The organism is Salmonella sp. SJTUF15581, assembly GCF_043356775.1.
Lineage (GTDB): Bacteria > Pseudomonadota > Gammaproteobacteria > Enterobacterales > Enterobacteriaceae > Salmonella > Salmonella enterica.
This window is the reverse complement of record NZ_JBEUJY010000007.1, coordinates 56,459-114,129: the sequence shown is the minus strand read 5'-3', so window position 1 is coordinate 114,129 and position 57,671 is coordinate 56,459. Positions and strand designations below refer to the sequence as shown.

General features: G+C 55.1%; 55 protein-coding genes (1 of these 55 cut by a window edge). 37 read left to right on the top strand and 18 right to left on the bottom strand.

The window, feature by feature from the left end; all coding sequences use genetic code 11:
* Both purN and purM read right to left on the bottom strand, forming a co-directional pair.
* A protein-coding gene (purN, locus tag ABVN36_RS14165) for a phosphoribosylglycinamide formyltransferase (protein WP_001028589.1) crosses the window boundary here: on the bottom strand, positions 1-96 show its 5' portion. It extends 543 nt beyond the left edge of the window; the window shows 96 of its 639 coding nt (coding positions 1-96); its start codon is at positions 94-96; its stop codon lies beyond the left edge, outside the window.
* Entirely contained in the window at positions 96-1,133 is a 1,038-nt protein-coding gene (purM, locus tag ABVN36_RS14160; protein ID WP_000130477.1) for a phosphoribosylformylglycinamidine cyclo-ligase, read from the bottom strand. The genes purN and purM overlap by 1 nt, the downstream gene beginning before the upstream one ends.
* Before the next feature lie 413 nt (positions 1,134-1,546).
* On the opposite strand from purM, the gene upp reads away from it, so the two are divergent.
* The 3 genes from upp to ABVN36_RS14145 all read left to right on the top strand — a co-directional run bounded on the left by upp (position 1,547) and on the right by ABVN36_RS14145 (position 4,346).
* Positions 1,547-2,173 carry a uracil phosphoribosyltransferase gene (gene upp, locus ABVN36_RS14155; protein WP_000706208.1) on the top strand — a complete coding sequence of 209 codons (627 nt, stop codon included), beginning with the start codon at positions 1,547-1,549 and terminating at the stop codon, positions 2,171-2,173.
* A gap of 87 nt (positions 2,174-2,260) precedes the next feature.
* On the top strand, positions 2,261-3,550 hold the full coding sequence (gene uraA / locus ABVN36_RS14150) for a uracil permease (RefSeq protein ID WP_023138795.1): 1,290 nt from the start codon (positions 2,261-2,263) through the stop codon (positions 3,548-3,550).
* A gap of 94 nt (positions 3,551-3,644) precedes the next feature.
* The gene (locus ABVN36_RS14145) at positions 3,645-4,346 is read left to right on the top strand and encodes a DnaA inactivator Hda (protein ID WP_061835882.1); all 702 of its coding nucleotides are present in this window, start codon (positions 3,645-3,647) and stop codon (positions 4,344-4,346) included.
* Positions 4,347-4,372: 26 nt separating this feature from the next.
* Here ABVN36_RS14145 and arsC read toward each other — a convergent pair whose 3' ends face one another.
* Positions 4,373-4,732 (bottom strand): arsenate reductase (glutaredoxin), encoded by a 360-nt coding sequence (arsC, locus tag ABVN36_RS14140; RefSeq protein WP_000132650.1) that lies wholly within the window; start codon positions 4,730-4,732, stop codon positions 4,373-4,375.
* 39 nt (positions 4,733-4,771) lie between these two features.
* On the bottom strand, positions 4,772-6,235 hold the full coding sequence (gene bepA, locus ABVN36_RS14135) for a beta-barrel assembly-enhancing protease (protein ID WP_000489631.1): 1,464 nt from the start codon (positions 6,233-6,235) through the stop codon (positions 4,772-4,774).
* Positions 6,236-6,442: 207 nt separating this feature from the next.
* Between bepA and ABVN36_RS14130 the strand changes: the two genes are divergently transcribed.
* The 4 genes from ABVN36_RS14130 (at position 6,443) to ABVN36_RS14115 (ending at position 11,455) form a co-directional block, all read left to right on the top strand.
* The gene (locus tag ABVN36_RS14130; protein ID WP_000892056.1) at positions 6,443-7,510 is read left to right on the top strand and encodes an AI-2E family transporter; all 1,068 of its coding nucleotides are present in this window, start codon (positions 6,443-6,445) and stop codon (positions 7,508-7,510) included.
* A gap of 276 nt (positions 7,511-7,786) precedes the next feature.
* Positions 7,787-8,974 carry a sugar diacid recognition domain-containing protein gene (locus ABVN36_RS14125; RefSeq protein ID WP_023138796.1) on the top strand — a complete coding sequence of 396 codons (1,188 nt, stop codon included), beginning with the start codon at positions 7,787-7,789 and terminating at the stop codon, positions 8,972-8,974.
* Positions 8,975-9,041: 67 nt separating this feature from the next.
* Entirely contained in the window at positions 9,042-10,310 is a 1,269-nt protein-coding gene (locus ABVN36_RS14120) for a GntP family permease (protein ID WP_000200859.1), read from the top strand.
* A gap of 5 nt (positions 10,311-10,315) precedes the next feature.
* Complete coding sequence (locus ABVN36_RS14115) at positions 10,316-11,455, top strand: glycerate kinase (protein ID WP_000706377.1); 1,140 nt, start codon at positions 10,316-10,318, stop codon at positions 11,453-11,455.
* Between the two features lie 46 nt (positions 11,456-11,501).
* On the opposite strand, the gene bcp is transcribed toward ABVN36_RS14115, so the two are convergent.
* Together bcp and ABVN36_RS14105 are read right to left on the bottom strand one after the other, a co-directional pair.
* The gene (gene bcp / locus ABVN36_RS14110; RefSeq protein ID WP_001068686.1) at positions 11,502-11,972 is read right to left on the bottom strand and encodes a thioredoxin-dependent thiol peroxidase; all 471 of its coding nucleotides are present in this window, start codon (positions 11,970-11,972) and stop codon (positions 11,502-11,504) included.
* The gene (locus tag ABVN36_RS14105; RefSeq protein ID WP_000189061.1) at positions 11,972-12,544 is read right to left on the bottom strand and encodes a glycine cleavage system transcriptional repressor; all 573 of its coding nucleotides are present in this window, start codon (positions 12,542-12,544) and stop codon (positions 11,972-11,974) included. Before ABVN36_RS14105 ends, bcp begins: the two co-directional genes overlap by 1 nt.
* A gap of 145 nt (positions 12,545-12,689) precedes the next feature.
* On the opposite strand from ABVN36_RS14105, the gene dapA reads away from it, so the two are divergent.
* From dapA to tmcA, 5 genes are all read left to right on the top strand, one after another.
* Positions 12,690-13,568, top strand: coding sequence for a 4-hydroxy-tetrahydrodipicolinate synthase (dapA, locus tag ABVN36_RS14100; RefSeq protein ID WP_000494020.1), 879 nt, complete (start codon positions 12,690-12,692; stop codon positions 13,566-13,568).
* Positions 13,569-13,584: 16 nt separating this feature from the next.
* Positions 13,585-14,619 (top strand): outer membrane protein assembly factor BamC, encoded by a 1,035-nt coding sequence (gene bamC, locus ABVN36_RS14095; protein WP_000331880.1) that lies wholly within the window; start codon positions 13,585-13,587, stop codon positions 14,617-14,619.
* A gap of 174 nt (positions 14,620-14,793) precedes the next feature.
* Complete coding sequence (gene purC / locus ABVN36_RS14090) at positions 14,794-15,507, top strand: phosphoribosylaminoimidazolesuccinocarboxamide synthase (RefSeq protein WP_001171630.1); 714 nt, start codon at positions 14,794-14,796, stop codon at positions 15,505-15,507.
* 130 nt (positions 15,508-15,637) lie between these two features.
* A complete protein-coding gene (locus ABVN36_RS14085; protein ID WP_001267523.1) occupies positions 15,638-16,501 on the top strand; it encodes a neutral zinc metallopeptidase in 864 nt (287 codons plus the stop codon).
* Between the two features lie 15 nt (positions 16,502-16,516).
* Positions 16,517-18,535 (top strand): tRNA cytosine(34) acetyltransferase TmcA, encoded by a 2,019-nt coding sequence (tmcA, locus tag ABVN36_RS14080; protein ID WP_023138797.1) that lies wholly within the window; start codon positions 16,517-16,519, stop codon positions 18,533-18,535.
* A 26-nt stretch (positions 18,536-18,561) separates the two neighbouring features.
* Here tmcA and ABVN36_RS14075 read toward each other — a convergent pair whose 3' ends face one another.
* The 3 genes from ABVN36_RS14075 to ABVN36_RS14065 are packed head-to-tail and all read right to left on the bottom strand — an operon-like array spanning position 18,562 to position 20,277.
* Positions 18,562-18,762 (bottom strand): YpfN family protein, encoded by a 201-nt coding sequence (locus ABVN36_RS14075; RefSeq protein WP_000383842.1) that lies wholly within the window; start codon positions 18,760-18,762, stop codon positions 18,562-18,564.
* A 27-nt stretch (positions 18,763-18,789) separates the two neighbouring features.
* Positions 18,790-19,917 (bottom strand): succinyl-diaminopimelate desuccinylase, encoded by a 1,128-nt coding sequence (dapE, locus tag ABVN36_RS14070; protein ID WP_001277825.1) that lies wholly within the window; start codon positions 19,915-19,917, stop codon positions 18,790-18,792.
* A gap of 3 nt (positions 19,918-19,920) precedes the next feature.
* Positions 19,921-20,277: an ArsC family reductase gene (locus tag ABVN36_RS14065; RefSeq protein ID WP_023138798.1), complete on the bottom strand. Its 357-nt coding sequence runs from the start codon at positions 20,275-20,277 to the stop codon at positions 19,921-19,923.
* 412 nt (positions 20,278-20,689) lie between these two features.
* On the opposite strand from ABVN36_RS14065, the gene ypfM reads away from it, so the two are divergent.
* Positions 20,690-20,749, top strand: coding sequence for a protein YpfM (gene ypfM / locus ABVN36_RS14060; RefSeq protein ID WP_001386977.1), 60 nt, complete (start codon positions 20,690-20,692; stop codon positions 20,747-20,749).
* Between the two features lie 101 nt (positions 20,750-20,850).
* Here the strand turns inward: ypfM and acrD are convergent, their stop codons facing one another.
* Positions 20,851-23,964 (bottom strand): multidrug efflux RND transporter permease AcrD, encoded by a 3,114-nt coding sequence (gene acrD / locus ABVN36_RS14055; RefSeq protein ID WP_023138799.1) that lies wholly within the window; start codon positions 23,962-23,964, stop codon positions 20,851-20,853.
* 184 nt (positions 23,965-24,148) lie between these two features.
* Positions 24,149-25,849: a nitrate/nitrite two-component system sensor histidine kinase NarQ gene (gene narQ / locus ABVN36_RS14050; protein WP_000216814.1), complete on the bottom strand. Its 1,701-nt coding sequence runs from the start codon at positions 25,847-25,849 to the stop codon at positions 24,149-24,151.
* 185 nt (positions 25,850-26,034) lie between these two features.
* Between narQ and aegA the strand changes: the two genes are divergently transcribed.
* Positions 26,035-27,996 carry a formate-dependent uric acid utilization protein AegA gene (gene aegA, locus ABVN36_RS14045; protein WP_023138800.1) on the top strand — a complete coding sequence of 654 codons (1,962 nt, stop codon included), beginning with the start codon at positions 26,035-26,037 and terminating at the stop codon, positions 27,994-27,996.
* A 448-nt stretch (positions 27,997-28,444) separates the two neighbouring features.
* Here the strand turns inward: aegA and pbp4b are convergent, their stop codons facing one another.
* Positions 28,445-29,743, bottom strand: coding sequence for a penicillin binding protein PBP4B (pbp4b, locus tag ABVN36_RS14040; protein WP_000673285.1), 1,299 nt, complete (start codon positions 29,741-29,743; stop codon positions 28,445-28,447).
* 203 nt (positions 29,744-29,946) lie between these two features.
* Between pbp4b and nudK the strand changes: the two genes are divergently transcribed.
* From nudK to ABVN36_RS14025, 3 genes are all read left to right on the top strand, one after another.
* The gene (gene nudK, locus ABVN36_RS14035) at positions 29,947-30,522 is read left to right on the top strand and encodes a GDP-mannose pyrophosphatase NudK (protein ID WP_000084037.1); all 576 of its coding nucleotides are present in this window, start codon (positions 29,947-29,949) and stop codon (positions 30,520-30,522) included.
* A gap of 124 nt (positions 30,523-30,646) precedes the next feature.
* Entirely contained in the window at positions 30,647-31,690 is a 1,044-nt protein-coding gene (locus ABVN36_RS14030) for a DUF1176 domain-containing protein (protein ID WP_001270668.1), read from the top strand.
* 127 nt (positions 31,691-31,817) lie between these two features.
* The gene (locus tag ABVN36_RS14025; protein WP_000700635.1) at positions 31,818-32,048 is read left to right on the top strand and encodes a hypothetical protein; all 231 of its coding nucleotides are present in this window, start codon (positions 31,818-31,820) and stop codon (positions 32,046-32,048) included.
* A gap of 62 nt (positions 32,049-32,110) precedes the next feature.
* Here ABVN36_RS14025 and tkt read toward each other — a convergent pair whose 3' ends face one another.
* Together tkt and tal are read right to left on the bottom strand one after the other, a co-directional pair.
* Positions 32,111-34,111 carry a transketolase gene (gene tkt, locus ABVN36_RS14020; protein ID WP_023138801.1) on the bottom strand — a complete coding sequence of 667 codons (2,001 nt, stop codon included), beginning with the start codon at positions 34,109-34,111 and terminating at the stop codon, positions 32,111-32,113.
* A gap of 19 nt (positions 34,112-34,130) precedes the next feature.
* The gene (gene tal, locus ABVN36_RS14015) at positions 34,131-35,081 is read right to left on the bottom strand and encodes a transaldolase (RefSeq protein WP_001072443.1); all 951 of its coding nucleotides are present in this window, start codon (positions 35,079-35,081) and stop codon (positions 34,131-34,133) included.
* Between the two features lie 271 nt (positions 35,082-35,352).
* Between tal and maeB the strand changes: the two genes are divergently transcribed.
* From maeB to eutR, 18 genes are all read left to right on the top strand, one after another.
* Entirely contained in the window at positions 35,353-37,632 is a 2,280-nt protein-coding gene (gene maeB / locus ABVN36_RS14010; protein WP_000344299.1) for an NADP-dependent oxaloacetate-decarboxylating malate dehydrogenase, read from the top strand.
* A 416-nt stretch (positions 37,633-38,048) separates the two neighbouring features.
* Positions 38,049-38,384 (top strand): ethanolamine utilization microcompartment protein EutS, encoded by a 336-nt coding sequence (gene eutS / locus ABVN36_RS14005; protein ID WP_001031445.1) that lies wholly within the window; start codon positions 38,049-38,051, stop codon positions 38,382-38,384.
* A gap of 12 nt (positions 38,385-38,396) precedes the next feature.
* Positions 38,397-38,876, top strand: coding sequence for an ethanolamine utilization acetate kinase EutP (gene eutP, locus ABVN36_RS14000; RefSeq protein WP_000820753.1), 480 nt, complete (start codon positions 38,397-38,399; stop codon positions 38,874-38,876).
* A complete protein-coding gene (gene eutQ, locus ABVN36_RS13995; protein ID WP_000733867.1) occupies positions 38,854-39,543 on the top strand; it encodes an ethanolamine utilization acetate kinase EutQ in 690 nt (229 codons plus the stop codon). The genes eutP and eutQ overlap by 23 nt, the downstream gene beginning before the upstream one ends.
* Positions 39,540-40,343, top strand: a complete 804-nt coding sequence (eutT, locus tag ABVN36_RS13990; RefSeq protein WP_023138802.1) for an ethanolamine utilization cob(I)yrinic acid a,c-diamide adenosyltransferase EutT — start codon at positions 39,540-39,542, stop codon at positions 40,341-40,343. The genes eutQ and eutT overlap by 4 nt, the downstream gene beginning before the upstream one ends.
* Complete coding sequence (gene pta, locus ABVN36_RS13985) at positions 40,340-41,356, top strand: phosphate acetyltransferase (protein ID WP_023138803.1); 1,017 nt, start codon at positions 40,340-40,342, stop codon at positions 41,354-41,356. The genes eutT and pta overlap by 4 nt, the downstream gene beginning before the upstream one ends.
* 40 nt (positions 41,357-41,396) lie before the next feature.
* The gene (gene eutM / locus ABVN36_RS13980; RefSeq protein ID WP_000387716.1) at positions 41,397-41,687 is read left to right on the top strand and encodes an ethanolamine utilization microcompartment protein EutM; all 291 of its coding nucleotides are present in this window, start codon (positions 41,397-41,399) and stop codon (positions 41,685-41,687) included.
* 112 nt (positions 41,688-41,799) lie between these two features.
* Entirely contained in the window at positions 41,800-42,087 is a 288-nt protein-coding gene (eutN, locus tag ABVN36_RS13975; protein ID WP_001522340.1) for an ethanolamine utilization microcompartment protein EutN, read from the top strand.
* Positions 42,088-42,098: 11 nt separating this feature from the next.
* Positions 42,099-43,502 carry an aldehyde dehydrogenase family protein gene (locus ABVN36_RS13970; RefSeq protein WP_023138804.1) on the top strand — a complete coding sequence of 468 codons (1,404 nt, stop codon included), beginning with the start codon at positions 42,099-42,101 and terminating at the stop codon, positions 43,500-43,502.
* Positions 43,503-43,512: 10 nt separating this feature from the next.
* Positions 43,513-44,352 carry an ethanolamine utilization protein EutJ gene (gene eutJ / locus ABVN36_RS13965; protein WP_023138805.1) on the top strand — a complete coding sequence of 280 codons (840 nt, stop codon included), beginning with the start codon at positions 43,513-43,515 and terminating at the stop codon, positions 44,350-44,352.
* The gene (gene eutG / locus ABVN36_RS13960) at positions 44,342-45,529 is read left to right on the top strand and encodes an ethanolamine utilization ethanol dehydrogenase EutG (RefSeq protein ID WP_001147501.1); all 1,188 of its coding nucleotides are present in this window, start codon (positions 44,342-44,344) and stop codon (positions 45,527-45,529) included. Before eutJ ends, eutG begins: the two co-directional genes overlap by 11 nt.
* A 119-nt stretch (positions 45,530-45,648) precedes the next feature.
* Positions 45,649-46,875, top strand: coding sequence for an ethanolamine utilization protein EutH (gene eutH / locus ABVN36_RS13955; RefSeq protein ID WP_000512359.1), 1,227 nt, complete (start codon positions 45,649-45,651; stop codon positions 46,873-46,875).
* Positions 46,872-48,275, top strand: coding sequence for an ethanolamine ammonia-lyase reactivating factor EutA (eutA, locus tag ABVN36_RS13950; protein ID WP_023138806.1), 1,404 nt, complete (start codon positions 46,872-46,874; stop codon positions 48,273-48,275). Before eutH ends, eutA begins: the two co-directional genes overlap by 4 nt.
* An 11-nt stretch (positions 48,276-48,286) precedes the next feature.
* Positions 48,287-49,648, top strand: a complete 1,362-nt coding sequence (gene eutB, locus ABVN36_RS13945) for an ethanolamine ammonia-lyase subunit alpha (RefSeq protein ID WP_000769990.1) — start codon at positions 48,287-48,289, stop codon at positions 49,646-49,648.
* Between the two features lie 18 nt (positions 49,649-49,666).
* Entirely contained in the window at positions 49,667-50,563 is an 897-nt protein-coding gene (eutC, locus tag ABVN36_RS13940) for an ethanolamine ammonia-lyase subunit EutC (protein WP_000372344.1), read from the top strand.
* A 9-nt stretch (positions 50,564-50,572) separates the two neighbouring features.
* A complete protein-coding gene (gene eutL, locus ABVN36_RS13935; RefSeq protein WP_001111056.1) occupies positions 50,573-51,232 on the top strand; it encodes an ethanolamine utilization microcompartment protein EutL in 660 nt (219 codons plus the stop codon).
* A gap of 12 nt (positions 51,233-51,244) precedes the next feature.
* Positions 51,245-51,739 carry an ethanolamine utilization microcompartment protein EutK gene (gene eutK / locus ABVN36_RS13930; protein WP_000606271.1) on the top strand — a complete coding sequence of 165 codons (495 nt, stop codon included), beginning with the start codon at positions 51,245-51,247 and terminating at the stop codon, positions 51,737-51,739.
* Between the two features lie 47 nt (positions 51,740-51,786).
* Complete coding sequence (gene eutR, locus ABVN36_RS13925; RefSeq protein WP_023138807.1) at positions 51,787-52,839, top strand: HTH-type transcriptional regulator EutR; 1,053 nt, start codon at positions 51,787-51,789, stop codon at positions 52,837-52,839.
* A 199-nt stretch (positions 52,840-53,038) separates the two neighbouring features.
* Here eutR and ABVN36_RS13920 read toward each other — a convergent pair whose 3' ends face one another.
* The 4 genes from ABVN36_RS13920 to amiA form a co-directional block, all read right to left on the bottom strand.
* Complete coding sequence (locus ABVN36_RS13920; protein WP_033903648.1) at positions 53,039-54,316, bottom strand: DUF1963 domain-containing protein; 1,278 nt, start codon at positions 54,314-54,316, stop codon at positions 53,039-53,041.
* A gap of 128 nt (positions 54,317-54,444) precedes the next feature.
* Positions 54,445-54,774, bottom strand: a complete 330-nt coding sequence (locus tag ABVN36_RS13915; protein ID WP_001194343.1) for a hypothetical protein — start codon at positions 54,772-54,774, stop codon at positions 54,445-54,447.
* 20 nt (positions 54,775-54,794) lie between these two features.
* The gene (gene hemF, locus ABVN36_RS13910) at positions 54,795-55,694 is read right to left on the bottom strand and encodes an oxygen-dependent coproporphyrinogen oxidase (protein ID WP_393923675.1); all 900 of its coding nucleotides are present in this window, start codon (positions 55,692-55,694) and stop codon (positions 54,795-54,797) included.
* 2 nt (positions 55,695-55,696) lie between these two features.
* Entirely contained in the window at positions 55,697-56,566 is an 870-nt protein-coding gene (gene amiA / locus ABVN36_RS13905; protein WP_000102880.1) for an N-acetylmuramoyl-L-alanine amidase AmiA, read from the bottom strand.
* A 212-nt stretch (positions 56,567-56,778) separates the two neighbouring features.
* Here amiA and ABVN36_RS13900 point away from each other — a divergent pair, with 212 nt between their 5' ends.
* A complete protein-coding gene (locus ABVN36_RS13900; protein ID WP_000406008.1) occupies positions 56,779-57,204 on the top strand; it encodes a GNAT family acetyltransferase in 426 nt (141 codons plus the stop codon).
* A complete protein-coding gene (locus tag ABVN36_RS13895) occupies positions 57,191-57,640 on the top strand; it encodes a DUF2919 domain-containing protein (RefSeq protein WP_017441396.1) in 450 nt (149 codons plus the stop codon). The genes ABVN36_RS13900 and ABVN36_RS13895 overlap by 14 nt, the downstream gene beginning before the upstream one ends.
* The last annotated feature ends 31 nt before the right edge of the window (positions 57,641-57,671 follow it).

Genomic DNA, 57,671 nt, shown 5'->3' with positions numbered 1-57,671 from the left:
TGCCCTGAGGGTGCCTTTAATTTTCTTCGCTTCGCAGGCATCGATAATCGCCTGTAAATTGCTTCCATTGCCGGAAATCAGCACCACAATATTCATTATTCAATAACCACACGCTGTTCGGAATCAGAGGCTTTGATGATACCGATTTTCCATGCGTTTTCACCTTTCTCGTTTAGCAGAGCAAGCGCTTTGTCCGCTTCCGGAGCGGAGAGCGCAATCACCATGCCGACGCCGCAGTTAAAGGTACGGTACATTTCATGTCGGCTGACATTACCGGCGGTTTGCAGCCAGGTAAAGATGGCGGGCCACTGCCATGACGACTCATTAATTACCGCCTGGGTATTCTCCGGCAGAACGCGCGGAATATTTTCCCAAAAGCCGCCGCCGGTGAGGTGGGCGATAGCGTGCACATCGACGTTTTCAATCAGTTCCAGAACCGATTTTACGTAGATACGGGTCGGTTCAAGCAGATGATCGGCCAGCGGCTTCCCTTCCAACAGAGTGGTTTGTGGGTCGCAGCCGCTAACGTCAATAATTTTCCGCACCAGCGAATATCCATTCGAGTGCGGGCCGCTGGAGCCGAGCGCAATCAGCACGTCGCCTTCGGCAACCCGGGAGCCGTCGATGATTTCTGATTTTTCGACTACGCCGACGCAGAAACCCGCCACATCGTAATCTTCGCCGTGATACATGCCCGGCATTTCCGCCGTCTCGCCGCCGACCAGCGCGCAGCCGGATTGCAGGCAGCCTTCGGCAATACCGTTGATCACGCTGGCGGCGGTATCGACATCCAGTTTACCCGTGGCATAGTAATCGAGGAAAAACAGCGGTTCCGCGCCCTGAACGACCAGATCGTTTACGCACATCGCCACCAGATCAATACCGATAGCGTCGTGACGCTTTAAGTCCATCGCCAGGCGAAGTTTGGTGCCTACGCCGTCAGTGCCGGAAACCAGTACCGGTTCACGATATTTTTGCGGCAACGCGCACAGCGCACCGAAACCGCCCAGACCGCCCATAACCTCCGGGCGGCGAGTTTTCTTCACTACGCCTTTGATTCGATCAACCAGAGCGTTACCCGCATCAATATCGACGCCGGCATCTTTATAGCTAAGAGAGGTCTTATCGGTCACTGCCTGGTTCCCCACGTTTTTTCTTGCGGTAAAAGTTAAATTCGGCGCAATTCTAACAGGGAAAGCAAACGTTTGCGAGCGTGGTCTGCGCCCTGGATATCCGGACGATTTTTTTGGCATGGTTTCGGTCGCTGCTTGAAAATTTCTCTGTTGGTAAAAAAGAAAAGGATATCCAGCACTTGGTTTACGACAGGTGGCCTGGACAGGCTATTCACCCTTAAAATTGCTAAGATTCAATCGGTTGTTAGCCTTTATCGCCTGTTTCAACGTGAGTGATTTATACTCACTTTTCCACTATCAGCGCTTTTGGTTGATCCAGGTCAAGCATACATTGTGTTGCGTCAGAGAGGAAAAGCGGTATAATCCGGCGATTTTTTTTGTGGTTGCCAGTCATCTGAGGATAGGAGAAGAGTATGAAGATCGTGGAAGTCAAACACCCACTCGTCAAACACAAGCTGGGTCTGATGCGTGAAAACGACATTAGCACTAAACGCTTTCGTGAACTCGCCTCAGAAGTAGGCAGCCTGCTGACGTATGAAGCGACAGCCGACCTGGAAACGGAAAAAGTCACCATCGAAGGCTGGAATGGCCCGGTGGAAATCGACCAGATCAAAGGTAAAAAAATTACCGTTGTGCCGATTCTGCGCGCGGGTCTGGGTATGATGGAAGGCGTTCTGGAAAATGTACCGAGCGCGCGTATCAGCGTAGTCGGGATGTACCGTAACGAAGAGACGCTTGAGCCAGTACCTTATTTCCAGAAACTGGTATCGAACATTGATGAGCGCATGGCGCTGATCGTCGACCCGATGCTGGCGACCGGCGGTTCTGTCATCGCGACCATCGACCTGCTGAAAAAAGCAGGCTGTAGCAGCATTAAGGTGCTGGTGCTGGTCGCCGCGCCGGAAGGCATTGCAGCGCTGGAAAAAGCGCACCCGGACGTTGAACTGTACACCGCCTCTATCGATCAGGGGCTTAACGAGCACGGATACATTATTCCGGGGCTTGGCGATGCCGGCGATAAGATTTTTGGTACCAAATAAGTGAATAAATAATTAAAAGCCGACTTTAAGAGTCGGCTTTTTTTTGAATAAAACAACTCATAACAAACACACTTAGAGGAAAACACTATGACGCGCCGTGCTATCGGGGTGAGTGAAAGACCGCCGCTTTTACAGACAATCCCGCTTAGTTTACAGCACCTTTTCGCCATGTTTGGCGCGACCGTGCTGGTGCCAGTTCTGTTTCATATCAACCCCGCGACGGTTCTGCTGTTTAACGGTATCGGAACGTTGCTGTATCTCTTTATCTGCAAAGGTAAAATTCCGGCCTACCTCGGATCGAGCTTTGCCTTTATTTCCCCGGTACTACTGCTGTTGCCGCTGGGTTATGAAGTGGCGCTGGGCGGTTTTATTATGTGCGGCGTGCTGTTCTGTCTGGTCTCTTTCATCGTTAAAAAAGCGGGCACCGGCTGGCTGGATGTGATGTTCCCGCCTGCGGCAATGGGCGCAATCGTTGCCGTCATCGGTCTGGAGCTGGCTGGCGTCGCGGCGGGGATGGCCGGATTGCTGCCTGCGCAAGGGCAGTCGCCGGACACGAAAACAATTATCATCTCCATGGTCACGCTGGCGGTGACGGTGTTCGGCTCCGTACTGTTTCGCGGTTTCCTGGCGATCATTCCGATTTTGATCGGCGTGCTGGCGGGCTATGCGCTGTCATTCGCGCTGGGGGTGGTCGATACCACGCCGATTGCCCAGGCACACTGGTTTGCGCTGCCGACCTTCTATACGCCGCGTTTTGAATGGTTCGCGATCCTGACGATTCTGCCCGCGGCGTTGGTCGTGATCGCCGAGCATGTCGGTCATCTGGTGGTGACGGCGAATATCGTCAAAAAAGATTTAGTGCGCGATCCCGGTTTGCACCGCTCGATGTTCGCTAACGGACTGTCGACGATCGTCTCCGGTTTCTTCGGCTCCACGCCGAATACCACCTATGGGGAAAATATTGGCGTCATGGCGATCACCCGCGTTTACAGTACCTGGGTTATCGGCGGCGCGGCGATTTTCGCCATTCTGCTTTCCTGCGTTGGCAAACTGGCGGCGGCGATTCAGATTATCCCGTTACCCGTGATGGGCGGCGTTTCGCTACTGTTGTACGGCGTTATCGGCGCGTCGGGGATTCGCGTATTGATCGAATCGAAAGTCGACTACAACAAAGCGCAAAACCTGATCCTCACCTCGGTGATTTTGATCATCGGCGTGAGCGGCGCGAAAGTGCATATCGGCGCGGCAGAATTGAAAGGGATGGCGTTGGCGACCATCGTCGGGATTTGCCTGAGCCTGATTTTTAAACTGATTAGCCTGTTGCGTCCGGAAGAAGTGGTACTGGAGGCAAATGATGCGGAGTCTCCGCATCATTAACAGGTTGCCGGGCAGCGATGCTGCCCGGTTCTATCTCAAGGGAATTATGTGGTAAACTCAGCGCGATTTTATGTCATCCTGGGTTGAGGTATCTCTGAACACACCGGCACAGCTCTCTTTGCCACTTTATCTTCCTGACGACGAAACTTTCGCAAGTTTCTGGCCGGGGGATAACGCCTCTCTACTGGCCGCGTTACAAAACGTGTTGCGCCAGGAACATAGTGGATATATCTACCTTTGGGCGCGTGAAGGCGCGGGCCGCAGCCATTTGCTGCACGCCGCCTGCGCTGAATTGTCGCAGCGTGGAGATGCGGTAGGCTACGTCCCGCTCGATAAACGCACCTGGTTCGTGCCGGAAGTGCTCGACGGTATGGAACACCTCTCGCTGGTGTGTATTGATAACATTGAGTGTGTCGCTGGCGATGAACTGTGGGAGATGGCGATCTTTGATCTCTATAACCGCATTCTGGAGTCTGGTAAGACGCGGTTATTGATCACCGGCGATCGTCCGCCAAGACAGTTAAATCTGGGCTTGCCCGATCTCGCTTCCCGTCTGGACTGGGGGCAAATCTATAAACTCCAGCCTCTTTCCGATGAAGACAAACTTCAGGCGCTACAGTTGCGCGCCCGGTTACGGGGGTTTGAACTGCCGGAAGATGTCGGGCGGTTTTTGCTCAAACGTCTTGATCGCGAAATGCGCACGCTGTTTATGACGCTGGATCAGCTCGATCATGCGTCGATCACTGCCCAGCGAAAACTGACGATCCCGTTTGTCAAAGAGATCCTGAAACTGTAATACGCCGCGACGGCGGCGTTCAACGGTTAACCGAGGATGTCCAGCACCTGCTCAGGCGGTCGGCCAATGCGCGCCTGACCATTTGCCACCACAATGGGGCGCTCCATCAGTTTAGGGTGTTCAACCAGCGCCTGGATTAACGCCTCTTCACTCAGCTGGCTATCCGCCAGGTGAAGCGTCTTATAGAGATCTTCTTTCTGGCGCATCAGTTCGCGCGCGCTGGACATGCCCAACATACGCAGCAGTTCCCGCACAGTGGCGGCGTCGGCGGGCGTATCCAGATAAAGCACCACTTCCGGTTCCACGCCGTTAGATTTCAGCAGGTTCAGCGTGTCGCGGCTCTTCGAGCAGCGCGGGTTATGGTAGATTTTAATCGTGTCGGTCATGAGTTCTCCTTGTGACGCCATCCGGCTAATAAACGGCGATTACATTTTCGTGTATGGCTTGAAGCGTTCCTGTAACTGGCGCAACTGGTCGATACGCGCATCGTAACGCGCCTGTTGCTGACTACCCAGTTTTGCCTGGGCGCTGGCGCTGCTGAGCAGTGAAATTGCCTGATCCAGTCGTCCCGCCAGCGCATAACTTTCAGCGCGTGCCGCCAGCTCCTGATCGCGGTTGTTCAGCGCGGCTTCGGCCTGAGCAAGCAGATCCCAGCCGTTACCGTCATCTTTATGGCTAAAGGTGTAGCGATTCAGAATGGTTTCCGCCGCTTTCGGCTGGCCTCCCTGAAGGTACGCATTGGCGAGGTTTAATTGCAGCACAGGATTAACGCGCAGATCGCGGGCATTTTTCAGGCGATTAATCGCGTCGTTGGCTCTTTTCTGCCCGAGGTCAATATCGGTGGCGAGGTCAAGATACCAGGCATTGTTCGGTTCCGCGCTTAATAGCGGCTGCAACGTTTTGCGCGCTTCATCGTACTTGCTCGCTTCCATCGCCTGCAACGCCCGGCCATATTGCGCCGCATGTTGCTGACGCACGTTGCCTTTAGACCACTGATCCAGTAGGTCGCTGGTGAGCTGGTTACGTCCGGAATTGTACATTCCCAGGGCGCGCGCTTTGGCGAGATAGAAGTCGGCGGAAGATTGCACCACGACCGGGCGCATCTGGTTGGCACGGTTGCGGGCATCCGCAAGGCGGCTTTCCGGTAAGGGGTGAGTGAGCAAAATTTCAGGCGGTCGCGTGGAGTAACGCGCCTGGTCGAGCAGTTTTTCGAGGAAAGAGGGCATCGCCTGTGGGTCAAATCCGGCGCGTTGCAGTACCTGAATACCAATACGGTCGGCTTCTTGCTCATTTTGCTGGGTGAAACTTATCATTCCCTGGCGCGTTCCCGCCAGAGTACCGGTTAGTGCCGCCATACCGGCCTGTGGGCTGGCCATGGCCAGCAAAATGGAACCCAGCGCGCCCACCCAGGTAAGCGGCGCGCTGCGCTTTTGATCTTCCATCGCGCGCGCCAGGTGGCGCTGCGTCACGTGGGAGATTTCATGCGCCATGACTGAAGCTAGCTGGCTTTCGTTATCCGCGTAGCGAAAAAGCGCCGAGTGCAACACCACATTGCCGCCAAAAAACGCGAACGCGTTGATTTCGTCATTATTGATCAAGAAAAAATGGAAGGGCGTTTTGACGGAGTCGGCGTGCGAGACCAGACGCATACCCAGCGCGTTAATGTATTGCACCAGCAGCGGATCGTTGATTAACGGCGCGCTGCCGCGTAGCTGGCGCACATAAAAGTCGCCCATTTGCATCTCTTGTCCGATAGAAAGCGTGCTTCCTGCCGAGGTTCCCATATCGGGCAGCGTGTCGGCAGGGTCGGCAAATGCGGGCGCGACCTGACCGAGAGCCAATGCTGCAATGAGGGTTGCCACCAGGTTTTTTTTCAACTGCCTGAACATAACCTCTATCCTGTTGTTTTGAGATAGCCCTTTGACCAACGTCGTGAAATATCGTTCCACGCTCCGACACTTCATAAGTGTAACTGTGATGAGCACAGACTCACTATTTTAGTTTCCTGAATCAACGATAAAAAGCGAAGTCTTTTTTGTGACATTTCGATACAATTCGGCATCACAATCCCGCAGTTGAGTTCTGGGAAGGGTTTTATGCTCGAAATGTTAATGCAATGGTATCGCCGTCGCTTCAGCGACCCGGAGGCGATTGCCTTGCTGGTCATTCTGGTGGCTGGTTTTAGCATCCTCTTTTTCTTTAGCGGCCTGTTAGCGCCGCTGCTGGTCGCTATCGTACTGGCCTACCTGCTGGAGTGGCCGACGGCGCGCCTGCAGGCGATTGGCTGTTCCCGGCGCTGGGCAGCCTCCATTGTCCTTATCCTCTTTGTCGGCATTCTGTTATTAATGGCGTTTGTGGTGATGCCGATTGCCTGGCAGCAGGGTATTTACCTGATTCGTGATATGCCCGGTATGCTGAATAAACTGTCCGATTTTGCCGCGACCTTGCCGCGACGCTATCCGGCGCTGATGGATGCGGGCATTATTGATGCGATGGCGGAAAACATGCGTACCCGGATGCTTAACATGGGCGATTCGGTGGTGAAGTATTCGCTGGCTTCGTTAGTCGGGCTACTGACGCTGGCGGTATATCTGGTGCTGGTGCCGCTGATGGTCTTTTTCCTGGTAAAAGATAAAGAGCAGATGCTGAATGCCGTGCGCCGCGTGCTGCCGCGTAATCGCGGGCTGGCGGGGCAGGTGTGGAATGAGATGAATCAGCAGATCACCAACTATATCCGCGGAAAAGTGCTGGAGATGGTGGTGGTGGGCGTAGCGACCTGGCTGGGCTTTTTGCTGTTTGGCCTCAATTATTCGCTACTGCTGGCGGTACTGGTGGGCTTTTCGGTCCTGATCCCCTATATCGGCGCCTTTGTGGTGACAATTCCGGTGGTGGGCGTCGCGCTGTTTCAGTTTGGCCTGGGGACGGAATTCTGGAGCTGTTTTGCCGTTTATCTGATTATTCAGGCGCTGGATGGCAATTTGCTGGTACCGGTACTTTTCTCCGAAGCGGTGAATTTGCATCCGCTGGTGATTATTCTGTCAGTGGTGATTTTCGGCGGTCTGTGGGGTTTCTGGGGAGTGTTTTTCGCCATTCCATTGGCGACGCTGATTAAAGCCGTTGTCCATGCCTGGCCGGATGGTCAGGTGACAGATGCCTCATCCTGAGCGGTCTGTACAAAAGTTGTAAAGCGTGAACGACATCATAGTGCCCTGCCGCCATTTTGCGCACGCCTGATGAGGGACAAGCGCTTAGAAAGCCGCTCTTTTTTTTAATGCCGCACCGTGTTGCGGCATTTTTATTGTTGGAACCTACAAAATTCTCGCTGTAAAGCCGCCAAAATTTGGTGACTTAGCCTAAGCATTCTTCTGAGAAATTCGTTAATAAGTGACATCATTGATGCGAGATTGTTTTTTTAATGTGAAGCGATAACGAAACAGGGAATGAGTGTGTTGAGAAAACATTACTTGAAAGGGTATACCGCGCGGCAAATTGTACAGCGAGCCATGAAAATTATTCCTTACTCGGTAAACGTCATGGATGAACATGGCGTCATTATCGCGTCTGGCGAACCTTCGCGGCTTCGCCAGCGTCATGAAGGAGCCATTCTGGCGCTGAAGGAAAACCGTATTGTAGAAATTGATTCCGCTACCGCCAATCAGCTTAAAGGCGTGCGATCCGGCATTAATCTTCCCATCTCTTTTCATGAACAGCTTATCGGCGTGGTCGGCATTACCGGCGAGCCGGAGGTGGTTCGCGCGTATGCCGAGCTGGTTAAAATGGCGGCGGAGCTGGTGATCGAGCATATGGTGCTGATCGAACAGCGACAGTGGGATAAACGCTATCGCGAAGAGCTGATCAACCAATTGATTTTGCGAGAAAATTCAACAGAGTCGTTGCGCTCCATGGCGGCCTATCTGGGCATTGATCTGGCGGTTCCCAGAGTGGTGCTGATTATTGAACTTTCCCAGCCGGATCGCGAAGCGCTGCGCAATGTAATGGATTATTTCGAGAATCACGCGCGCAACCATTTGGTGACGTTTACCGAATTTAATGAATTAATCATTATTAAGCCTATCACGTTAAAAGAGGGAAAGTGGAATACCCGCCAGGAAATGGGGGAATTGCAGATTTTTAAATCATGGGCTGCATCATCGGGCTTTAGCCGTATTTTGGTTGGGGGCTATTTTGCCGGCGAGACGGGATTGCACCGATCTTTGCTCACAGCGAGAGCCACGCAGGCGATGGCGAAAAGACAAAAGCTGCGCAGCCAGTATATTTTTTATCATGACCACGCGCTTCCCGCGCTGCTAAGCGGGCTGTCTGAAAGTTGGCAAGTGCAGGAGTTATCGCGTCTGTGGCTACAACTGGCGCAACATGACGCGAAAGGCGTATTGCAACAGACGCTGCGGACCTGGTTTGAACATAATTGTGACCTGACGCAAACAGCCAAAGCATTGCATATTCATGTGAATACATTGCGCTATCGCTTACAGCGCTGTGAGGATATTACGCACATAAAAATCAACGAGTTAAAAAGTACGCTTTGGCTTTATATCGGTATGGAGCTCCAGGCCGAATCTGTACCGTCCGACAAGTTACCGCTGCCAGGTCGAATCGAAATTTGTTGAAAGCTCCAGCGGATTTTTAGGCGGGTTTTTCCATACTGCGCGCTCCATGTTAAAGGAGGCGCAGTATATGACGTCGATATCCACCCTGGGAGCCATTGCCGCATTGGTTGTGGCCATCGTATTAATTTTAAGAAAAGTGTCGCCAGCCTACGGCATGATGGCGGGCGCGCTGGTCGGCGGTTTGATTGGCGGCGCCGATCTTCTGCAAACCGTGTCGTTGATGGTGTCAGGCGCGCAGGGCATCGTTAATGCCGTATTGCGTATTCTGGCCGCAGGCGTACTGGCGGGCGTATTAATTGAGTCCGGGGCGGCGAATACGATTGCTGAGACGATTGTCCGCAAAGTGGGGGAAACCCGGGCGTTATTGGCATTAGCCATTGCCACACTATGTTTGACCGCCGTCGGCGTATTTATTGATGTGGCGGTGATTACCGTCGCGCCGATTGCGCTGTCGATTGCGCGTAATGCAGGCCTGTCAAAAAGCGCTATTCTGCTGGCGATGGTTGGGGGCGGCAAAGCGGGTAACGTGATGTCACCCAACCCGAACGCTATTGCCGCCTCTGATGCGTTTCATGTTCCTCTTACCTCTATTATGCTGGCGGGCGTGGTTCCGGGCATCGTTGGGCTTATTATCGCCTATCTGTTAGCGAAACGGCTGAATAATAAAGGCGCGGGCGTCGCCGATCATGAAGTGACTCACCATGATGACTCCGTCGCCAGACCCGGTTTTCTGGTGGCGATTAGCGCGCCGCTGGTCGCTATTTTCCTGCTTTCTCTCCGTCCGTTTGCCGGCATTTCCATTGACCCGTTAATTGCCCTGCCCGTAGGGGGATTGGTCGGTCTGCTGTTGATGGGACGCGCGCGCCACTGTAACCAGTACATGGTCGCCGGTCTGATGCGTATGGCGCCTGTCGCTATTATGTTGCTGGGAACCGGTACGCTGGCCGGCATTATCGCTAATTCCGAACTTAAAGATGTCCTGATTCATGGCCTCACCGCTTCGGGATTGCCGTCCTGGCTGCTGGCGCCCGTGTCTGGCGCCATGATGTCAATGGCGACGGCCTCAACTACGGCGGGAACGGCGGTGGCGTCCGGCGTTTTCTCTCCCACGTTACTTGAACTTGGCGTTTCCGCCCTGGCGGGAGCCGCTATGATCCATGCGGGCGCCACGGTGCTGGACCATCTGCCGCACGGCAGCTTTTTCCACGCGACGGGCGGCAGCGTCAATATGCAAATTCATGAACGTTTAAAGCTAATGCCGTATGAAACGCTGGTGGGGTTAGCCATTACCTTTATTTCTACTCTGATGTTCGGTTTCTTTGGTTTTGCAGGATAATCCCTATGAAAATTGTTATTGCTCCTGATTCATTTAAAGAAAGTTTGTCCGCAATGGCGGTCGCTGAGGCGATAGAAAAGGGGTTCCGCGAAATTTATCCTGACGCCGACTACGTTAAAGTGCCCATGGCGGATGGCGGGGAAGGAACCGTACAATCAATGGTGGAGGCCAGCGGCGGGCGTTATGTCGACCAGTGGGTACAAGGCCCGCTTGGGCAACCGGTGGCCGCGCGCTGGGGAATGCTGGGCGATAGCGATACCGCCGTGATTGAAATGGCGGCGGCATCCGGGCTGCATCACGTTTCGCCTGAATTGCGCAACCCGCTTAATACCACCAGCTACGGCACCGGCGAGTTAATCGTCGCGGCGCTGGAGCGTGGCGTAAAGCGTATTATTCTGGGAATTGGCGGCAGCGCGACGAATGACGGCGGCGCGGGGATGATGCAGGCGCTTGGCGTTATATTGCGCGATAAACAGGGGCGCTCGCTTTCTCCGGGCGGCGAGGCGCTGGCGGCGCTGGCCTCTATCGATCTGTCCGGTTGTCACCCATTGCTGCGTAAGGTATCGATAACCGTGGCGTGTGATGTCAACAATCCGCTGTGTGGTCCCCAGGGCGCATCGGCCATTTTTGGCCCACAAAAAGGGGCGACAGCGGAAATGGTGAACACCCTGGACGCGGCGCTGGAAAACTGGGGCCGGCATATTTATCAGGCTACGGGACGTGAGGTGATTAATGCTCCCGGCGCGGGCGCGGCAGGTGGAATGGGCGCCGCGCTTTTAGGGTTGCTCAATGCGGAATTACGCGCCGGCGTAGAGATTGTCGTGGAAACGCTACAGCTTGAGCAGGCGGTTAAAGATGCCGATCTGGTGATTACCGGAGAAGGTCGGCTGGACAGCCAAAGTATTTGCGGCAAGACGCCGATTGGCGTCGCCAGAGTGGCGAAGCGGTATCATAAACCGGTTATCGCGCTCGCCGGTGGGCTGCAACACGATCATCACGTTGTGTATCAACAGGGTATCGATGCGGCGCTGTCGATTTTGTCGCATATCGTTACGTTGCCGGAAGCCTTACACGAGGCGGAATATAACCTGAGCCTGTCGGCGCGCAATGTGGCGGCGATATGGCGTCTGGCGCGGCAAGCCTGACGGCACATTCCCTTTCCAGGCCGCACATCAGCGCGGCCTGAGGCTTTTACGCGTTTTCTTTCAGCCAGTTCAGCACCACATCATGGTGATTGCTGGTTTTAAAATCATTAAAGACGTGTTCAATCTTACCATCAGCGTCAATCAAAAAGCTGATGCGGTGAATGCCGTCATACGTTTTGCCCATAAACGACTTTTCGCCCCAGACGCCGAACTGTTCACACACCTGATGGTTTTCATCGGACAAAAGGGTAAAGTTCAGCAGCTCTTTTTCAGCGAAACGGGAGAGTTTTTCAGGTTTATCGGTGCTGATGCCCAGCACGTCCACGCCTGCTTTTTTGAGCTCGTCCATGTTATCGCGTAAGCCGCAGGCCTGCACGGTACAGCCGGGTGTCATGGCTTTTGGGTAGAAATAAACCAGAACGCGCTGTCCCTGGAAGTCGGTCAAATTTACTTGTTCCCCGTCTTGATCCGGCAAGCTAAATTTCGGTGCGATATCACCGGCTTTCAGTGGATTCATTACTTAACTCCATCCTGTTCATCATGTTGTGAGTAATTGACGACGTTTATACTGCCTTGCGCATTGAGTTCTGTACATAGTGCTTTAAAGGCTTGCTCAATATTTGCGGAATTTTGCGACGCCGGGCTATGTGCGGTGATTTGAATAAATAATTGCGCAGCTTTATCACCTTCAGCCGGCTGCGTGCGGGAGACCAGCTCCGCAATATTCATTTCATGACTATTAAACAGCGCGGTGAATCGCTCAATTAAATGCGGGGAGTCGGCGACCTCAACCTGAACCCATACCGTCGCGGGCATTGCCGGGCGGGGGCGGTCGGACGTCCGTTTCATCACAATCAGCAGATCCAGCTCCGCGCCTTTTAACGGCAATGTCGATTCAATCAAGGTAATCGCGTTCCACGTGCCGGACAACAGCATAATAAACGTGAATTCATCGCCCAGCATCGCCAGTCGGCTGTCTTCGATATTACAGCCGCAACTGCTGACATGGCGAGTAATGGTATTCACAATACCGGGCCTGTCGGCGCCCAGCGCAGTGATAACCAAATAGTGTTGTGATGACGGTGTCAAACCAGTTATTCCTTTGAGCGGTGAGGTAATCTTAAGGAAACCATAAAAAAAACCTGCATACAACAATCAGAACGGCTTTGGTCGCTTGCTTTTATTGCCATACCAAACGTACCATTGAGGGACTTGTTTGCACAGAGGATGGCCCATGTTCACGGGAAGTATTGTCGCGCTTGTTACGCCGATGGATGAGAAAGGTAACGTCAGTAGGTCTTGCCTGAAAAAACTCATTGATTATCATGTCGCCAACGGTACCTCGGCGATTGTTTCGGTTGGCACCACCGGCGAGTCTGCCACGCTAAGCCATGATGAACATGGCGATGTCGTGATGATGACGCTGGAACTGGCTGACGGACGTATTCCGGTTATCGCCGGCACGGGCGCAAACGCGACCGCGGAAGCGATTAGCCTGACGCAGCGTTTTAACGATAGCGGCATTGTTGGCTGCCTGACGGTAACGCCGTACTACAATCGCCCCACGCAGGAAGGTTTGTTCCAGCATTTCAAAGCCATCGCGGAACACACTGACTTGCCGCAAATTCTGTATAATGTGCCGTCCCGTACCGGTTGCGATATGTTGCCGGAAACCGTGGGTCGTCTGGCGGAAATAAAAAATATTATCGCTATCAAAGAGGCGACAGGGAACTTAACCCGCGTTCACCAGATCAAAGAGCTGGTTTCAGACGATTTTATTCTGCTTAGCGGCGATGACGCGTCTGCGCTGGACTTTATGCAACTGGGTGGTCATGGCGTGATTTCCGTTACGGCTAACGTAGCGGCGCGCGAGATGGCTGACATGTGCAAACTGGCGGCGGAAGGGCAATTTGCCGAGGCGCGCGCTATCAACCAGCGTCTGATGCCGTTACACAACAAACTATTTGTCGAACCCAATCCTATCCCGGTGAAATGGGCATGTAAGGCATTGGGTCTTGTGGCGACCGACACGCTGCGCCTGCCAATGACGCCTATCACGGACCATGGTCGTGACATCGTCAAAGCAGCGCTTCAGCATGCTGGCCTGCTGTAAAGTTTAGGGAGATTTGATGGCTTACTCAGTACAAAAGTCGCGCCTGGCGAAGGTTGCGGGTGTTTCGCTTGTTTTGCTGCTCGCTGCCTGTAGTTCCGATTCGCGCTACAAGCGCCAGGTAAGCGGCGATGAATCCTATTTGGATGCCGCGCCGCTTGCTGAACTTCACGCCCCGGCAGGAATGATCCTGCCGATAACGACCGGCGACTACGTTATTCCGGTCACGAAGGGGAGCGGCGCGGTTGGTAAGGCGTTGGATATCCGTCCGCCAGCGCAGCCGTTAGCGTTAGTGAGCGGCGCGCGTACCCAGTTCTCTGGCGATACCGCTACGCTATTGGTGGAGAATGGCCGGAGCAGCACGCTGTGGCCGCAAGTCGTCAGCGTGATTCAGGCGAAAAATTATCCGATTGAAAAACGTGACGATGCCAGCCAGACCCTGACGACCGATTGGGTGAGCTGGAACCGCCTGGATGAAGACGAACAGTATCGTGGACGTTATCAAATCTCGGTGAAGCCGCAGGGCTATCAGCAGGCGGTAACGGTAAAACTGGTTAATCTGGAACAGGCTGGCAAGCCGGTCGCTGACGCGGCGTCGCTGCAGCGCTATAGCACTGAAATGATGAACGTCATTTCCGCCGGTCTGGATAAGACCGCTACGGATGCAGCAAATGCCGCGCAGAACCGTTCCGCCGCAACGATGGATGTGCAGAGCGCCGCTGATGATACCGGTTTACCTATGCTGGTCGTTCGCGGTCCGTTCAACCTCGTGTGGCAGCGCCTCCCGGCCGCGCTGGAAAAAGTGGGCATGAAAGTCACCGACAGCACTCGCTCTCAGGGCAGCATGGCGGTAACGTACAAACCGTTGTCTGACAGCGACTGGCGGGATCTGGGCGCTAGCGACCCGGGCCTGGCATCCGGAGACTATAAATTGCAGGTCGGCGATTTAGATAACCGCAGCAGCTTGCAGTTTATCGATCCTAAGGGGCATACTCTGACGCAAAGCCAGAACGACGCGCTGGTTGCCGTCTTCCAGGCAGCGTTCAACAAGTAATTTAACAGGGCTGGAGTAATCCGGCCCTTTTTTCTGATAAGATACGCAAACGTGTGCGTCGGTACAAAAACGCGATTTAACCGCTATTTCGCACCACAATTACAGGCCGACGTCTCCGGCAGGCGTAGCAGGAAATGAATACTTATCGTTAATTCACACCCAGGAGTGTTAAAGATGCAAAAGCAAGCTGAGTTGTATCGTGGTAAAGCGAAAACCGTATACAGCACGGAAAACCCGGACCTGTTGGTGCTCGAATTCCGCAATGATACGTCAGCAGGGGATGGCGCGCGCATTGAACAGTTTGATCGCAAAGGCATGGTAAATAACAAATTCAACCATTTCATTATGACCAAACTGGCCGAGGCGGGCATCCCGACCCAGATGGAACGTTTGCTGTCTGATACCGAGTGTCTGGTGAAGAAGCTGGAGATGGTGCCGGTTGAATGTGTGGTGCGCAACCGTGCGGCAGGGTCGCTGGTCAAGCGTCTGGGCGTGGAAGAAGGCATGGAGCTTAACCCGCCGATATTCGATCTGTTCCTGAAAAACGACGCGCTGCACGACCCGATGGTGAATAGTTCCTACTGTGAAACGTTCGGTTGGGTAAGTCAGGAAAATCTGGCGCGTATGAAAGAGCTAACCTACAAAGCCAACGACGTACTGAAAAAACTGTTTGATGACGCGGGTCTTATCCTGGTGGATTTCAAACTGGAGTTTGGCCTGTATAAAGGCGAAGTGGTGCTGGGCGATGAGTTTTCGCCGGACGGCAGCCGCCTGTGGGATAAAGAGACGCTGGACAAAATGGACAAAGACCGCTTCCGCCAGAGTCTGGGCGGTCTGATTGAAGCCTATGAAGCCGTCGCGCATCGCCTGGGCGTGAAATTAGATTAATTCCGCTTCTGACCGGAGGGCAACCGCTCTCCGGTATCATCCTTTCCTCATTCTGATAGCGTTTACCTGTGGTAATCCTGCGCCTGACCGCCTACGATCATCTGTATAACAAAGAGAGAATGAGGTGATTATGCGCTGGCAAGGGCGTCGTGAAAGTAACAATGTAGAGGACAGACGTAATCGGCCAGGCGGCCCCTCGCTGGGTGGCCCAGGCTTTCGTCTTCCGCGCGGAAAAGGCGGCATCATTCTGTTGGTGGTGGTGTTGGTCGCAGGGTACTATGGGGTGGATTTAACCGGTCTGTTGACCGGTCAGCCGGTTTCGCAGCAGCAGTCGACGCGTTCGATAAGCCCCAATGATGATGAAGCGGCAAAATTTACCTCGGTGATCCTGGCGACGACCGAAGATACCTGGGGGCAACTCTTTCAAAAAATGGGCCGCGGCTATCAGCAGCCAAAACTGGTGATGTACCGTGGTATGACGCGTACCGGCTGTGGTGCGGGTCAGTCCGTGATGGGGCCGTTTTACTGCCCGGCGGACGGCACCGTCTATATCGATCTCTCATTTTACGATGATATGAAAAATAAGCTGGGCGCGGACGGTGATTTTGCTCAGGGTTATGTCATCGCCCACGAAGTCGGCCACCACGTACAAAAACTGTTAGGTATTGAGCCGAAAGTACGCCAGTTACAGCAAAACGCATCGCAAACAGAGGTGAATCGCCTTTCGGTGCGCATGGAGCTACAGGCGGATTGCTTTGCCGGCGTGTGGGGACACAGTATGCAGCAGCAAGGCGTACTGGAGGCGGGCGATCTGGAAGAGGCGCTCAATGCCGCACAGGCTATCGGCGACGATCGCTTACAGCAACAGGGGCAGGGGCGCGTCGTGCCGGATAGTTTTACCCACGGCACCTCAGAACAGCGCTACAGCTGGTTTAAGCGTGGATTTGACAGCGGTGACCCGGCGCAATGTAATACGTTTGGCAAAAACTTTTGATAAACCGGGGCAGGGATGTCTGATATCGATGCGCTACAGGCGTTAACGTCGCAAATGACACAGGAAGGCATTCGCCGTTTACTGGTCATCAGCGGCGATGCGGCGTGGTGCCGGGAGCGGGCCGAGGCGATACGCGCTGCATTGCCCGGTGACTGGCTGTGGGTCGCGCCTGACGCGCCCGCCCAGCCGTGCTGTACGCCACAGGCGTTACAAACGCTGCTGGGCCGTGAATTCCGTCATGCGATATTTGATGCCTGGCAGGGCTTTGACGCGGCAGCGTTTGCCGCCCTGAGCGGGACCTTGCAGGCCGGAAGCTGGCTGCTTCTGCTGATGCCGCCGTACGAGACGTGGGAAAGCAGGCCTGATACCGATTCACTGCGCTGGAGCGACTGCGCGCAGCCTATCCCCACACCGCAGTTTGCACAGCATCTTAAACGGACTCTTTCCCGCGATCCGCAAACGCTGCTTTGGCGACAGCGCCAGCCGTTTTGCTTGCCATCTTATCCTTCCCGTGAACGCTGGCGACCCGCCACCGGCGAGCCACAGCCGGAGCAGGCGGCTATCTTATCGCGTTTACGTGAAATGCCGCCCGGCGTGGCGACGGTGATTGCCCCCCGTGGACGCGGCAAATCGGCGCTGGCCGGGCAATTCATCTCCCGGATGGCGGGCACGGCTATCGTGACCGCACCGGCGAAAACGGCAACGGATATCCTGGCAGCGTTTGCCGGTGAGCGGTTCTGCTTTATGGCGCCGGATGCGTTGCTGGCGAGCGGGGCAAGAGCCGACTGGCTGGTGGTTGACGAGGCGGCGGCAATCCCCGCGCCGCTGCTGCTGCAACTGGTTTCGCGCTTTCCCCGCATACTACTCACCACCACCGTTCAGGGCTACGAAGGCACCGGACGCGGTTTTTTACTTAAGTTTTGCGCCCGTTTTCCGCAGCTTCACCGCTTCACGCTTCGTCAGCCTGTCCGCTGGGCGCCAGAATGCCCGCTGGAAAATATCGTCAGCGAGGCGCTGATATTCGACGATGAAGCGTTTGCGCAGGCGCCACATGGCGCGATAGCAATCTCGGCGTTTTACCAACAGGCCTGGGGGAAGACGCCCGTGTTGCCGAGGGCTGTGTATCAGTTACTGTCGGGGGCGCACTATCGTACTTCGCCGCTGGATCTGCGCCGAATGATGGATGCGCCAGGACAGCATTTCTTGCAGGCCACGGCGAATAACCGTGTGGCGGGCGCCATCTGGCTGGTCGAAGAGGGTGGGTTATCCGCAGAACTCAGTCACGCTGTATGGGGCGGTTTCCGGCGTCCACGTGGAAATCTGGTGGCGCAGTCGCTGGCGGCGCACGGTAGCGACCCTTTAGCCGCGACGCTGGTTGGGCGTCGCGTAAGCCGTATCGCGGTGCACCCCGCTCGCCAGCGTGAAGGCATCGGTCAGCAGTTGATTGCCTGCGCGTGCGAGCAGGCGGCGCAGTGTGATTATCTTTCCGTCAGCTTCGGCTATACGCCGGAGCTGTGGCGTTTCTGGCAACGCTGCGGCTTTGTACTGGTACGGATGGGCAACCATCGGGAGGCGAGCAGCGGTTGCTATACGGCGATGGCGTTATTGCCGCTGAGCGACGCGGGAAAACGGCTGGCGCAGCAGGAACACCGACGTTTGCGCCGCGATGCGGATATCCTGACGCAGTGGAACGGCGAGGCGATACCGCTGGCGGCGTTAGATGAACAGGCGCTTAATGATGAAGACTGGCGTGAGCTGGTCGGTTTTGCGTTCGCGCACCGTCCGCTACTGACATCGTTAGGTTGCCTGCATCGTTTACTGCAATACAGCGCATTGCCATTACCGGCGCTGAGAGGGCGGCTGGAGGAAAAAGCCAGCGATGCCGAACTGTGCGCCCGGCTACGCATTTCAGGCCGTAAAGCTCTGCTGGCGTTGCAGCGTGCGCAGGCGGCGCAGGCGCTGATTGCGCTGGATGCCGGACGAACGCAGCGTTTGCGCGACGTAATGCCCGGCGGTGGGGACCATGCCGGATAGCGATACCTGTCCGGCATGATATCCGGTTACTTTTTCGGCTGATCTTTCTTCGGCCAGTCTTCTTCATCGTCCCACTTATCGTTAAAATCGCGATGCGGGGGCAGCTCAGGTTTATTGGCAAGGAATTTCTTATGGTCGATGCGTTTGAGATCTTTGATCACATTCAGCAGTACGCCTACCAGAAACACCAATACCAGAATCCACCAATATTTTGCCAGCCAGTCCATGCTTATTTCCTCTTACCGGAACGCTCATCAGGCGACGAGCTGTTCCATAATGCGTTGATACATACGGGCCAGTAGCTGGAGATCGGCGGCATTCACACATTCATTAATTTTATGAATGGTGGCGTTCACCGGCCCCAGTTCTACCACCTGCGCTCCCATACGGGCGATAAAACGTCCGTCGGACGTACCGCCCGTCGTCAGTAATTGCGGTTTAATTTCATTATAGTGCTCAATGGCGTTTACCACCGCGTCCACCAGCTTGCCGCGTGCGGTCAGGAACGGCTGGCCGGAAAGCCACCAGTCTACGGTATAGCGTAGCTGATGCTTCTCAAGCAGCGCATGTACCCGCTCTTTGATCATCTCATCGGTCAGTTCCGTGCTGAAACGGAAGTTAAACTGCACGAACAGTTCGCCGGGAATGACATTATTGCTGCCGGTGCCTGCCTGGATATTGGCTACCTGCATACTGGTGGCCGGGAAAAAGTCATTGCCCCGATCCCACTCGATAGCGACCAGTTCATTAAGAAAAGGCGCAGCGCGATGAACAGGGTTATCCGCCAGATGCGGATAGGCGACGTGCCCCTGAACGCCATGAATAGTGAGGTTACAGGTGAGGGAACCGCGACGCCCGTTTTTGACGACATCGCCCACAATTTCAGTACTGGAAGGTTCGCCGACCAGACAGTAATCCAGCCGCTCGTTACGGGCCATCAGCGCTTCAACCACCTTTACGGTGCCATTTTTTGCGCTGGCTTCCTCATCAGAGGTAATCAAAAACGCGAGGCGGCCCCGGTGATGAGGATGCTGCGCAACAAAACGTTCAGCAGCCACTACCATGGCCGCCAGTGAACCTTTCATATCCGCAGCGCCGCGACCGAACAACATTCCGTCGCGAATCGTAGGCTCAAACGGCGGATTGATCCAGCGATCGACATCGCCAGCCGGTACGACGTCAGTATGCCCGGCGAACGCCAGCGTTTCGCCACGCCCACGCCATGCCCAAAAATTTTGCGTGTCGCCAAAATCCATATGCTCAATGGTAAAACCGATTTTACGCAGGCGTTCAATCATTAATGCCTGACAGCCTGCGTCATCCGGACTCAGGGAGGGGCGACGAATAAGTTGCTGTGTCAGCTCAATAACCGGGCACGACATAGACTACACCTCATCAAAAAACTGCTGATAACGGGATTCACTGAAACCAAGCAGCATAGGCCTCCCGGGCGCGCAGAGCAATGGGCGTTTGATGATTGCCGGCTGTTCAACCATGAGAGCAGCGGCGGAGTCGGCATCGGTAATCCCGCTGCGGTCGCCTTCATCCAGTTTGCGCCATGTTGTGCCGCGCGTATTCAGTAAAGGCTGCCAGCCGAGTTCGGCAATAAAGGTATTAAGAAGAGGGAGGTCTATGCCATCCACACGGTAATCGTGAAAACGATAATCAATGCCATGCTCCTCCAGCCAACGGCGCGCTTTTTTGATCGTGTCGCAATTCTTAATGCCATAGAGGGTAATCATATTGAATCCTTTAACGCGAAATTCGAATAAATAATCAATAGTATCGTCTGCGGGATAATAAGTGTGGCTGTTAATGGTTATTTATCCAGCGCTGATCGGCAATCAATATAACATTGTTGAGTGAATGTGAATAATGATTCCAAAACGTTCCAGATGTGGCTTGTTTATAATTCGCGAGGAAAATCCTATTTTGCGCACATGCAATTGATTGTTTTTTAACCCGATTTGATAAAGTAGTAGAAAAGGTATTAATGTTGCTAAATATTGCAGTAAGTCACATAAAATTTACGGCTACAGCGCCATAGTAATATCATAGACAGCGTAACCAGAGGATATCGCAACAATCGGTTAAATGAACTTCTCTCTATACCGCTAACTACGTAGAATACCCATAATAATAAGAGAGGCTATTATGATTGAACGTGAACTGGGGAACTGGAAAGATTTTATCGAAGTCATGCTTCGTAAATAAATGCCTGGAAGGCACCGCGCTCCCATAGGGGATAAGAAAAGGCGACTCAACGAAAGTCGCCTTTTTTGTGCCCGACACCTCGTATCAGGCTGGCCGGGAGCTTATTCCGGGCGCGGCTTCAGCGGGAAGCGGCGACGTATCAGCACGAAAAACAGGGGTACAAAGAAGATAGCCAGAATGGTTGCTGAGATCATTCCCCCCATCACGCCGGTTCCGACAGCATGTTGGCTACCCGAGCCTGCCCCGGTGCTGGTGGCCATCGGCAATACGCCAAAGATAAACGCCAGCGAAGTCATCAGTATCGGTCGCAGGCGCTGGCGGCTGGCGTACAGCGTGGCGTCTAACAGCGCGTGTCCCTTCTGATTCATTTCGTTGGCGAATTCCACAATCAGAATCGCGTTTTTCGCCGAGAGGCCGATAACGGTCAACAGCCCCACCTTGAAGTAAACATCGTTTTCCAGCCCGCGCATCCAGGTAGCGAGTAGCGCGCCAATGACGCCGAGCGGCACAACCAGCATCACCGAGAAGGGCACCGACCAGCTTTCATACAATGCCGCCAGACACAGGAAGACGACTAATAGCGAAATAGCGTACAGCGCGGGCCCCTGCGCGCCGGAGAGCCGTTCCTGGTAAGACATGGCTGTCCATTCCAGGCCAAAACCGCCCGGTAGCTGATGCACCAACGACTCCATGACATCCATCGCCGTCCCGGTACTGACTCCCGGCGCGGCCTCTCCGACAATTTCTACCGCCGAATAGCCGTTATAGCGTTCCAGACGCGGCGAGCCGGTTTCCCAGCGCGAGGTGGCGAAGGCGGAGAAGGGGACCATGCCGCCATCTTTGTTACGGACATACCAAAGATTAATATCATCCGGCAACATACGATATTTCGCTGCGGCCTGAACATAGACCTTCTTCACGCGACCACGGTCCATAAAGTCGTTGACGTAGCTCGATCCCCAGGCTGTTTGCAGGGTGTCGTTGATATCATCAATCGATACGCCCAGCGCCTGCGCTTTCCGTTGGTCAATATCAATTTGCAGTTGCGGGCTGTCGTCCAGGCCGTTGTGGCGCACGCGGGTCAAGGAACTGTTTTTCCCGGCCAGCTCAATGAGTTGATCTCGTGCGGCCATCAGCGCGTCATGGCCTGCTCCGGCGTGATCCTGTAATTCCATATCAAAACCGGCGGAGCTGCCCAGACCGCTAATTGCCGGCGGGCTGCTGGCGAAGACGCGAGCTTCTTTAATCTGGTTAAACGCTTTTGTCGCCCGCTCAATAATGGCGAACGAGGAGCCGGTGGTGGGATCGCGCGCGTCCCAGTCTTTCAAGCGAACAAACATGCGCGCGACGTTTTGCCCGTTCCCGCCAGGGCCGGAACCGACCGTCGAGAAGACCGACATAATGTTGTCTTTCTCATGGGTGAAATAATAGTTTTCAACCTTTTCAACGACTTTCAGGGTCTGCTGTTGCGTAGAGCCGCTCGGTAGCTGGATAGACGTAGTGAACATGCCCCGATCTTCCTGCGGCAGAAAGGAGGTGGGGAGGCGCAAAAACAGGAACACCATTCCGCCAAGCAACAGAACATAAATCAGAATCCAGCGCAGGCTGCGATGCAAAATTTTCGCTACGCCTTTCTCATAACGTTCGGCATTACGATTGAAGGTACGGTTAAACCAGCCGAAAAATCCGCTCTGCCCGTGCTGCTCGCCTTTGTGCAGCGGTTTTAATAACGTTGCGCACAGCGCCGGCGTCAGGATCATGGCGACCAGCACCGACAGCACCATTGCCGAGACAATGGTAATAGAAAACTGACGATAAATCGCCCCGGTGGTACCGCCAAAGAACGCCATCGGCACGAATACCGCAGACAGCACCATCGCGATACCGACCAGCGCCCCCTGGATTTGTCCCATGGATTTGCGCGTCGCTTCACGCGGCGTGAGCCCTTCTTCGCTCATGATACGTTCGACGTTTTCCACCACCACGATGGCATCGTCGACCAGGAGCCCGATCGCCAGCACCATCGCGAACATGGTTAATGTGTTAATACTGTAGCCGAACGCGTAAAGCACGGAGAAGGTGCCCATTAATACTACCGGCACGGCGATCGTCGGAATCAGCGTGGCGCGAAAGTTTTGCAGGAACAGGTACATCACCAGGAAAACCAGCGCGATAGCCTCCAGCAACGTTTTGACCACATCGATAATCGAGGCTTTGACAAAGGAGGTGGTTTCATACGCGATCTTGTATTCCAGCCCTTGAGGGAAGTACTGCGCCAGCTCGTTGAGGCGATCCAGCACCAGCTTCGCGGTCGCCATTTCGTTTGCGCCGGAGGCCAGCTTAACGCCAAGACCGGAAGCCGGATTGCCGTTAAAACGGCTGAGGTAGTCATACTTTTCCGCCCCCAGCTCCACGGTGGCGACATCGCCCAGTTTGACCTCGGAACCGTCCTGATTAACGCGCAGGGTGATATCGCGAAATTGTTGCGGCGTTTGCAGCAGTGACTGCGCATTAATGGTGGCGTTCAGCGCCTGTTTGTCGACCGAAGGCGTACCGCCAAGCTGCCCGACGGCGATTTGCGCATTCTGCGACTCAATTGCATCGGTCACGTCTTTCGTGGTCATCTGAAAACTATTCAATTTGGCCGGATCGAGCCAGATACGCATAGAGTACTGTGAACCATAAGCGTCAATATCGCCGACGCCGTTGACGCGGCTGAGCGGGTCCTGAATATTACTGGCGACGTAGTCGGCGATATCCTGCTTGTCCATAGAACCGTCGGTAGAGACGAAAGCGATGGTCAAAATATTGGTATCGCCCGTTTTGCGTACCGTGACGCCTTGATCCTGTACCGCCTGCGGCAGTTTACGCATCGCGGACTGTAACTGGTTTTGCACCTGCTGAACCGCCTCATCAGGATCGGTTCCCGCAATAAAGCTCAGCGTGATGGTCGCCTGTCCGGTTCCGCTGCTTTGTGATGACATGTACATCAGATTATCGAGGCCCGTCATATTCTGCTCAATAACCTGGGTTACGGTATTTTCCAGCGTTTGCGCCGACGCTCCCGGATAATTCGCGGTAATACGTACGTTGGGCGGCGCCAGATCGGGATATTGTTCAACAGGTAAAGAGAAAATGGCTAACGCCCCTGTCAGACACAACAGGATAGCCAGCACCCAGGCAAAAATGGGGCGATCGATAAAAAAATTCGCCATTAAAGGGAAACCTCGTGTTTCTACATATCGTTATAGATTTGAACTGCTTCACTGTAGCGGCAAGCTACGAGCCAAACGTGGAGAAATAAAGGAGATAATGTAAATTATCATGCGCTTTTACAGCATACTTTTTGTGCCAACGCCGGAAAGCCTGACATCTGGCCTTCCGGCGATTTGCCGTTCTTTACGTTAACTGACTCTCTTCCTTGTTGGAGGAGCGAAAACTGATACTGACCAGTGTGCCGCCGCCGGAGGGTTGCGAAAAATTCAGCGTGCCGCCAAGGCGCTCCGCGCGCTCACGCATTATATTCAGACCATAGTGTCCGGCAGGCTCATGCGGTTCGCCGATACCAATGCCATTATCGCGAATATAAACGGTATGATCGCCGTCAGGCGCGGTGACGCAGCTCACGGCGATTTCGCTCGCGTTGGCGTGTTTAATGGCGTTCAGGACCGCTTCGCGCACAATTTGCAACAAATGCACCTGCATTTGCGCATCCAGAGCCAGCGTGGGTAAACGGCAATCCAACGTGAGTTTGGCCGGGGTCTGACTCTGTAAATCTTCCAGCATCTCATGCAATGCGGAGGGTAAATCGGCCTGCTGTAACGTCAGACGGAACGTGGTGAGTAGCTCGCGAAGCTGACGGTAGGCGTCGTTCAGCGCTCTGGAAAAATCCGCCATGATGCTTTGCGCGCCGGCGTTATCCTCAGGAATAGCGCGCTTCAAAAGCGTTAACTGAATACGTAAATAAGAAAGTACCTGCGCCAGCGAATCGTGTAGCTCACGGGCAATCGTCGCGCGCTCTTCCATTAACAAAAGTTGCTGGAAGTGTTTTTGCGCCTGATTAAAGTACAAACCACGCCCCAGCATCGTGGAGACGCTGTTCAGCAGCGGCGTAGAGGCATTAACGTTGGGGCTTTGCCAGTGGAGTTCGCCATAGACCGTGTCCTGCATCGTCACTGGCAGCATTTGCATCGGCAGGTCGGGGCTTTGCGTGCCTTCGCTAATCCGCCAGTTATCGCCCACGGTTAACTCCAGATACCAGGCGGCGTCATGTTCACGGACAATTTGCAAAATATGGCGAAAACAGTGGACGTCGATTTGGCTGGTATTCAGCGCCTGAGAGCACTGGTATAACACCTCCAGGCGGCGGTGCGCTTCGTGCAGATCGTGCGTTTTTTCTTCCACCGAGGCTTCCAGCGAACGGTAAAGTTTATGCAGCTCGCTCGACATCTGGCTAAACGTTTTCGCCAACAATCCCAGCTCATTGGGTAAGCTGGTATCCAGCGGCAGCGGGGCGAACTGACCATGTTCAATACGCTGACTGGCGGTGACCAGTTGATTCAGCGGGCGAACGACCTGCTGGCGAATACGCCGTAGGGTAAAAAAGACCAGAGTAAATATGCCGATACCGCCCGCCAGCGATATGGCGACGACCAGCATGACTTTACGCTCGGCGTAATGCTGTAACGCCAGAACGAAGAGATCAATTTGATCGACATAATTGTTGATATTGGTCTGATACCAGGCAATGTCGCCGTCCTGTAGGCGGCTATTCATCTCCAGCCAGTTGGCGTGCAGGCGCGCGTAGCGAGTTTTCACCGCCTGCGGCACATACCAGGCGTTGAGATTTTGCAGTACCGGCGAGTTGAGCGCGTGCTGGAAAAGTTGACGATGCGCATTAATCTGCGGGCTACGGCTTTGCAGATCGTAACCCAGCCGATAGCTCTGCATTCGTAGCGAACCGGCGATATTGATCGCTTCGGCATCCCGTAAACTGCTGGTCAGCGTCAGTAATGCGCTGCCGGTGGACAGAATAGACAACAGCACAATATAGAAAAAAGCCTTAGCCAGACTGGCTGAGACCGGGCGTTTAACCGTCACGCTGGCACTCCCCGCATTTAGCTGAATCGCAATTGCATTTGCTTTGAAATAAATTGATCTGCCACAGGTTCTGGACAGATAGTTGTGCTTCCTGGGCAGATGAACATTGCCGACCCCGCCTTCGTCAGTTAATAACAATGCTCATATAAAGAATAAGGTTTTTACAACCAAAACAGAAGGATGCCATGAATCGTTTTATTATGGCCAATAGCCAGCAGTGTCTGGGCTGCCATGCCTGCGAGGTCGCCTGCGTAATGGCTCACAATGATGAGCGACATGTCCTGACGTCACAGCGCTATCAGCCCCGAATTACTGTCATTAAACATCAGCACCAGCGCAGCGCGGTCACATGTCACCATTGCGAAGATGCGCCCTGCGCCCGTAGCTGTCCGAACGGCGCGATCGCGCATATTAACGACAGCGTGCAGGTCAATGCGCAGAAGTGCATCGGCTGTAAATCCTGCGTCGTCGCCTGCCCATTCGGCACCATGCAGATGGTATTGACGCCCGTCGCGCCAAACCAGTTCAAAGCCAGCGCGCATAAATGCGATCTGTGTCAGGGACGTGAACAGGGTCCGGCCTGCGTGGAAAATTGCCCGGCGGATGCGCTGCAACTGGTCACCGAAGACTCGTTGACCCGTCTGGCTAAAACGCGACGGCTGCGTACCGCCCGGCAGGAGATTCGCCCCTGGCATACCGTGGATACACAACACAGTGGGACAGCAAGCAGCAAAGTCGAGCGTATGCAGGCGACGCCGCCGCGCGGCGAACCGGATAAACTGGCGATTGAAGCGCGTAAAACCACCTTTGAGGAAATTTATCTACCGTTTCGCGCCGCGCAGGCCGAGCGTGAAGCGGCCCGCTGCCTCACATGCGGGGAACACAGTATCTGCGAATGGACCTGTCCGCTGCATAACCATATTCCCCAGTGGATCGAACTGGTGAAAGCTGGCGATATTGATGCGGCGGTAGAGCTTTCCCACCAGACCAACTGCCTGCCGGAAATTACCGGGCGCGTCTGTCCGCAGGACCGGCTATGCGAAGGCGCGTGTACACTCCGCGATGAGTATGGCGCGGTTACCATCGGCAACATTGAGCGCTATATCTCCGATCGCGCTCTGAGCAAAGGCTGGCGTCCCGACCTGTCGGACGTACAGAAGAGCGATAAGCGCGTGGCGATTATCGGCGCGGGGCCGGCAGGTCTTGCCTGCGCTGACGTGCTGGCGCGCCATGGCGTAAGCGCCACCGTCTACGATCGCCATCCGGAAATCGGCGGTTTGCTCACCTTTGGTATTCCGGCTTTCAAACTGGATAAATCTCTGCTGGCGCGCCGTCGGGAGATCTTCAGCGCGATGGGGATTCGTTTCGAGCTTAACTGCGAAGTAGGGAAAGATATTTCTCTGGAGACGCTGCTGGAGAGTTATGACGCCGTCTTTGTCGGGGTAGGAACCTATCGTTCCATGAAGGCTGATTTACCGAATGAAGACGCGCCGGGGGTATATGATGCGTTACCATTCCTCATCGCCAATACCAAACAGGTGATGGGGCTTCCGGCGTTGCCTGACGAGCCGTTTATTGATACTGCGGGCCTTAACGTGGTTGTGCTGGGCGGCGGTGACACCGCAATGGACTGCGTACGTACGGCGCTGCGTCATGGCGCTGCTAACGTCACCTGCGCTTATCGCCGCGATGAGGCTAATATGCCGGGGTCGAAAAAAGAGGTGAAAAACGCGCGGGAAGAGGGCGCGAACTTTGAATTTAACGTTCAGCCGGTTGAGTTGGTGCTGGATACGCACGGGCGCGCCAGCGGTATTCGCTTTTTGCGTACGCGGCTTGGCGAACCGGATGGTCAGGGGCGACGCCGCCCGGTACCTGTACCGGACAGCGAGTTCGTGATGCCAGCAGATGCGGTCATTATGGCGTTTGGTTTTCATCCGCATGGTATGTCGTGGCTGGAATTGCATGGCGTGAAGGTGGATAACTGGGGACGTATTGCCGCCAGCGTCGAGAGCGAGTTTCGTTACCAGACGTCCAACCCGAAAATTTTCGCTGGCGGCGATGCGGTGCGCGGCGCCGATTTGGTGGTGACGGCGATGGCAGAAGGCCGACATGCTGCGCAGGGGATACTCGACTGGTTAGCTAAATAAGCGTATTTGTAGGCCGGTTAAGGCCTGGAACGGTTAAATGATTGAGTGATAAAAAATCTTAAACTTATTGGCTAACCTTACTCCGTTTGCAGAAATGTTGACGCTCGCAGGGCTGGACGCCCTGCGATAAACATTTTTCCGTCGGGTCGACGTTTAACAGGCCTGATGAGGCCAATCTTAGTATTGAAAATAGAGTGTAAATTGAAGGAAGGGACGCTATCAGAATCCCTTCTTAGAGCCTATCCCATTAGGGCTATTTTACTTGCCATTTTGGTCCTGGGCAGTGCTCGCCAAAACGCGTTAGCGTTTTGAACGCCGCTTGCGGCGGCCCGAAGGGCGAGCGTAGCGAGTCAAACCTCACGTACTACGTGTACGCTCCGGTTTTTGCGCGCTGTCCGTGTCCAAACTGGCTGCGCCAATAACGCCTGGTAGGATAGGCTCTTAATTTTTATTTTAAGGAACCATATATCTGGTCAACAATCCAGCCATACGTCGCCGCAGGTAATAATCCACTGACAAAAACATTTGGATTCACTTTAGGATTTGCTACCGGCGAGTGCGGCCTGTTACCTAAAATCACAATCGCCATATGATTAACCGGATCGATAGACGTCAGCGTGCCGGTCCATCCGGTATGTCCATACGTTTGCGGACTGGCTAATACCCCGAACGTGGGGGTCATTGAGGCGTTGCCGTTAACGCGCCACCCCAGACCAAAGGTAGCGTCTTCTGGCGAGCGGCGAGTAAACTGCGCAACCGTTTTGTCGTCGAATAGCTTCACGTTACCGTAGCCGCCCCCATTGAGCATGACTTGCATTAACACAGCCATATCATGGGTATCAGAAAACAGTCCGGCGTGTCCTGAAACGCCGCCCATTGAGTACCAGGCTTTTTCGTCATGCACCTGGCCCCATAGTGTATTGGTGCGAATATTGGGGAAATGAATCACGCCGTCACGCGTGTTGCCATGTAGTTCCGTTGCGGCGATTTGCGGCGGCGTGAAGCCTTTCATCAGCGGGTTAAAGACGGTATGTTTTAATCCGAGCGGTTTATAAATGGTGGTTTCGACGTAGCGATCTAATGGCATTGCCGTTATCGATTCAATGATAAAACCAAGAATCATATAATCCACGTCGCTGTAGATATGCTTCGACCCAGGTTGATATTCCAGCGGTGTCTTTTTAATCATCTCCAGAGTAGTGCTTTTACTCTGTGAAAATAATTTACCGGCGACGTTTTTATTAGGATATTGTGGGTCGGCAGGAAAGCCCGCGACGTGATGAAGAATATCAATAATGCGGAGTTTATCTTTGCCTTTTATTTTATCCCCAGGCATATCCTTAAAGCCGGGGATGTATTTTGATACCAAATCATTGACATCTATTTTTCCTTCATATACCAGTTTTTGCAATGCAAAGTTAGTGGCATACATTTTTGTGTTTGAAGCCAGGTCATACATCGTGTTAGTGGTCGCCCGAATGGGATGGGCTAACAGCGTGGAACCGTCATATTTTTTGGCATAGCCCCAGGCTTTTTGTAGAACAATATGATTATCTTTTATCACCAGAAGATTGATGCTGGGATATCCGGCATCAATTTGATTTTGAATCCAGCCATCAAGTCGGTGAAGTTTTTGGCTATCAAACCCCACCTGATCAGGGCTCGCGATGGTCAATACCGGATACTCAACGGCAAAAGCTGAAAGGGAAAACGTCAGTAGAACCGTCGCAACGAGAGTAAATTTCATGATGATTCCCTCAGTCTCACTCCGGCCGTCAAATCATATCGCGAGCATGGACTCTGCGGCCCGGAGAAGCAGAATATGGTCATGGCAGTGACAGAAAAATATGGCTGTACATCCGTTCAGTCGGCATTAAGGATTAACCCTTCAGCAGACAAAACCGACCTCACGGCGTAATATTAATGCTCTTTTTACACCCTGGAGCCAGCATGTCGCAAACCATTACGCTTATTAAGGATAAAATTCTTTCTGATAATTATTTTACTCTGCGCAACATTACCTATGACCTGACCCGTCGTAATGGCGAGGTTATCCGTCACAAGCGTGAGGTTTACGATCGCGGGAATGGCGCAACCATTCTGCTTTACAACTCAACTAAAAAAACCGTGGTTCTGGTTCGCCAGTTTCGCGTGGCGACATGGGTCAACGGTAATCAAGACGGTATGTTAATTGAAACCTGCGCTGGCCTGCTTGATAACGACGAGCCGGAGGTCTGTATCCGTAAAGAGGCCATTGAAGAGACAGGGTATGACGTTGGCGAGGTACGCAAGATATTTGAGCTTTATATGTCGCCAGGCGGCGTCACGGAGCTGATTCATTTCTTCATTGCCGAATATCATGATAGCGAGCGCGCCAGCATCGGCGGCGGCGTGGAGGATGAAGAGATTGAGGTGCTTGAACTGCCGTTTTCCCGGGCGCTGGAAATGGTGCGCTCAGGCGAGATTCGGGACGGTAAGACCGTGTTATTGCTTAACTATTTACAGACGTCTCATCTAATGGACTGAAAAAAAAGAAATATATTTCTTTACACAAAAAAGACCAATCCGATAAATCTGATTGAGAACCCTGAGGCGCGCAAGGAAGATACCGCCTTAGCTGTGTTGTTCTGAATCTGGGGTTGTTCCGTTCATGCGCTACCGCGTTATTCTTTTTTGTCTGTTTGGCCTGTTGCCGGTCCAGCTACTGTGGGCTGCGCCAGCGCAACGGACTTTTTCCGACTGGCAGGTCACCTGCAATAACCAAAATTTTTGCGTAGCGCGCAATACTGGCGAACATCATGGGCTGGTGATGACATTAAGCCGTAGCGCCGGGGCGCGTACCGATGCGGTACTGCGTATCGACCGCGGCGGTTTGGCGCCGCCCGACGCTAAAGAAGCCGCAATTGCGCCTCGCTTATTGCTGGATGGCAAACCGCTTTCGTTCAACAGTCCACACTGGCGCGTGTCGCCCTGGCATCTCATGACCGGCGATCCTGCCACCATCACCGCATTTTTACAGACGATTCAGGATGCGCAGGCTATCACCTTAAAAAACGGCGTTCAGACGCTTTCGCTGGCGGGATTAAAAGCGGCATTACTGTTTATCGACGCGCAACAAAAACGTGTGGGCAGCGAAACCGCCTGGATTGAAAAAGGAAACGAACCGCCGCTCAGCGTGCCCCCGGCACCGGCATTAAAGGGGATCGCCGTGATTAATCCAACGCCCGTACCGCTGAGTGAGGAAGAACGCGACGATCTGCTGGACTACGCCGCATGGCGGGTAAACGGCATTCGCTGTTCGCTTGATCCGCTGCGTCGCGAGACGCAGGTCAGCGCGTTGACGGATGATAAAGCGTTATTGATTGTTAACTGCGAAGCCGGCGCCTATAACACTATTGATCTCGCCTGGGTAGTTTCACGCAAAAAAACGCTCGCCTCGCGCGCCGTACGTTTGCGGCTGCCGTTTAATCGCGGCGTCGAAAGTAATGACATGGAGTTGATGAACGCCTTCTTTGACGAGAAAACGCGCGAGCTGGTGACGTTGGCGAAAGGGCGGGGGTTAACCGACTGTGGTATCCAGACACGCTGGCGCTATGATGGCGATCGTTTTCGTCTGGTACGTTATGCCGAAGAACCGAGCTGCGATAACTGGCACGGGCCGGATGCCTGGCCTACGCTGTGGATCACGCGTTGAATCCTGGTTTTTATCCCCTTTTCAGAATAGGGATACACCTATTGAGGTTTCATTTATGGTATAGAGATTGCTACGTTACGGTAGGATTGTTACTTTACCCGATAGCCTCACCACAGCAGGAAATAGTATGAAAATAAATAATGGCCCCGTATTATGCCCCCATTGTGGCTGCCTGAGCGCTTATTATGAAATAGATCGGCTGGCGGCGATAAGAGAAAAAGTGAATAAAGAAGGCGGATCAGCGGCGTGGGATTCAACATTACAGGCGCATAAAAAAAAGGCCTTTTGCCTGATGTGCCATAAATCCATTGATGAGGTCGTCATCGGGCAGTCAGATGCGCCTGAGTCTACGAAGTAATTTTGCACAGCCTACAGAACAGGTCTGCAGACTGCGCAAAGTCTGTGTTGCTAACGCTCGCCTTAGCCTTTGATGTTTAGCACCCGGCGGGCTTTTTCTACAATATTTTCCACGGTAAAGCCAAAATACGGGAACAGTTTGTCAGCCGGGGCGGATTCACCGTATCCCGTCATGCCGATAATTGCGCCTTTTAGGCCAACATATTTATACCAGTAGTCGGCTATACCGGCTTCCACCGCGACGCGGGCGGTCACGTGCGCCGGTAGCACTGATTCGCGATATGCCTCGTCCTGCGCATCGAAAATATCCGTTGAAGGCAACGACACCACGCGAACGTTATGCCCCTCGCCAGTCAATTTTTCCGCCGCCTGGAGGGTAATTTCCATTTCCGATCCGGTAGCGATCAGAATGATATCCGGCTTGCCGCCGCTATCTTTCAGAATATAACCGCCGCGGGCAATCGCTTTCACCTGTTCCGGCGTGCGTTCCACCTGCGCCAGATTCTGCCGCGAGAGAATCAACGCCGTCGGCCCGTGCTGACGTTCAATGGCCAGCTTCCAGCCGACCGCCGCCTCAACCTGATCGCAGGGACGCCAGGTGCTGAAGTTTGGCGTTAAGCGCAGGCTCGCCAGTTGTTCCACGGCCTGGTGCGTCGGGCCATCTTCGCCCAAACCGATGGAGTCGTGGGTATAGACCATAATCTGCCGGGCTTTCATTAAGGCCGCCATACGCGCCGCGTTACGCGCATATTCGACAAACATCAGAAACGTGGCGGTATACGGTACAAAGCCGCCGTGGTGGGCGATGCCGTTGGCAATGGCGGTCATGCCGAATTCGCGCACGCCATAGTGGATATAATTACCTGCCGGATCCTCTTTCAACGAGGTCGAACCTTTCCAGATAGTCAGGTTGCTCGGCGCCAGATCTGCCGATCCGCCCAACAGTTCCGGCAACAGGGGACCGTAGGCATTGAGCGTATTTTGCGATGCTTTACGGGTGGCGATTTTGGCCGGATTAGCCTGCAAGTCGTTAATAAATTTTTGCGTGGCGGATTCCCATGCCTCCGGCAATCCGCCGCTCATCCGGCGGGTAAACTCCGCGGCCAGCTCAGGATAAGCCTTCTCATAAGCAGCAAACTTTTCCTGCCACTGCTGCTGCGCTTTCTCGCCTTTTTCACGGCCATCCCACGCGCGGTAAATCTCTTTTGGGATCTCAAACGCCGGATGATGCCATCCCAGCTGCTGGCGAGTCAGCGCCACCTCTTCTTCGCCCAGCGCCGCGCCGTGCGACTCCTCCTTCCCGGCTTTATTCGGCGAGCCAAAACCTATCACCGTCCGACAGATAATTAGCGAAGGTTTATCTTTTACGCTCTGGGCTTCGAGAATGGCTTTTTTCACCGCTTCCGGATCGTGCCCGTCAATGTCATGCACGACATGCCAGTGGTAGGCTTCAAAACGTTTGGCGGTATCGTCGGTAAACCAGCCTTCGGTTTCGCCATCAATGGAGATGCCGTTGTGATCGTAAAAGCCGATCAGTTTGCCCAGTCCCAGCGTACCAGCCAGCGAACACACCTCATGCGAGATCCCCTCCATCAGACAGCCGTCGCCCATAAAGACATAGGTGTAGTGGTCGACAATCTCATGGTCCGGTCGGTTGAACTGTGCGCCTAACGTACGCTCGGCAATCGCCAGCCCGACGGCATTCGCCAGCCCCTGGCCCAGCGGCCCGGTGGTGGTTTCAACGCCGGGCGTATAGCCAATCTCCGGGTGACCAGGCGTTTTAGAGTGCAGTTGACGGAAGTTTTTTAGCTCCTCCAGCGGCAGGTCATAGCCGGTTAAATGCAGCAGACTATAGAGCAGCATGGAGGCGTGACCGTTGGAAAGGATAAAACGATCACGGTCATACCAGGTCGGATCGGTGGGGTTATGTTTAAGAAAATCGTTCCATAGCACTTCAGCGATATCCGCCATCCCCATCGGCGCGCCGGGGTGCCCGGAATTGGCTTTTTGAACGGCATCCATGCTCAGTGCACGAATCGCATTGGCAAGGTCTTTACGGGACATAAATCACTCCATGCAAGGTTTATAGTTTGGCGGCAAGCAGGTCTTCCAGTTTGCGCTGGTCAACGGCAAAAAGACGGATACCTTCCGACAGCTTCTCTACGGCCATCGCGTCCTGATTATGTTCCCAGCGGAACTCCGCTTCCGTCATTGGCGTAGGACGGTGGAACATCTGCGAGGAAGGCACCAGTTTACGGATTACCGGTTCTTCTTTTTCTTTCAGCTCTTTAAGCAGGTTGGGGGAGATAGTCAGTCGATCGCAGCCGGTTAGCGCGAGGATTTGCTCAGTACGGCGGAAACTTGCGCCCATCACGATGGTTTCATAGCGATGCTGTTTAAAGTAATCGTAGATATTGCGTACCGATTTCACGCCGGGATCTTCCTCCACGACATACGGCTCCAGCGGACTACGCGCCTGATACCAGTCGTAAATTCGGCCCACGAACGGAGAGATCAAATAGACGCCCGCTTCGGCGCAGGCACGCGCCTGGGCAAAAGAGAACAACAACGTCAGGTTGCAATTAATGCCCTCTTTTTCGAGCTGCCCGGCGGCGCGGATACCTTCCCAGGTTGCGGCGAGCTTGATCAGAATGCGCGATTTATCAATACCCTGCTGCTGGTAGAGATCCACCAGATGGCGCGCTTTCTCGATACTTTTTTCTTTATCGAATGATAACCGCGCGTCGACTTCAGTGGAGACGCGACCGGGAATACTTTTCAGTATTTCCGCGCCAAAATTGACCGCCAGTTTATCGCTGGCTGCCGCAACCTGCTGTTCCTGCGTACCGCCGTGTTTTTTCCCCCAGGCAATCGCATCCTCAATCAAATGACCATACTGCTCAAGTCCGGCGGCTTTCAGCAGTAAAGAGGGATTTGTCGTGGCATCCTGCGGCTGGTAGTGGCGGATGGACTCGATGTCGCCGCTGTCGGCGACGACGGTAGTGAATTGTTTGATGCCGTCTAGCTGGTTCATAGGAAATACTCCTTGAAAAGTAAAGTGTTAGATGAGTGTGTTGATTCACACTTCTGAAAGATTGATACACTACATAACCAAAAAGCATAGCAGACAGGCATGGTATTGCTGGTATAAGCAGGTAACATGGCCGTTATAAGTTGATAACAAACTCTTGCGCCGCGTCGTGATAGTTTGCAGACCTTCAAAGTTTGTGTTGCGCAGTACGGTGATAATGTGCGGCGCACCAGGCCGCGTCACTTTTTGAACGATACGTGAAAGGAACAACAAAATGGATGAGCAGTTAAAACAAAGCGCCCTTGATTTCCACGAATTTCCGGTACCCGGTAAAATTCAGGTTTCTCCGACTAAGCCCCTTGCCACCCAACGCGATCTGGCGTTGGCTTACTCGCCAGGCGTGGCGGCGCCCTGCCTGGAAATCGAAAAAGATCCGCTGGCAGCCTACAAATACACCGCGCGCGGCAACCTTGTCGCGGTCATTTCCAACGGTACAGCGGTGCTGGGGTTAGGCAACATTGGCGCGCTGGCCGGCAAGCCGGTCATGGAAGGTAAAGGCGTTCTGTTTAAAAAATTCGCCGGCATTGATGTGTTTGACATTGAAGTCGATGAGCTTGATCCGGACAAATTTATCAATGTGGTCGCAGCGCTGGAGCCGACCTTTGGCGGCATTAACCTCGAAGACATTAAAGCGCCAGAATGTTTCTATATTGAGCAGAAACTGCGCGAGCGCATGAACATCCCGGTTTTCCATGACGATCAGCACGGAACGGCGATCATCAGTACGGCCGCCATTCTTAATGGCCTGCGAGTCGTAGAGAAAAATATTTCCGACGTGCGGATGGTCGTCTCCGGCGCAGGGGCGGCGGCAATCGCTTGTATGAACCTGCTGGTCGCGTTGGGGATGCAAAAGCACAACATCGTGGTGTGCGACTCCAAAGGCGTTATTTACAAAGGCCGTGAGCCGAATATGGCGGAGACCAAAGCGGCCTATGCGGTAGACGACAGCGGCAAGCGCACGCTGGATGAGGTCATTGACGGCGCGGATATTTTCCTCGGCTGTTCAGGCCCGAAAGTGCTGACTCAGGAGATGGTGAAGAAAATGGCCCGCGCGCCAATGATTCTGGCGCTGGCTAACCCGGAACCGGAAATTCTGCCGCCGCTGGCGAAAGAAGTGCGTCCGGACGCCATCATCTGTACCGGTCGTTCCGACTATCCGAACCAGGTGAACAACGTATTGTGCTTCCCGTTTATCTTCCGCGGCGCACTGGACGTCGGCGCGACGGCGATCAACGAAGAGATGAAACTGGCGGCGGTCCGTGCGATTGCCGAGCTGGCGCACGCCGAACAGAGCGAAGTGGTGGCCTCGGCCTATGGCGATCAGGACCTGAGCTTTGGGCCGGAATACATTATTCCGAAACCGTTTGACCCGCGTCTGATTGTCAAAATCGCTCCGGCGGTCGCGAAAGCGGCAATGGATTCCGGCGTGGCGACGCGCCCGATTGCTGACTTTGATGCCTATATCGATAAACTGACCGAGTTTGTCTACAAAACCAACCTGTTCATGAAGCCGATCTTCTCGCAGGCACGCAAAGATCCGAAGCGCGTAGTGCTGCCGGAAGGGGAAGAGGCGCGCGTGCTGCACGCAACTCAGGAGTTGATAACCCTGGGGCTGGCGAAGCCCATCCTGATCGGACGTCCGAGCGTGATCGAAATGCGTATCCAGAAACTGGGGTTACAGATCAAAGCGGGCGTTGATTTCGAGATCGTGAATAATGAATCCGATCCGCGCTTCAAAGAGTACTGGAGCGAGTATTACCAGATCATGAAGCGTCGCGGGGTAACTCAGGAACAGGCGCAGCGTGCGATGATCGGCAACCATACGGCCATTGGCGCGATCATGGTGCAGCGTGGGGAAGCGGATGCGATGATCTGCGGTACCATCGGCGACTACCATGAGCATTTCAGCGTCGTGAAAGCCGTCTTTGGCTACCGTGACGGCGTGCATACGGCAGGGGCGATGAACGCCTTACTGCTGCCAAGCGGCAACACTTTTATCGCCGATACTTATGTTAACGAAGATCCCACGCCGGAACAGTTGGCGGAGATCGCCGTAATGGCGGCGGAAACCGTTCGCCGCTTTGGTATTGAGCCGAAAGTCGCGCTGTTGTCGCACTCTAACTTTGGTTCCTCAAATTCGCTGTCCGCCAGCAAAATGCGTGAAACCCTTGAGCGGGTACGCGAACGAGCGCCCGATCTGATGATTGACGGTGAGATGCACGGTGATGCGGCGTTGGTGGAAAGTATTCGTAATGACCGTATGCCGGATAGCCCGCTGAAGGGAGCCGCCAATATTCTGGTGATGCCGAATATGGAAGCCGCCCGCATTAGTTACAACTTACTCCGCGTCTCCAGTTCCGAAGGCGTCACGGTCGGCCCGGTCCTGATGGGCGTGTCTAAACCGGTACATGTATTAACGCCGATCGCCTCTGTACGCCGTATCGTGAATATGGTGGCGTTAGCGGTAGTTGAAGCGCAAACCACGCCGCTTTAATAACGCATTACTCTCTCTTCTGGCGCAGGTTCTCCTGCGCTTTTTTTATGCGCCGCTGGGCTTCGCCATGGCATGAAAGGCTCGGGTGGGGATATTCTGGAACCTATTGCGTTACCCCTACTTATTTCACTGAATCTGTACTATGCACAAATCGAGTGATACGCATTATTTTTATCAATAATAGTAATACAAAGAATAGCCAGTGGGTATTTATTGAGGAACAAGCTTAAATTCAGAATGACGCCTGAAAATGTGATGCACCACGATATTTATCGTTAACACCTTCGACAGAAGTCCCTTTTATTTTCTTTCTCTTAGTGATCTACCTCACCTTTTACATCACCTTGCCGAATTTTGTTATTTACTCCGACAAAAAATTGCCACGATGACGGCAGTTTCAGTGGAGACGGTGAGCAATGAATAAAGAACGCATTATTCAGGAATTTGTGCCGGGCAAACAGGTCACGCTGGCGCATCTCATTGCGCACCCTGGTGAAGAACTGGCGAAAAAGATCGGCGTTCCCGATGCTGGCGCGATTGGCATTATGACCTTAACGCCGGGAGAAACGGCCATGATCGCTGGCGATTTAGCGATGAAGGCTGCGGATGTACACATCGGTTTTCTCGACAGATTTAGCGGTGCGCTGGTGATTTATGGCACCGTCGGCGCAGTAGAAGAAGCGCTATTACAGACGGTCAGCGGGCTGGGGCGATTATTAAACTTTACCCTGTGTGAGTTAACAAAAAGTTAATTGGTGGCGGTAATGAAACGTATTGCTTTTGTCGGCGCGGTCGGTGCCGGAAAGACAACGCTTTTTAACGCGTTACGGGGAAATTATTCCCTCGCCAGAAAAACGCAGGCCGTGGAATTTAATGATCATGGCGATATCGATACGCCGGGTGAATATTTTAGCCATCCCCGTTGGTATCACGCCTTAATTACCACGTTGCAGGATGTGGACACGCTGATTTATGTCCACGCGGCAAACGATAAAGAAAGTCGCTTACCTGCCGGGTTATTGGATGTTGGAACCCGTAAACGACATATCGCCGTTATCAGCAAAACGGACATGCCGGATGCCGACGTCGCCGCTACGCGGCAGTTGCTTTGCGAGATTGGGTTCCGGGAGCCGATTTTCGAGCTCAACGGCCACAACCCGCAAAGCGTGCGGCAGTTGGTGGATTATCTGGCGGCTCTCAGTGAACAGGAGGAAGAGGCAGGTGAAAAAACTTATCACAGCTAACGATATTCGTGCGGCCCACGCCCGCGGCGAACAGGCGATGTCGGTAGTGCTGCGCGCCAGCATTATTACCCCGGAGGCTCGCGAAGTGGCGGAACTACTGGGCTTCACGATTACCGAATGCGACGAGTCCGTCCCGGCATCCACATCGGCGCAGGCGTGTAAAAGCGAAAGCCAGCGCATTCGGGAAGCCATCATCGCGCAGCTCCCGGAAGGGCAGTTTACTGAAAGCCTGGTGGCGCAGTTGATGGAAAAAGTGCTGAAGGAAAAGCAGTCGCTGGAACTGGGGACGATGCAGCCGAGCTTTACCTCCGTCACGGGTAAAGGCGGCGTGAAAGTCATTGACGGCAGCAGCGTGAAATTTGGCCGCTTCGACGGCGCCGAACCGCACTGCGTCGGCTTAACCGATCTGGTTACAGAGCAGGACGGCAGCAGCATGGCCGCCGGGTTTATGCAGTGGGACAACGCCTTTTTCCCGTGGACGCTGAACTACGACGAAATCGACATGGTGCTGGAGGGCGAATTGCACGTACGCCATGAAGGCGAAACCATGATTGCCAAAGCCGGAGATGTCATGTTCATCCCTAAAGGCTCCAGCATTGAATTTGGCACGCCAACGTCCGTGCGCTTCCTGTACGTCGCCTGGCCTGCGAACTGGCAATCCGTATGAACGATTTCATCACCGAAACGTGGCTCAGAGCGAATCACACGCTCAGCGAAGGATCGGAAATCCATCTGCCCGCTGATGCCCGCCTGACGCCCTCGGCCCGGGAACTGCTGGAAAGCCGCCGCCTGCGCATTAAGTTTCTGGATCCGCAAGGCCGGCTGTTTGTCGATGATGACGAACAGCAGCCGCAGCCGGTACATGGCTTAACCAGTAGCGATACGCACCCACAGGCCTGCTGTGAACTGTGCCGCCAGCCGGTGGTGAAAAAGCCCGATACGCTGACCCATCTGACGGCGGACAAAATGGTCGCCAAAAGCGACCCGCGCCTCGGCTTTCGCGCCGCGCTCGACAGTGCCATCGCGCTGACCGTGTGGCTACAAATCGAACTGGCGGAACCCTGGCAGCCGTGGCTTTTCGATATCCGCTCGCGGCTGGGCAACATTATGCGCGCCGACGCTATAGATGAACCGCTGGCGGCGCAGTCTATCGTCGGGCTGAACGAGGATGAGCTGCATCGGCTTTCCCACCAGCCGCTGCGCTATCTCGACCACGATCACCTGGTGCCGGAGGCCAGCCACGGTCGCGATGCGGCGCTGCTTAATCTGCTGCGAACCAAAGTCCGCGAAACGGAAACCCTCGCCGCACAAGTGTTTATTACCCGTAGTTTTGAGGTCTTGCGCCCGGACATTTTACAGGCGCTGAACCGTCTCTCCAGTACGGTTTACGTGATGATGATTTTGAGCGTGGCGAAACATCCGCTGACGGTCGCCCAAATTCAACAACGGTTGGGAGAGACGCCATGATCATTGAACGCGCCCGCGAACTGGCGGTACGCGCCCCCGCCAGAGTCGTCTTTCCTGATGCGCTGGACGAACGCGTGCTGAAAGCGGCGCATTACCTGCAACAGTACGGTCTGGCTCGCCCCGTTCTGGTCGCCAGTCCGTTTGCGCTGCGTCAGTTTGCCCTGAGTCATCGTATGGCGATGGATGGCATTCAGGTCATCGACCCACACAGCAACCTGAGTATGCGCCAGCGTTTTGCGCAACGCTGGCTTGCCCGTGCCGGAGAAAAAACGCCGCCGGACGCAGTGGAAAAGCTTAGCGACCCGCTAATGTTCGCTGCCGCCATGGTGAGCGCCGGTGAGGCTGATGTGTGTATCGCAGGCAACCTGTCGTCAACGGCGAATGTGCTGCGCGCAGGGCTGCGGGTGATTGGCCTGCAACCCGGGTGCAAAACATTGTCGTCTATTTTCCTGATGCTGCCGCAGTATGCCGGTCCGGCATTAGGGTTCGCCGATTGCAGCGTAGTGCCGCAGCCGACGGCGGCGCAGCTGGCGGATATCGCTATCGCCAGCGCCGACACCTGGCGGGCCATTACCGGCGAAGAGCCGCGCGTGGCGATGCTGTCATTTTCAAGCAAAGGCAGCGCCCGTCACCCCAATGTCGCCAACGTGCAGCAGGCGACAGAGCTCGTTCGCGAACGTGCGCCGCAACTGCTTGTGGACGGTGAATTGCAGTTTGACGCCGCTTTCGTCCCGGAGGTCGCCGCGCAAAAAGCGCCTGACAGCCCGCTGCAAGGCCGCGCCAACGTGATGATTTTCCCGTCGCTGGAGGCGGGCAATATTGGCTACAAAATCGCTCAGCGTCTGGGAGGCTATCGCGCTGTTGGGCCGCTAATTCAGGGGCTTGCCGCGCCGCTTCACGACCTCTCCCGAGGCTGTAGCGTGCAGGAAATTATCGAACTGGCGTTGGTGGCAGCCGTGCCGCGCCAGACTGACGTGAGCCGCGAACGCAGCTTACACACACTGGTTGAATGAACGGTCCCGTTCTGGACCCCTTTAATGAGAGGAAAACACGATGGAAGCATTAGGAATGATTGAAACCCGGGGCCTGGTTGCGCTGATTGAGGCCTCAGATGCGATGGTAAAAGCCGCACGCGTGAAGCTGGTCGGCGTGAAGCAGATTGGCGGTGGCCTGTGTACGGCCATGGTGCGTGGCGACGTGGCGGCGTGCAAAGCCGCAACCGATGCTGGTGCCGCTGCGGCGCAGCGCATTGGCGAGCTGGTCTCCGTACACGTGATTCCACGCCCGCACGGCGATCTGGAAGAAGTGTTCCCGATCAGCTTCAAAGGCGACAGCAACATTTGATGGTAGGCCGGATAAGACGCGCAGCGTCGCCATCCGGCATGAATGCGCGCCATTGCCTGATGGTGCGCAGATTCAAGGCCTACGACCCAACGGGCAATCCATGGAGGCGGATATGAAACTGGCAGTCGTCACAGGACAAATCGTATGTACCGTCCGCCATCAGGGACTGGCGCATGACAAATTGCTGATGGTGGAAATGATCGATGCCCAGGGCAACCCCGACGGGCAGTGTGCCGTCGCTATCGACAGTATCGGGGCGGGAACCGGAGAGTGGGTACTGCTGGTCAGCGGCAGTTCCGCGCGCCAGGCGCATCGCAGCGAATTATCACCGGTCGATCTGTGCGTCATTGGCATCGTCGATGAAGTGGTGGCTGGCGGGAAAGTGGTTTTCCATAAATAGGACTGAACATCATGAATCAACAGGATATTGAACAGGTGGTGAAAGCGGTACTGCTGAAAATGAAAGACAGCAGCCAGCCGGCCAGCACTGTTCATGAGATGGGCGTTTTTGCCTCCCTGGATGACGCAGTGGCGGCAGCAAAACGGGCCCAGCAGGGGCTGAAGAGCGTGGCGATGCGCCAGCTTGCTATTCATGCCATTCGCGAGGCGGGCGAAAAACACGCCCGAGAATTAGCGGAGCTTGCCGTCAGCGAAACCGGCATGGGACGCGTTGACGATAAATTTGCTAAAAACGTGGCGCAGGCGCGCGGCACGCCGGGCGTCGAGTGTTTATCTCCGCAGGTGCTGACCGGCGATAACGGCCTGACGCTGATTGAAAATGCGCCGTGGGGCGTGGTGGCCTCGGTCACGCCGTCCACCAATCCGGCGGCGACGGTGATTAATAACGCCATCAGCCTGATTGCCGCAGGCAACAGCGTCGTGTTTGCCCCGCATCCGGCGGCGAAAAAGGTCTCTCAGCGGGCAATCGCTCTCCTCAATCAGGCGGTGGTCGCCGCCGGTGGCCCGGAAAATCTGCTGGTCACCGTGGCGAACCCGGATATCGAAACCGCCCAGCGGTTGTTCAAATATCCCGGTATTGGCCTGCTGGTGGTGACCGGCGGCGAAGCGGTGGTGGACGCGGCGCGCAAACATACTAATAAACGCCTGATCGCCGCCGGTGCCGGTAATCCCCCGGTGGTGGTGGATGAGACCGCCGACCTGCCGCGCGCTGCACAATCCATCGTCAAAGGCGCGTCGTTTGATAACAACATCATCTGCGCCGACGAAAAAGTGCTGATTGTGGTGGATAGCGTCGCCGACGAGCTGATGCGTCTAATGGAAGGTCAACACGCGGTGAAACTGACCGCCGCTCAGGCCGAACAGCTCCAGCCGGTGCTGCTGAAGAATATTGATGAGCGCGGCAAAGGCACCGTCAGCCGTGACTGGGTCGGTCGTGACGCGGGCAAGATTGCCGCAGCCATCGGCCTGAACGTCCCGGATCAAACGCGCCTGCTGTTTGTGGAAACGCCAGCTAACCATCCGTTTGCCGTCACTGAAATGATGATGCCGGTACTGCCGGTGGTGCGGGTCGCCAACGTCGAAGAAGCCATCGCCCTGGCGGTTCAGCTTGAAGGCGGTTGCCACCATACGGCGGCGATGCACTCGCGCAATATCGACAACATGAACCAGATGGCGAACGCCATCGACACCAGCATTTTCGTCAAAAACGGGCCGTGCATTGCCGGGCTTGGATTGGGCGGAGAAGGCTGGACCACCATGACTATCACCACGCCAACCGGCGAAGGCGTGACCAGCGCGCGTACCTTTGTGCGGCTGCGTCGATGCGTGCTGGTGGATGCGTTTCGCATTGTATAAGGGATGACTCATGGCGCACGACGAACAACTCTGGCTCACCCCAAGACTGCAAAAAGCGGCGGCCCTGTGTAACCAGACGCCCGCCGCCAGCGATACACCGCTGTGGCTGGGCGTCGATTTGGGCACCTGCGACGTGGTGTCGATGGTGGTCGACGGCAACGCCCAGCCGGTGGCGGTGTGCCTTGACTGGGCCGACGTCGTGCGTGACGGCATCGTCTGGGATTTCTTCGGCGCCGTCACTATCGTGCGCCGCCATCTCGACACCCTTGAACAGCAGCTCGGCTGCCGCTTTACCCACGCGGCGACCTCGTTCCCGCCGGGCACCGACCCGCGTATTTCGATCAACGTGCTGGAGTCTGCCGGGTTAGAAGTCAGCCATGTACTGGATGAACCGACGGCGGTAGCGGATCTGCTGGCGCTTGATAATGCAGGCGTGGTGGATATTGGCGGCGGCACTACCGGCATTGCCATCGTCAAACAGGGCAAGGTGACTTACTCCGCCGATGAAGCCACTGGCGGGCACCATATCTCCCTGACGCTGGCGGGCAACCGCCGTATTCCCCTGGAAGAGGCGGAACAGTACAAGCGCAGCAATGCGCAGGAGATTTGGCCAGTAGTGAAGCCGGTGTACGAAAAGATGGCGGAGATCGTTGCTCGCCACATTGAAGGGCAAGGAATTGCTGATTTATGGCTGGCGGGCGGTTCCTGTATGCAGCCGGGCGTGGAGGCGTTATTTCGCCAGCGTTTCCCGGAGTTACAGGTGCATTTACCGCAGCACAGCCTGTTTATGACCCCGCTGGCGATAGCTAACAGCGGGAGAGCGAAAGCGGAGGGACTCTATGCAAGCTGAACTACAGACGGCGCTATTTCAGGCATTCGACACCCTGAATCTGCAACGGGTGAAAACGTTCAGCGTACCGCCGGTCACGCTGTGCGGGCTTGGGGCGCTCGGCGCCTGCGGCCAGGAAGCGCAAGCGCGAGGCGTAAGCCATCTGTTTGTGATGGTCGACAGCTTCCTGCATCAGGCGGGAATGACCGCGCCGCTGGCACGCAGCCTGGCGATGAAAGGCGTGGCGATGACGGTCTGGCCGTGTCCGCCAGGCGAGCCGTGCATCACCGATGTCTGTGCGGCGGTGGCGCAACTGCGTGAGGCGGCGTGCGACGGCGTAGTGGCCTTTGGCGGCGGTTCGGTGCTGGACGCGGCGAAAGCGGTCGCCCTGCTGGTGACTAACCCTGACCAGACGCTGAGCGCCATGACCGAGCACAGTACATTACGCCCGCGTCTGCCGCTGATTGCGGTGCCGACCACCGCCGGAACCGGTTCTGAAACCACCAACGTGACGGTGATTATCGACGCGGTCAGCGGGCGCAAGCAGGTACTGGCACACGCGTCACTAATGCCGGACGTGGCGATTCTTGATGCTGCCGTGACCGAAGGCGTTCCGCCAAACGTGACGGCGATGACCGGTATCGATGCGCTGACGCATGCGATTGAGGCCTACAGCGCGCTCAACGCCACGCCGTTTACCGACAGCCTGGCGATTGGCGCGATAGCGATGATTGGCAAATCGCTGCCGAAAGCCGTGGGTTACGGCCACGATCTGGCGGCGCGTGAAAATATGTTACTGGCCTCCTGTATGGCGGGAATGGCCTTTTCCAGCGCCGGTTTGGGGCTGTGTCATGCGATGGCGCACCAGCCAGGAGCGGCGCTGCATATTCCGCACGGCCAGGCCAACGCCATGCTGCTGCCAACGGTCATGGGCTTTAACCGGATGGTATGCCGCGAGCGCTTCAGTCAAATCGGTCGGGCGCTAACCAATAAGAAATCGGACGATCGCGATGCGATTGCGGCGGTGAGCGAGTTGATTGCCGAAGTAGGGCAGAGCAAACGGCTGGCTGACGCTGGCGCCAAACCCGAACACTACAGCGCGTGGGCGCAAGCCGCGCTGGAGGATATTTGTCTGCGCAGTAACCCACGCACCGCCACACAGGCACAGATTATCGACCTGTACGCGGCTGCCGGGTAATGCCTGTAGGCCGGATAAGGTGCTCGCACCGCCATCCGGCAATAACACGGCGTTAATGCCGGAGGCGACGTAAACGTCTTATCCGGCCTACAAATCATAAATGGCAGGGAGTAAGGGCTATGGGAATTAACGAAATCATCATGTACATCATGATGTTCTTTATGCTGATTGCCGCCGTGGACAGAATCCTGTCACAGTTCGGCGGGTCGGCGCGCTTTCTCGGTAAATTCGGCAAGAGTATCGAGGGGTCTGGCGGCCAGTTTGAAGAGGGCTTTATGGCGATGGGCGCGTTGGGACTGGCGATGGTCGGTATGACCGCGCTGGCGCCGGTGCTGGCGCATGTACTGGGGCCGGTTATTATCCCGGTATACGAAATGCTGGGCGCGAACCCATCCATGTTCGCGGGTACGCTGCTGGCCTGTGATATGGGCGGGTTCTTCCTCGCCAAAGAGCTGGCCGGCGGTGATGTCGCGGCGTGGCTATACTCAGGATTAATACTTGGGTCGATGATGGGGCCGACCATTGTGTTCTCCATTCCGGTGGCGCTCGGCATTATCGAACCGTCTGACCGCCGCTACCTGGCGCTTGGCGTACTGGCGGGTATCGTCACCATTCCCATTGGCTGCATTGCGGGGGGATTGATCGCCATGTACTCAGGCGTGCAGATCAATGGTCAGCCAGTGGAGTTTACCTTCGCGCTGATCCTGATGAACATGATCCCGGTATTGATCGTCGCGGTGCTGGTAGCGCTGGGGCTGAAGTTCATCCCAGAAAAAATGATCAACGGTTTCCAGATTTTCGCCAAATTTCTGGTGGCGCTGATCACCATCGGTCTGGCGGCTGCGGTGGTTAAATTCCTGTTGGGTTGGGAGTTGATTCCGGGGCTCGACCCGATCTTTATGGCGCCAGGCGACAAACCCGGCGAAGTGATGCGCGCCATTGAAGTGATCGGCTCTATCTCCTGCGTGCTGCTCGGCGCGTATCCGATGGTGCTGTTACTGACCCGCTGGTTTGAAAAACCGTTGATGAATGTCGGTAAACTGCTGAACGTAAATAATATTGCGGCGGCAGGCATGGTAGCGACCCTGGCGAACAATATCCCCATGTTCGGCATGATGAAGCAGATGGATACCCGCGGCAAAGTGATTAACTGCGCATTTGCCGTCTCTGCGGCGTTCGCGCTGGGCGACCATTTAGGCTTCGCCGCTGCCAACATGAACGCCATGATCTTCCCGATGATTGTCGGCAAGCTGATCGGCGGCGTGACGGCGATTGGCGTGGCGATGATGCTGGTGCCGAAAGATGACGCCGCCCAGGTGAAAACCGAAGCGGAGGCGCAATCGTGAACACTCGCCAGCTACTGAGCGTCGGTATCGATATCGGCACCACCACCACGCAGGTGATCTTCTCGCGCCTGGAGTTGGTTAACCGTGCGGCGGTGTCGCAGGTGCCGCGCTACGAATTCATCAAACGCGACATTAGCTGGCAAAGCCCGGTCTTCTTTACGCCCGTGGATAAGCAGGGCGGTCTGAAAGAGGCCGAACTTAAAGCGCTGATTCTGGCCCAGTATCAGGCCGCAGGCATCGCGCCTGAATCGGTGGACTCAGGGGCTATCATTATCACCGGCGAAAGCGCCAAAACCCGCAACGCCCGTCCGGCGGTCATGACGCTCTCGCAGTCGCTGGGCGACTTTGTGGTCGCCAGCGCCGGGCCGCATCTGGAATCAGTCATTGCCGGTCACGGCGCCGGAGCGCAAAGCTTGTCTGAGCAGCGGATGTGCCGGGTGCTGAATATTGATATCGGCGGCGGCACGTCTAACTACGCGCTGTTTGACGCGGGAAAAGTCAGCGGCACCGCCTGCCTTAACGTCGGTGGTCGCCTGCTGGAAACCGACGCTCAGGGGCGCGTGGTTTATGCCCATCAGCCGGGGCAGATGATTATCGATGAGGTATTCGGTTCGGGTACTGATGCTCGCGCCTTAGCTGCCGCACAGTTGGGGCAGGTGGCGCGGCGGATGGCGGATCTCATCGTCGAGGTTATCACCGGCGCGCTCTCGCCGCTGGCGCAATCGCTGATGCAAACCGGGCTGCTGCCCGCCGATATTACGCCGGAGGTGATCACTCTTTCCGGCGGGGTGGGCGAGTGCTATCGCCATCAGCCTGCCGATCCGTTCTGCTTTTCTGACATTGGACCGCTGCTCGCCACGGCGTTGCATGAACACCCGCGTCTGCGCGAGATGAACGTGCAGTTTCCGGCGCAAACCGTGCGTGCCACGGTGATTGGCGCGGGGGCCCATACGCTCTCGCTTTCCGGCAGTACTATCTGGCTGGAAGACGTCCAACTGCCGCTGCGCAACCTGCCGGTGGCGATCCCGCAGGATGACGCCGATCTGGTGAACGCCTGGCGGCAGGCGCTTCTCCAGCTTGATCTCGACCCGCAAACCGACGCTTACGTGCTGGCGCTTCCCGTCACGCTTCCGGTGCGTTACGCCGCATTACTCACGGTCATCAACGCGCTGACGGCTTTTGTCGCGCGTTATCCCAATCCACATCCCCTGCTGGTGGTGGCCGAGCAGGATTTTGGTAAAGCGCTGGGCATGTTATTGCGCCCACAGTTACCGCAACTTCCGCTGGCGGTCATCGATGAGGTGGTCGTGCGGGCGGGAGACTATATCGACATTGGTACGCCTCTTTTTGGCGGATCGGTTGTGCCGGTGACGGTGAAATCACTCGCATTTCCTTCCTGAGGGAACGACTTATGAAACTAAAGACCACATTGTTCGGCAATGTTTATCAGTTTAAGGATGTAAAAGAGGTACTGGCCAAAGCCAACGAACTGCGTTCGGGGGATGTGCTGGCCGGGGTTGCCGCGGCAAGTTCGCAGGAGCGCGTAGCGGCAAAACAGGTACTGTCGGAAATGACGGTGGCGGATATCCGCAACAATCCGGTGATTGCCTATGAAGAGGACTGCGTGACGCGCCTGATTCAGGACGACGTCAACGAAACGGCCTATAACCGGATTAAAAACTGGAGCATCAGCGAACTGCGCGAATACGTACTGAGCGATGAAACCTCCGTGGACGACATCGCGTTTACCCGCAAAGGCCTGACCTCCGAAGTGGTGGCGGCAGTAGCGAAAATCTGCTCCAACGCTGACCTGATCTACGGCGGCAAGAAAATGCCGGTGATCAAAAAAGCCAATACCACCATCGGTATTCCGGGCACCTTTAGCTGCCGTTTGCAGCCGAACGATACCCGTGACGATGTACAGAGTATCGCCGCGCAAATCTACGAAGGGCTTTCTTTCGGCGCAGGCGATGCGGTGATCGGCGTTAACCCGGTGACCGATGACGTGGAGAACCTGACCCGCGTGCTCGACACCGTTTACGGCGTTATCGATAAATTCAATATTCCGACCCAGGGCTGCGTGCTGGCGCACGTCACCACCCAGATCGAAGCGATTCGTCGCGGCGCGCCGGGCGGACTGATTTTCCAAAGCATTTGCGGCAGCGAGAAGGGCTTAAAAGAGTTCGGTGTGGAACTGGCGATGCTCGACGAAGCGCGGGCTGTGGGGGCGGAGTTCAACCGCATCGCCGGGGAAAACTGCCTGTACTTTGAAACCGGGCAAGGGTCTGCGCTCTCTGCTGGCGCGAACTTTGGTGCCGACCAGGTGACGATGGAAGCGCGTAACTACGGGCTGGCTCGCCACTACGATCCGTTCCTGGTGAACACCGTGGTGGGCTTTATCGGGCCGGAGTATCTCTACAACGACAGGCAGATTATCCGCGCCGGTCTCGAAGATCACTTTATGGGCAAGCTGAGCGGCATCTCGATGGGCTGCGACTGCTGCTATACCAACCATGCCGACGCCGACCAGAACCTTAACGAAAACCTGATGATTCTGCTCGCCACTGCCGGCTGTAACTACATCATGGGGATGCCGCTCGGCGACGACATCATGCTCAACTACCAGACCACCGCTTTCCACGATACCGCCACCGTCCGTCAGTTGCTGAATTTACGGCCATCGCCGGAGTTTGAACGCTGGCTGGAAACGATGGGCATTATGGCAAACGGTCGTCTGACCAAACGGGCGGGCGATCCGTCACTGTTCTTCTGATGACGCGGGGATAACACCATGGATCAAAAACAGATTGAAGAAATTGTACGTAGCGTGATGGCGTCAATGGGACAGGACGTACCGCAGCCCGTCGCGCCGTCAACGCAGGCAGGCGCAAAGCCGCAGTGCGCCGCGCCGACGGTGACCGAAAGCTGCGCGCTGGATTTAGGTTCTGCGGAGGCAAAAGCCTGGATTGGCGTCGAGAATCCGCATCGTGCGGACGTGCTGACCGAACTGCGTCGCAGTACTGCGGCACGCGTCTGTACGGGTCGTGCCGGGCCGCGTCCACGTACCCAGGCGCTGCTGCGCTTCCTGGCGGATCACTCCCGTTCGAAAGACACCGTGCTCAAAGAAGTGCCGGAAGAGTGGGTAAAAGCGCAAGGGCTGCTGGAAGTGCGTTCGGAGATCAGCGACAAAAACCTGTACCTGACGCGCCCGGATATGGGGCGTCGCCTGAGCCCGGAAGCCATTGACGCGCTGAAGTCGCAGTGCGTGATGAACCCGGATGTGCAGGTAGTGGTCTCCGATGGCCTCTCTACGGATGCGATCACCGCCAACTATGAAGAGATCCTGCCGCCGCTGCTTGCCGGTCTGAAGCAGGCCGGGCTGAACGTCGGCACGCCGTTCTTTGTGCGCTATGGCCGCGTGAAGATTGAAGATCAGATTGGCGAAATTCTCGGCGCGAAGGTCGTCATCCTGCTGGTGGGCGAACGTCCGGGGCTGGGGCAGTCGGAAAGCCTCTCCTGCTACGCGGTCTATTCCCCGCGCGTGGCGACCACCGTCGAGGCCGACAGAACCTGTATTTCAAACATTCATCAGGGGGGGACGCCGCCAGTAGAAGCTGCCGCCGTGATTGTGGATTTGGCCAAACGGATGCTGGAGCAGAAAGCGTCCGGCATCAACATGACCCGTTAAGGAGACATCATGCCTGCATTAGATTTGATTCGACCTTCAGTGACTGCCATGCGCGTGATTGCCTCCGTGAATGACGGCTTTGCGCGGGAACTTAAATTACCGCCACATATACGTAGTCTCGGACTCATCACGGCAGATTCTGATGATGTGACCTATATTGCCGCTGACGAAGCGACCAAACAGGCGATGGTGGAAGTGGTCTATGGCCGCTCCCTCTATGCCGGGGCGGCTCACGGGCCGTCGCCTACCGCTGGTGAGGTGTTGATTATGCTGGGCGGACCGAACCCGGCGGAAGTGCGCGCCGGTCTGGATGCAATGGTCGCCAGCATTGAAAACGGCGCGGCGTTCCAGTGGGCGAACGATGCGGAAAATACCGCATTCCTGGCGCATGTGGTTTCGCGTACCGGCTCGTACCTCTCGTCTACCGCAGGTATCGCGCTGGGCGATCCAATGGCCTACCTGGTGGCACCGCCGCTGGAAGCGACATTCGGCATTGACGCGGCGATGAAATCCGCTGACGTTCAGCTGGTGACTTACGTGCCGCCGCCGTCGGAAACCAACTATTCGGCCGCGTTCTTAACGGGAAGCCAGGCCGCGTGTAAAGCCGCCTGCAACGCCTTTACCGACGCCGTGCTGGATATCGCCCGTAACCCTGTCCAGCGTGCGTAACGGAGGCTGCCAATGATCAATGCCCTGGGATTACTGGAAGTGGACGGAATGGTCGCCGCCGTCGATGCGGCGGATGCCATGCTGAAAGCGGCCAACGTGCGTTTGCTCAGTCATCAAGTGCTCGACCCTGGCAGGTTAACGCTGGTGGTGGAGGGCGATCTGGCGGCGTGTCGTGCGGCGCTGGATGCCGGAAGCGCCGCCGCGCAGCGCACAGGCCGTGTGATTAGTCGCAAAGAAATTGGTCGTCCGGAAGAGGACACCCAGTGGCTGGTTGGCGGGTTTGCGCGTGCGACAACGCCGACTGAGAAAGCGCCCCAGGTACCCGCAACGCCTGAGTTCGCTGAGGCGTTACTGGCGCTGCTGGCATCAGTACGCCAGGGAATGACGGCGGGAGAGGTTGCCGCGCATTTTGGCTGGCCGCTGGAGCAGGCCAGAAACGTGCTGGAACAACTCTTTTCTGACGGAGCGTTGCGTAAACGCAGTAGTCGCTATCGCATCAAAAATTAATCTGTCGGAGGGCCGGGCGTCCTGGCGGGCGTCCGGCATAGAAGATCATGAAAAAGACCCGTACAGCGAATTTGCACCATCTTTATCATGAAGCGTTACCCGAAGACGTTAAACTTACGCCCAGAGTCGAGGTGGACAATGTTCATCAGCGACGGACGACGGATGTCTATGAACATGCTCTGACTATCACCGCCTGGCAGCAGATCTACGATCAGTTACACCCGGGTAAATTTCATGGCGAGTTCACGGAAATCCTGCTTGATGAGATTCAGGTGTTCCGTGAATACACCGGCCTGGCGCTGCGTCAGTCGTGTCTGGTTTGGCCAAACTCTTTCTGGTTTGGTATTCCGGCGACGCGCGGCGAACAGGGATTTATCGGCGCGCAGGGGCTCGGCAGCGCCGAGATTGCCACCCGACCGGGAGGCACCGAGTTTGAACTGAGCACGCCGGATGATTACACCATTCTGGGCGTCGTTATCTCGGAAGATGTTATTTCCCGTCAGGCCACGTTTTTGCATAACCCGGAAAGGGTGCTGCATATGCTGCGTAACCAGTTAGCGCTGGAGGTAAAAGAGCAGCATAAAGCGGCGCTGTGGGGATTTGTGCAGCAGGCGCTGGCCACCTTCAGCGAGAGTCCTGAAACCCTGCATCAACCTGCGGTGCGTAAGGTCTTGAGTGATAATTTGTTGCTGGCGATGGGCACGATGCTGGAAGAGGCGAAGCCGATTCATAGCGCCGAAAGCATCAGCCATCAGGGATATCGTAGGCTACTGTCGCGGGCGCGGGAATATGTGCTGGAAAATATGTCGGAGCCGCTGACGGTGCTCGACTTATGTAACCAGCTACACGTAAGCCGTCGCACGCTGCAAAATGCGTTTCACGCCATTTTGGGCATTGGCCCCAATGCGTGGCTGAAACGTATTCGCTTAAACGCAGTACGCCGGGAACTGATTAGCCCGTGGTCGCAGAGCGCCACGGTCAAAGATGCCGCGATGCAGTGGGGATTCTGGCATCTGGGGCAATTTGCCAGCGATTATCAGCAATTATTTGCCGAAAAACCGTCGTTGACGCTGCATCAACGGATGCGGCAATGGGCTTGATATTGATGGGGAGGCTCTCCGGTTGCTGATAACGTGCGCGTGTCGGGAATTGCCCGGTGGCGGCTGGCGCCTTACCGGGCCTACGGATTCGCTGCCGTCTGTGGTTGGTAGCCCGGACAAGGCGCGCCAGCGCCGCCTCCGGGGAAGCGCGCGCACAACGTGCAAAACAGTTTTGTCATCAGATCATGAGGATGAGCGTTTATGTTTGCTGATAAGACGTTGCCGTTGTTTGGCAGGAGGGGCAGATAAACCCATAAAGCATTCCTTCCGCATATTCCTCTTCCTCGATATCTTCATAGCTTAGCTGCGCAAGAAACATCATCGTTTGCGCGCACGTTGGGCACGTGGGATAGTCTGCATCCTGAACCCATGCGGGATGGCCGCCGAGCTGTGAGAAGGTGGTGGGTAAAAATATTTCAGCAGCGAATAGCGGCAAACGGGATTCCCCGGGGTGCAGAACATCAAGCGGTAGCGTTATCCAGTCAGAGGAATTCTCCACCGCCAGCGTCGAGAGCGCATTTTTTTCGCACCATCGCGGCTGGCCTTGTGGATCGACGGTGGCGAAAACGGTGTTATATGCCGTACAACACTGACAGGTCAGAATACGAATTTGACCGGGCCAACCCTGCGTGCTGAGGCCGACGGCGCTCGGCGCAACCTCAAACAGATTGATTAGCGGCAGGGAACAGTGTGGGCAGTTTTCACCATATTCTGCGACGGCGCGAAAAACGGCCGGCTGTTCAGGTGCCTGTTTTACCAGATGGGTACATTGCGGAAAGTAAAGATCGCGCCTGCGGCCATTTTCAGTGAGCTCCCATCCCGCCTGGTGAGCATAGCGATGAGGGAGGATATGAAGTGAAGCACTCCACGCAGGTGGTTCCTGGCGCCAGCGGTTAAAATGCTCAACGACAACCTCATCGCCAATCCAGGCCAGGGCGCAAAGAATGCCGTCACGGTTTTCGTCATCGGTTTCCACCTTCTGCAAAAGCGCGTCGCGTACGTCAGGTGGCGCACGGTGAAAAGGTAGGGGTGAAGAGAGCTCCAGTTCTTCTTCATTCATTACCTGGCGCAGGAAATTATCCAGATTGGCCTGGGTAAATGCCGCCAGGCACAGCGCAATTTCCTGAGCTTCCTCCTGCCATCCGGAATCAAATAATTCTTCTGCATAATCGACCATGTCGCGGCTTTCATCATCGGAGAGCTTTTTGTAAAGCTCATCGGTCGGAATGGGGCAGGGAATCCACTCGATTAACGGATCGTGTTCCCGGGGTTCATGAACGAGTTTAAGCATTTCAACAGGGTTGGTAATGCCACTGAACGCGTCGATCGTTTTTCTGTTTTTCCGGATATATTCTTCCTGCTCTTGCCGATAGCGCGCCTGGACGCAGGGCATGCAATAGCCCTCCGTGCGGGCAGCCGTTGCTGGCAGGATGAAATGTGAGCATTGCGGGTTTTTACAAGGAATACGCTCGTCCATGCGGTAGTGCTCCACTGCAAATTCTACGAGTGTTTACTGTACTGTTTTACTAATGATAACGGCAGCGGGCGGTTATCCGAATTCTTTATCTACAATGAACTCGTTTATTTCTACGAACCTGCTTTTATTCAACGGCCAACCGGATAGGCGATAAACAAACCGGCTATCGTCAGAATACATGCCAGTAGGCATAGCAAGATGCAGTTAACGCTTTTACGCGGAATATGAATAATAAAGCAGAGTAATGCTATCAGGGCCATGACCACAGGGATGGTCACCATATTGATAACCAGAAGCACGATCAGACCGAAGCTCACCCCTCCGCTATGAGGGATGAATATTCTTTCTTCAAAATATATTTCTAGCGTAATGGCAAGCAGGCAGCCAATAAAACTTATACCCAGATGGGGATGCCATTTGGCGTCACTGGTTACTACTTTCCGTGTATTTGTTTGCATTGTTTTACTTTATAAATAAGCTAAATCCAGTCGCGTACCTGAATAAACTCGCTCAGCGCTGCTTCCGGGCTACCCGCTTCTGGCTGCCAGTCGTACTCCCAGCGCACCAGCGGCGGCATCGACATCAGGATAGATTCAGTGCGCCCGCCGGTTTGCAGGCCAAACAGGGTGCCTCTGTCCCATAGCAGATTGAACTCCACGTAGCGACCGCGGCGATAAAGTTGAAAATTACGCTCCCGCTCTCCCCAGACCATCGCTTTGCGTCGTTCGACAATCGGTAAATACGCCCGGGTGTAGCCGTTGCCGACCGCCTGCATAAAAGCAAAACAGTGGTCGAAATCCGGCATATTCAAATCGTCAAAAAACAGGCCGCCGATACCGCGCTGCTCGTTACGATGCTTGAGGAAAAAGTAGTCATCGCACCACTTTTTATAACGCGGATACACATCGTCGCCAAACGGCTGGCACAGGTCGCGGGCGGTGCGGTGCCAGTGAACGGCATCCTCTTCAAAGCCGTAGTAGGGCGTTAAATCGAACCCGCCGCCAAACCACCACACCGGATCGGCGCCCGGTTTTTCGGCAATAAAAAAGCGCACGTTAGCATGGCTGGTGGGAATATACGGATTGTGCGGATGCACCACCAGCGATACGCCCATCGCTTCGAAGCTACGCCCGGCGAGTTCTGGCCGATGCGCGGTGGCGGACGCGGGCATTGCATCGCCGTGAACGTGAGAGAAATTAACGCCCGCCTGTTCGAAAATCCCGCCGTTGCGTAATACCCGGCTGCGTCCGCCGCCGCCCGCTTCGCGTCGCCAGCTATCTTCGACAAAGTTTGCGCCATCCACAGCGGATAACGTTTGGCAAATATCATCCTGCAGGCGTAGCAGAAACTGTTTTACGTGATGTGCATCGGGTTTCATGATTACCGTTTCTTCGTGTGTGCTTTCTGATTATCAAACCAGTGAAAATAACTGATGATGCCGTTGGCGATCGCCGTAGCGATTTTCTGGCGAAACGCCGTCGTGCCCAGCAGGCGTTCTTCTTCCGGATTGGTAATAAACGAGGTTTCGACCAGTACCGACGGAATTGACGGTGATTTTAGCACCACGAAAGCCGCTTGTTCGGTAGTGCGGCTGTGTAATTTATGTATGGGTTTGATTTTCTTGAGAATATGCGAACCCAGCGTCAGACTGTTTTTAATCGTATCGGTTTGCACCAGATCAAACAAAACTTGTTGTAATAGATGATCCCGGTCAGTGGCTTTTTTACCCGCCACTTCGTCCGCGCGGTTTTCACGCTCGGAGAGATACTTCGCCATGGCGCTACTGGCCCCGCGGTTGGAAAGCGCAAAAACGGAAGCGCCCGCCGCTTTCGGGTTGGTAAAACCATCGGCATGAATGGACATAAACAGATCCGCGCCGTGCTTATGGGCGATTTCCACCCGATCGTACAGCGGAATAAAGGTATCCCCTGTCCGGGTTAAACGCGCATCGATTCCGTGATTTCGCAAAATAGCGCGTACGTTTTTGGCAATTGCCAGTACGACGTGTTTTTCCTGAGAACCGTTGCGGCCAATCGCGCCGGTATCGATGCCGCCGTGTCCGGGGTCGAGCATCACCAACCGTTTACTGCCGGTTTTTTTGGTTTTGGGTTTGCTGTGACCATTACTGGTTTTTAGCGTTTCTTCTTTGGCTATTGCGTGCGACATACCTGACAGCGTCAGGGCCGCCAGACCTGTTTTGAGTACCTGGCGGCGCGAAGTGAGAGTTTTTAGGAGTTTAAAAGTGCTCATACGGCCTGAGTTGTGAAAATTAAGTTCAAGATGTTATATCGTATCGCGTAATCCGTTACGACGGTTGGTGATGAGAATTGTTTTACTTTTCATTTCAATACGTGACACATCGCCATTATGCCATTTTTTCCGCTACATCGCGTCAGATATTGGCTGAATCAGATGTTTGCGCCATAATCTTGGTTTTTCCACCCGAAAAGGCAACGAATACCATGGAAATACGCGTTTTTCGCCAGGAAGATTTCGAAGAGGTGATTACCCTCTGGGAGCGTTGCGACCTGCTGCGTCCATGGAACGATCCTGAAATGGATATTGAACGCAAGGTGAATCACGATGTCAGCTTGTTCCTCGTTGCGGAAGTTAGCGGCGAAGTCGTCGGTACGGTAATGGGCGGTTATGACGGGCATCGCGGCTCGGCGTATTACCTGGGCGTTCACCCGGAGTTCCGCGGGCGCGGCATTGCGAATGCGCTGCTTAACCGGCTGGAAAAAAAACTCATCGCCCGCGGGTGTCCGAAAATCCAAATTATGGTGCGCGATGATAACGACGTTGTGCTGGGCATGTATGAACGTCTGGGGTATGAGCATTCTGACGCCCTAAGTTTGGGTAAACGCCTGATTGAAGATGAAGAGTACTGAGTTTCATCCAGCCGATTATGATGTACACGGACGTTTACGCCTGCCGTTTCTGTTCTGGTGCGTACTGTTACTTCAGGCGCGCGCCTGGGTACTCTTTGTCATTGCCGGTTCATCCCGTGGACAGGGTAATACTTTGTTAAACTTTTTTTATCCCGACCATGATAATTTTTGGCTGGGGCTGTTGCCCGGCGTTCCGGCGGTAGTGGCGTTTTTACTCAGCGGGCGGCGTGAAGCGGTTCCTGGTGTGTGGCGCTGGCTGCGCGGACTCCTGATCCTCGCTCAACTGGTGTCGTTGTGCTGGCTGCCGGTGATGTGGCTGGGTGGCGACCCGGTCAACGGCGTCGGGCTGGCGCTGCTGCTGGCGGACATCGTCGCGCTGATCTGGCTGTTAACCAATCAACGTTTGCGTGCCTGTTTTTCCTTTGAGAAAGAATAACGGCACTTTTTGGCGAACCCGCACTCCAACC

Bases quoted from the DNA above. Each gene is read 5' to 3' on its own strand.
- arsC (WP_000132650.1), bottom strand. From the start codon at position 4,732: ATGACCGACACGATTAAAATCTACCATAACCCGCGCTGCTCGAAGAGC.
- bamC (WP_000331880.1), top strand. From the start codon at position 13,585: ATGGCTTACTCAGTACAAAAGTCGCGCCTGGCGAAGGTTGCGGGTGTT.
- eutL (WP_001111056.1), top strand. From the start codon at position 50,573: ATGCCTGCATTAGATTTGATTCGACCTTCAGTGACTGCCATGCGCGTG.
- maeB (WP_000344299.1), top strand. From the start codon at position 35,353: ATGGATGAGCAGTTAAAACAAAGCGCCCTTGATTTCCACGAATTTCCG.
- dapA (WP_000494020.1), top strand. From the start codon at position 12,690: ATGTTCACGGGAAGTATTGTCGCGCTTGTTACGCCGATGGATGAGAAA.
- eutJ (WP_023138805.1), top strand. From the start codon at position 43,513: ATGGCGCACGACGAACAACTCTGGCTCACCCCAAGACTGCAAAAAGCG.
- ABVN36_RS13900 (WP_000406008.1), top strand. From the start codon at position 56,779: ATGGAAATACGCGTTTTTCGCCAGGAAGATTTCGAAGAGGTGATTACC.
- tmcA (WP_023138797.1), top strand. From the start codon at position 16,517: ATGTCTGATATCGATGCGCTACAGGCGTTAACGTCGCAAATGACACAG.
- ABVN36_RS13920 (WP_033903648.1), bottom strand. From the start codon at position 54,316: ATGGACGAGCGTATTCCTTGTAAAAACCCGCAATGCTCACATTTCATC.
- hemF (WP_393923675.1), bottom strand. From the start codon at position 55,694: ATGAAACCCGATGCACATCACGTAAAACAGTTTCTGCTACGCCTGCAG.
- tal (WP_001072443.1), bottom strand. From the start codon at position 35,081: ATGAACCAGCTAGACGGCATCAAACAATTCACTACCGTCGTCGCCGAC.
- tkt (WP_023138801.1), bottom strand. From the start codon at position 34,111: ATGTCCCGTAAAGACCTTGCCAATGCGATTCGTGCACTGAGCATGGAT.
- purC (WP_001171630.1), top strand. From the start codon at position 14,794: ATGCAAAAGCAAGCTGAGTTGTATCGTGGTAAAGCGAAAACCGTATAC.
- eutS (WP_001031445.1), top strand. From the start codon at position 38,049: ATGAATAAAGAACGCATTATTCAGGAATTTGTGCCGGGCAAACAGGTC.
- aegA (WP_023138800.1), top strand. From the start codon at position 26,035: ATGAATCGTTTTATTATGGCCAATAGCCAGCAGTGTCTGGGCTGCCAT.
- pta (WP_023138803.1), top strand. From the start codon at position 40,340: ATGATCATTGAACGCGCCCGCGAACTGGCGGTACGCGCCCCCGCCAGA.
- ABVN36_RS13895 (WP_017441396.1), top strand. From the start codon at position 57,191: ATGAAGAGTACTGAGTTTCATCCAGCCGATTATGATGTACACGGACGT.
- ABVN36_RS13970 (WP_023138804.1), top strand. From the start codon at position 42,099: ATGAATCAACAGGATATTGAACAGGTGGTGAAAGCGGTACTGCTGAAA.
- ABVN36_RS14075 (WP_000383842.1), bottom strand. From the start codon at position 18,762: ATGGACTGGCTGGCAAAATATTGGTGGATTCTGGTATTGGTGTTTCTG.
- uraA (WP_023138795.1), top strand. From the start codon at position 2,261: ATGACGCGCCGTGCTATCGGGGTGAGTGAAAGACCGCCGCTTTTACAG.
- eutC (WP_000372344.1), top strand. From the start codon at position 49,667: ATGGATCAAAAACAGATTGAAGAAATTGTACGTAGCGTGATGGCGTCA.
- eutM (WP_000387716.1), top strand. From the start codon at position 41,397: ATGGAAGCATTAGGAATGATTGAAACCCGGGGCCTGGTTGCGCTGATT.
- eutT (WP_023138802.1), top strand. From the start codon at position 39,540: ATGAACGATTTCATCACCGAAACGTGGCTCAGAGCGAATCACACGCTC.
- ABVN36_RS14120 (WP_000200859.1), top strand. From the start codon at position 9,042: ATGACGTCGATATCCACCCTGGGAGCCATTGCCGCATTGGTTGTGGCC.
- amiA (WP_000102880.1), bottom strand. From the start codon at position 56,566: ATGAGCACTTTTAAACTCCTAAAAACTCTCACTTCGCGCCGCCAGGTA.
- eutP (WP_000820753.1), top strand. From the start codon at position 38,397: ATGAAACGTATTGCTTTTGTCGGCGCGGTCGGTGCCGGAAAGACAACG.
- ABVN36_RS14115 (WP_000706377.1), top strand. From the start codon at position 10,316: ATGAAAATTGTTATTGCTCCTGATTCATTTAAAGAAAGTTTGTCCGCA.
- acrD (WP_023138799.1), bottom strand. From the start codon at position 23,964: ATGGCGAATTTTTTTATCGATCGCCCCATTTTTGCCTGGGTGCTGGCT.
- nudK (WP_000084037.1), top strand. From the start codon at position 29,947: ATGTCGCAAACCATTACGCTTATTAAGGATAAAATTCTTTCTGATAAT.
- upp (WP_000706208.1), top strand. From the start codon at position 1,547: ATGAAGATCGTGGAAGTCAAACACCCACTCGTCAAACACAAGCTGGGT.
- ABVN36_RS14085 (WP_001267523.1), top strand. From the start codon at position 15,638: ATGCGCTGGCAAGGGCGTCGTGAAAGTAACAATGTAGAGGACAGACGT.
- ABVN36_RS14025 (WP_000700635.1), top strand. From the start codon at position 31,818: ATGAAAATAAATAATGGCCCCGTATTATGCCCCCATTGTGGCTGCCTG.
- ABVN36_RS14125 (WP_023138796.1), top strand. From the start codon at position 7,787: ATGAGTGTGTTGAGAAAACATTACTTGAAAGGGTATACCGCGCGGCAA.
- dapE (WP_001277825.1), bottom strand. From the start codon at position 19,917: ATGTCGTGCCCGGTTATTGAGCTGACACAGCAACTTATTCGTCGCCCC.
- pbp4b (WP_000673285.1), bottom strand. From the start codon at position 29,743: ATGAAATTTACTCTCGTTGCGACGGTTCTACTGACGTTTTCCCTTTCA.
- bepA (WP_000489631.1), bottom strand. From the start codon at position 6,235: ATGTTCAGGCAGTTGAAAAAAAACCTGGTGGCAACCCTCATTGCAGCA.
- ABVN36_RS14030 (WP_001270668.1), top strand. From the start codon at position 30,647: ATGCGCTACCGCGTTATTCTTTTTTGTCTGTTTGGCCTGTTGCCGGTC.
- eutN (WP_001522340.1), top strand. From the start codon at position 41,800: ATGAAACTGGCAGTCGTCACAGGACAAATCGTATGTACCGTCCGCCAT.
- bcp (WP_001068686.1), bottom strand. From the start codon at position 11,972: ATGAATCCACTGAAAGCCGGTGATATCGCACCGAAATTTAGCTTGCCG.
- ABVN36_RS14130 (WP_000892056.1), top strand. From the start codon at position 6,443: ATGCTCGAAATGTTAATGCAATGGTATCGCCGTCGCTTCAGCGACCCG.
- ABVN36_RS13915 (WP_001194343.1), bottom strand. From the start codon at position 54,774: ATGCAAACAAATACACGGAAAGTAGTAACCAGTGACGCCAAATGGCAT.
- eutR (WP_023138807.1), top strand. From the start codon at position 51,787: ATGAAAAAGACCCGTACAGCGAATTTGCACCATCTTTATCATGAAGCG.
- ABVN36_RS14065 (WP_023138798.1), bottom strand. From the start codon at position 20,277: ATGATTACCCTCTATGGCATTAAGAATTGCGACACGATCAAAAAAGCG.
- eutH (WP_000512359.1), top strand. From the start codon at position 45,649: ATGGGAATTAACGAAATCATCATGTACATCATGATGTTCTTTATGCTG.
- eutK (WP_000606271.1), top strand. From the start codon at position 51,245: ATGATCAATGCCCTGGGATTACTGGAAGTGGACGGAATGGTCGCCGCC.
- eutG (WP_001147501.1), top strand. From the start codon at position 44,342: ATGCAAGCTGAACTACAGACGGCGCTATTTCAGGCATTCGACACCCTG.
- eutB (WP_000769990.1), top strand. From the start codon at position 48,287: ATGAAACTAAAGACCACATTGTTCGGCAATGTTTATCAGTTTAAGGAT.